Annotated in this window: 52 protein-coding genes and 1 tRNA gene (2 of these 53 only partly in view); 24 read left to right on the forward strand and 29 right to left on the reverse strand. The window is 63.0% G+C overall.

What is annotated here, in order from left to right; all coding sequences use genetic code 11:
- Window positions 1-333 carry the 5' end (the start) of an iron-containing alcohol dehydrogenase gene (locus KQI17_RS05035; protein ID WP_216495100.1) on the reverse strand. 861 nt of this gene lie to the left of the window's left edge, so only the first 333 of its 1,194 coding nucleotides appear in the window; it begins with the start codon at window positions 331-333; its stop codon lies off the left edge, out of view.
- A 368-nt stretch (window positions 334-701) separates the two neighbouring features.
- Here KQI17_RS05035 and KQI17_RS05040 point away from each other — a divergent pair, with 368 nt between their 5' ends.
- Together KQI17_RS05040 and KQI17_RS05045 are read left to right on the forward strand one after the other, a co-directional pair.
- Window positions 702-2,699 carry a type IIA DNA topoisomerase subunit B gene (locus tag KQI17_RS05040; protein WP_216495101.1) on the forward strand — a complete coding sequence of 666 codons (1,998 nt, stop codon included), beginning with the start codon at window positions 702-704 and terminating at the stop codon, window positions 2,697-2,699.
- A 103-nt stretch (window positions 2,700-2,802) separates the two neighbouring features.
- On the forward strand, window positions 2,803-4,446 hold the full coding sequence (locus KQI17_RS05045) for a copper amine oxidase N-terminal domain-containing protein (protein WP_216495102.1): 1,644 nt from the start codon (window positions 2,803-2,805) through the stop codon (window positions 4,444-4,446).
- 58 nt (window positions 4,447-4,504) lie between these two features.
- Here KQI17_RS05045 and KQI17_RS05050 read toward each other — a convergent pair whose 3' ends face one another.
- The 13 genes from KQI17_RS05050 to KQI17_RS05110 form a co-directional block, all read right to left on the reverse strand.
- Window positions 4,505-5,449: a hypothetical protein gene (locus KQI17_RS05050; protein WP_216495103.1), complete on the reverse strand. Its 945-nt coding sequence runs from the start codon at window positions 5,447-5,449 to the stop codon at window positions 4,505-4,507.
- Between the two features lie 2 nt (window positions 5,450-5,451).
- A complete protein-coding gene (locus KQI17_RS05055; protein ID WP_253285692.1) occupies window positions 5,452-6,408 on the reverse strand; it encodes a mechanosensitive ion channel family protein in 957 nt (318 codons plus the stop codon).
- 144 nt (window positions 6,409-6,552) lie between these two features.
- Window positions 6,553-9,105 (reverse strand): heavy metal translocating P-type ATPase, encoded by a 2,553-nt coding sequence (locus tag KQI17_RS05060; protein WP_216495104.1) that lies wholly within the window; start codon window positions 9,103-9,105, stop codon window positions 6,553-6,555.
- Between the two features lie 50 nt (window positions 9,106-9,155).
- Entirely contained in the window at window positions 9,156-9,464 is a 309-nt protein-coding gene (locus KQI17_RS05065; RefSeq protein ID WP_022017789.1) for a metal-sensing transcriptional repressor, read from the reverse strand.
- 95 nt (window positions 9,465-9,559) lie between these two features.
- A complete protein-coding gene (locus KQI17_RS05070; protein ID WP_216495105.1) occupies window positions 9,560-12,172 on the reverse strand; it encodes a translation factor GTPase family protein in 2,613 nt (870 codons plus the stop codon).
- Between the two features lie 120 nt (window positions 12,173-12,292).
- Window positions 12,293-13,774 (reverse strand): 4-alpha-glucanotransferase, encoded by a 1,482-nt coding sequence (gene malQ / locus KQI17_RS05075; protein WP_216495106.1) that lies wholly within the window; start codon window positions 13,772-13,774, stop codon window positions 12,293-12,295.
- A 6-nt stretch (window positions 13,775-13,780) separates the two neighbouring features.
- Window positions 13,781-14,680, reverse strand: coding sequence for a carbohydrate ABC transporter permease (locus KQI17_RS05080; protein WP_216495107.1), 900 nt, complete (start codon window positions 14,678-14,680; stop codon window positions 13,781-13,783).
- Window positions 14,680-15,516, reverse strand: coding sequence for a carbohydrate ABC transporter permease (locus KQI17_RS05085; protein WP_371821960.1), 837 nt, complete (start codon window positions 15,514-15,516; stop codon window positions 14,680-14,682). Before KQI17_RS05085 ends, KQI17_RS05080 begins: the two co-directional genes overlap by 1 nt.
- Before the next feature lie 212 nt (window positions 15,517-15,728).
- The gene (locus tag KQI17_RS05090) at window positions 15,729-17,057 is read right to left on the reverse strand and encodes an ABC transporter substrate-binding protein (protein ID WP_216495108.1); all 1,329 of its coding nucleotides are present in this window, start codon (window positions 17,055-17,057) and stop codon (window positions 15,729-15,731) included.
- Between the two features lie 53 nt (window positions 17,058-17,110).
- Window positions 17,111-18,124: a LacI family DNA-binding transcriptional regulator gene (locus tag KQI17_RS05095; RefSeq protein ID WP_216495109.1), complete on the reverse strand. Its 1,014-nt coding sequence runs from the start codon at window positions 18,122-18,124 to the stop codon at window positions 17,111-17,113.
- 214 nt (window positions 18,125-18,338) lie between these two features.
- A complete protein-coding gene (locus KQI17_RS05100) occupies window positions 18,339-19,343 on the reverse strand; it encodes an aspartate-semialdehyde dehydrogenase (protein ID WP_216495110.1) in 1,005 nt (334 codons plus the stop codon).
- Between the two features lie 21 nt (window positions 19,344-19,364).
- Window positions 19,365-20,687, reverse strand: coding sequence for an aspartate kinase (locus tag KQI17_RS05105; RefSeq protein WP_216495111.1), 1,323 nt, complete (start codon window positions 20,685-20,687; stop codon window positions 19,365-19,367).
- A gap of 6 nt (window positions 20,688-20,693) precedes the next feature.
- Window positions 20,694-21,797, reverse strand: coding sequence for a homoserine dehydrogenase (locus tag KQI17_RS05110; protein WP_216495112.1), 1,104 nt, complete (start codon window positions 21,795-21,797; stop codon window positions 20,694-20,696).
- A gap of 201 nt (window positions 21,798-21,998) precedes the next feature.
- On the opposite strand from KQI17_RS05110, the gene thrC reads away from it, so the two are divergent.
- Window positions 21,999-23,489 (forward strand): threonine synthase, encoded by a 1,491-nt coding sequence (gene thrC, locus KQI17_RS05115; RefSeq protein ID WP_216495113.1) that lies wholly within the window; start codon window positions 21,999-22,001, stop codon window positions 23,487-23,489.
- Window positions 23,490-23,549: 60 nt separating this feature from the next.
- Here the strand turns inward: thrC and KQI17_RS05120 are convergent, their stop codons facing one another.
- From KQI17_RS05120 to KQI17_RS05135, 4 genes are all read right to left on the reverse strand, one after another.
- The gene (locus KQI17_RS05120) at window positions 23,550-24,161 is read right to left on the reverse strand and encodes an MBL fold metallo-hydrolase (protein ID WP_216495114.1); all 612 of its coding nucleotides are present in this window, start codon (window positions 24,159-24,161) and stop codon (window positions 23,550-23,552) included.
- Window positions 24,162-24,181: 20 nt separating this feature from the next.
- Window positions 24,182-25,165, reverse strand: coding sequence for a DUF4349 domain-containing protein (locus tag KQI17_RS05125; protein ID WP_216495115.1), 984 nt, complete (start codon window positions 25,163-25,165; stop codon window positions 24,182-24,184).
- A gap of 76 nt (window positions 25,166-25,241) precedes the next feature.
- Entirely contained in the window at window positions 25,242-25,982 is a 741-nt protein-coding gene (locus KQI17_RS05130; protein ID WP_216495116.1) for a nucleoside phosphorylase, read from the reverse strand.
- A gap of 46 nt (window positions 25,983-26,028) precedes the next feature.
- Window positions 26,029-26,973 (reverse strand): alpha/beta hydrolase, encoded by a 945-nt coding sequence (locus tag KQI17_RS05135; protein ID WP_216495117.1) that lies wholly within the window; start codon window positions 26,971-26,973, stop codon window positions 26,029-26,031.
- Between the two features lie 153 nt (window positions 26,974-27,126).
- On the opposite strand from KQI17_RS05135, the gene KQI17_RS05140 reads away from it, so the two are divergent.
- Both KQI17_RS05140 and KQI17_RS05145 read left to right on the forward strand, forming a co-directional pair.
- Window positions 27,127-28,401, forward strand: coding sequence for a hypothetical protein (locus tag KQI17_RS05140; RefSeq protein ID WP_216495118.1), 1,275 nt, complete (start codon window positions 27,127-27,129; stop codon window positions 28,399-28,401).
- Between the two features lie 27 nt (window positions 28,402-28,428).
- Entirely contained in the window at window positions 28,429-29,121 is a 693-nt protein-coding gene (locus KQI17_RS05145) for a DUF6320 domain-containing protein (RefSeq protein WP_216495119.1), read from the forward strand.
- A gap of 39 nt (window positions 29,122-29,160) precedes the next feature.
- Here the strand turns inward: KQI17_RS05145 and KQI17_RS05150 are convergent.
- Window positions 29,161-29,246, reverse strand: a tRNA-Leu gene (locus KQI17_RS05150).
- A 157-nt stretch (window positions 29,247-29,403) separates the two neighbouring features.
- Between KQI17_RS05150 and KQI17_RS05155 the strand changes: the two genes are divergently transcribed.
- The 10 genes from KQI17_RS05155 (at window position 29,404) to cysS (ending at window position 40,045) form a co-directional block, all read left to right on the forward strand.
- Window positions 29,404-30,741: a VCBS repeat-containing protein gene (locus KQI17_RS05155; RefSeq protein WP_216495120.1), complete on the forward strand. Its 1,338-nt coding sequence runs from the start codon at window positions 29,404-29,406 to the stop codon at window positions 30,739-30,741.
- Window positions 30,742-30,759: 18 nt separating this feature from the next.
- The gene (locus KQI17_RS05160) at window positions 30,760-31,455 is read left to right on the forward strand and encodes a response regulator transcription factor (RefSeq protein WP_022017929.1); all 696 of its coding nucleotides are present in this window, start codon (window positions 30,760-30,762) and stop codon (window positions 31,453-31,455) included.
- Between the two features lie 40 nt (window positions 31,456-31,495).
- On the forward strand, window positions 31,496-32,917 hold the full coding sequence (locus KQI17_RS05165) for a cell wall metabolism sensor histidine kinase WalK (RefSeq protein WP_216495121.1): 1,422 nt from the start codon (window positions 31,496-31,498) through the stop codon (window positions 32,915-32,917).
- A 64-nt stretch (window positions 32,918-32,981) separates the two neighbouring features.
- On the forward strand, window positions 32,982-33,938 hold the full coding sequence (locus KQI17_RS05170) for a DUF1385 domain-containing protein (RefSeq protein ID WP_216495122.1): 957 nt from the start codon (window positions 32,982-32,984) through the stop codon (window positions 33,936-33,938).
- Complete coding sequence (gene prmC, locus KQI17_RS05175) at window positions 33,939-34,805, forward strand: peptide chain release factor N(5)-glutamine methyltransferase (RefSeq protein ID WP_216495123.1); 867 nt, start codon at window positions 33,939-33,941, stop codon at window positions 34,803-34,805.
- 44 nt (window positions 34,806-34,849) lie between these two features.
- Entirely contained in the window at window positions 34,850-35,953 is a 1,104-nt protein-coding gene (gene recA, locus KQI17_RS05180; RefSeq protein ID WP_216495124.1) for a recombinase RecA, read from the forward strand.
- On the forward strand, window positions 35,953-36,585 hold the full coding sequence (locus KQI17_RS05185) for a regulatory protein RecX (RefSeq protein WP_216495125.1): 633 nt from the start codon (window positions 35,953-35,955) through the stop codon (window positions 36,583-36,585). The genes recA and KQI17_RS05185 overlap by 1 nt, the downstream gene beginning before the upstream one ends.
- A gap of 47 nt (window positions 36,586-36,632) precedes the next feature.
- The gene (gene rimO / locus KQI17_RS05190; RefSeq protein WP_216495126.1) at window positions 36,633-37,958 is read left to right on the forward strand and encodes a 30S ribosomal protein S12 methylthiotransferase RimO; all 1,326 of its coding nucleotides are present in this window, start codon (window positions 36,633-36,635) and stop codon (window positions 37,956-37,958) included.
- Window positions 37,959-38,023: 65 nt separating this feature from the next.
- Window positions 38,024-38,557, forward strand: coding sequence for a CDP-diacylglycerol--glycerol-3-phosphate 3-phosphatidyltransferase (gene pgsA, locus KQI17_RS05195; protein ID WP_216495127.1), 534 nt, complete (start codon window positions 38,024-38,026; stop codon window positions 38,555-38,557).
- Window positions 38,558-38,593: 36 nt separating this feature from the next.
- Complete coding sequence (cysS, locus tag KQI17_RS05200; RefSeq protein WP_216495128.1) at window positions 38,594-40,045, forward strand: cysteine--tRNA ligase; 1,452 nt, start codon at window positions 38,594-38,596, stop codon at window positions 40,043-40,045.
- 325 nt (window positions 40,046-40,370) lie between these two features.
- On the opposite strand, the gene KQI17_RS05205 is transcribed toward cysS, so the two are convergent.
- Window positions 40,371-41,174, reverse strand: coding sequence for a DUF4230 domain-containing protein (locus tag KQI17_RS05205; RefSeq protein WP_216495129.1), 804 nt, complete (start codon window positions 41,172-41,174; stop codon window positions 40,371-40,373).
- Between the two features lie 487 nt (window positions 41,175-41,661).
- Here KQI17_RS05205 and KQI17_RS05210 point away from each other — a divergent pair, with 487 nt between their 5' ends.
- Complete coding sequence (locus KQI17_RS05210) at window positions 41,662-42,189, forward strand: cysteine hydrolase family protein (RefSeq protein WP_216495130.1); 528 nt, start codon at window positions 41,662-41,664, stop codon at window positions 42,187-42,189.
- Between the two features lie 42 nt (window positions 42,190-42,231).
- On the opposite strand, the gene KQI17_RS05215 is transcribed toward KQI17_RS05210, so the two are convergent.
- The 9 genes from KQI17_RS05215 to KQI17_RS05255 all read right to left on the reverse strand — a co-directional run bounded on the left by KQI17_RS05215 (window position 42,232) and on the right by KQI17_RS05255 (window position 47,736).
- The gene (locus KQI17_RS05215; RefSeq protein ID WP_022017919.1) at window positions 42,232-42,774 is read right to left on the reverse strand and encodes a stage V sporulation T C-terminal domain-containing protein; all 543 of its coding nucleotides are present in this window, start codon (window positions 42,772-42,774) and stop codon (window positions 42,232-42,234) included.
- Between the two features lie 137 nt (window positions 42,775-42,911).
- Window positions 42,912-43,544, reverse strand: a complete 633-nt coding sequence (locus tag KQI17_RS05220) for a PrsW family glutamic-type intramembrane protease (RefSeq protein WP_216495131.1) — start codon at window positions 43,542-43,544, stop codon at window positions 42,912-42,914.
- Window positions 43,545-43,638: 94 nt separating this feature from the next.
- A complete protein-coding gene (locus tag KQI17_RS05225; protein WP_253285693.1) occupies window positions 43,639-43,968 on the reverse strand; it encodes a hypothetical protein in 330 nt (109 codons plus the stop codon).
- Window positions 43,961-44,185 carry a hypothetical protein gene (locus KQI17_RS05230; RefSeq protein WP_216495132.1) on the reverse strand — a complete coding sequence of 75 codons (225 nt, stop codon included), beginning with the start codon at window positions 44,183-44,185 and terminating at the stop codon, window positions 43,961-43,963. Before KQI17_RS05230 ends, KQI17_RS05225 begins: the two co-directional genes overlap by 8 nt.
- The gene (locus KQI17_RS05235) at window positions 44,182-44,427 is read right to left on the reverse strand and encodes an RNA polymerase sigma factor (protein ID WP_216495133.1); all 246 of its coding nucleotides are present in this window, start codon (window positions 44,425-44,427) and stop codon (window positions 44,182-44,184) included. Before KQI17_RS05235 ends, KQI17_RS05230 begins: the two co-directional genes overlap by 4 nt.
- 133 nt (window positions 44,428-44,560) lie before the next feature.
- Entirely contained in the window at window positions 44,561-45,250 is a 690-nt protein-coding gene (locus KQI17_RS05240) for an MgtC/SapB family protein (protein ID WP_216495134.1), read from the reverse strand.
- A 186-nt stretch (window positions 45,251-45,436) separates the two neighbouring features.
- Window positions 45,437-46,018 (reverse strand): HdeD family acid-resistance protein, encoded by a 582-nt coding sequence (locus KQI17_RS05245; RefSeq protein WP_216495135.1) that lies wholly within the window; start codon window positions 46,016-46,018, stop codon window positions 45,437-45,439.
- A gap of 210 nt (window positions 46,019-46,228) precedes the next feature.
- Window positions 46,229-47,014, reverse strand: coding sequence for a carbon-nitrogen family hydrolase (locus KQI17_RS05250; protein ID WP_216495136.1), 786 nt, complete (start codon window positions 47,012-47,014; stop codon window positions 46,229-46,231).
- A gap of 155 nt (window positions 47,015-47,169) precedes the next feature.
- On the reverse strand, window positions 47,170-47,736 hold the full coding sequence (locus tag KQI17_RS05255; RefSeq protein WP_216495137.1) for an epoxyqueuosine reductase QueH: 567 nt from the start codon (window positions 47,734-47,736) through the stop codon (window positions 47,170-47,172).
- 208 nt (window positions 47,737-47,944) lie between these two features.
- On the opposite strand from KQI17_RS05255, the gene KQI17_RS05260 reads away from it, so the two are divergent.
- The 8 genes in view from KQI17_RS05260 to KQI17_RS05295 are tightly spaced (at most 37 nt apart) and all read left to right on the forward strand, a layout consistent with a single transcriptional unit that may run on beyond the window.
- The gene (locus KQI17_RS05260) at window positions 47,945-48,808 is read left to right on the forward strand and encodes a class I SAM-dependent methyltransferase (RefSeq protein ID WP_216495138.1); all 864 of its coding nucleotides are present in this window, start codon (window positions 47,945-47,947) and stop codon (window positions 48,806-48,808) included.
- Between the two features lie 17 nt (window positions 48,809-48,825).
- Window positions 48,826-49,695, forward strand: coding sequence for an energy-coupling factor transporter ATPase (locus tag KQI17_RS05265; protein ID WP_253285694.1), 870 nt, complete (start codon window positions 48,826-48,828; stop codon window positions 49,693-49,695).
- Window position 49,696: 1 nt separating this feature from the next.
- Window positions 49,697-50,563: an energy-coupling factor transporter ATPase gene (locus tag KQI17_RS05270; RefSeq protein ID WP_216495139.1), complete on the forward strand. Its 867-nt coding sequence runs from the start codon at window positions 49,697-49,699 to the stop codon at window positions 50,561-50,563.
- The gene (locus KQI17_RS05275) at window positions 50,557-51,357 is read left to right on the forward strand and encodes an energy-coupling factor transporter transmembrane protein EcfT (protein ID WP_216495140.1); all 801 of its coding nucleotides are present in this window, start codon (window positions 50,557-50,559) and stop codon (window positions 51,355-51,357) included. The genes KQI17_RS05270 and KQI17_RS05275 overlap by 7 nt, the downstream gene beginning before the upstream one ends.
- A 23-nt stretch (window positions 51,358-51,380) precedes the next feature.
- Window positions 51,381-52,136 carry a tRNA pseudouridine(38-40) synthase TruA gene (gene truA, locus KQI17_RS05280; RefSeq protein WP_216495141.1) on the forward strand — a complete coding sequence of 252 codons (756 nt, stop codon included), beginning with the start codon at window positions 51,381-51,383 and terminating at the stop codon, window positions 52,134-52,136.
- Window positions 52,129-53,313 carry a DUF5711 family protein gene (locus tag KQI17_RS05285; protein WP_216495142.1) on the forward strand — a complete coding sequence of 395 codons (1,185 nt, stop codon included), beginning with the start codon at window positions 52,129-52,131 and terminating at the stop codon, window positions 53,311-53,313. Before truA ends, KQI17_RS05285 begins: the two co-directional genes overlap by 8 nt.
- A 37-nt stretch (window positions 53,314-53,350) precedes the next feature.
- On the forward strand, window positions 53,351-54,067 hold the full coding sequence (locus KQI17_RS05290) for a CvpA family protein (RefSeq protein ID WP_216495143.1): 717 nt from the start codon (window positions 53,351-53,353) through the stop codon (window positions 54,065-54,067).
- A gap of 15 nt (window positions 54,068-54,082) precedes the next feature.
- Window positions 54,083-56,292 carry the 5' portion of an ATP-dependent Clp protease ATP-binding subunit gene (locus tag KQI17_RS05295; RefSeq protein ID WP_216495144.1) on the forward strand. It continues 97 nt past the right edge of the window, so 2,210 of the gene's 2,307 nt are visible here — the first part of the coding sequence; its start codon is at window positions 54,083-54,085; its stop codon lies off the right edge, out of view.

Here is a 56,292-nt window from a genome sequence, read left to right on the forward strand (position 1 = left end):
GCCGTGGGCGATGGCCTTGGACGTGTCCATCACGCTGCCGCCGCCGACGCCGAGAATGAAGTCCGCGCCGAACGCGAGCGCCTTCTGCACGCCCTCGCGCGCGTGGGACAGGCGCGGGTTGGGCTGCACGCCGCCGAAGCTCATGTGCTCAAGCCCCGCGTCGGTGAGCGTTTGCTCAATGCGCGCGATAAGCCCGCTCTTCACGGCGCTGTGGCCGCCGTAGACGATAAAGACCTTCGTGCCGCCGAAGTGCTTGACCGCCTCGCCGACGCGGGCCTCCGCGCCCTTGCCGAAATAGATCTTAGTCGGGCAGTAAAATTCAAATGCCTGCATGGAATGGGTCCTCCTTGCCTGTGTGCGGAATGGAGCGCACACGGATTTTCTGCGCCTATGGTAGCACACCTGCGCGCACATTGCAAGAGGTCGAAGGGGAGAGAAAAAGCGCATTTTTTGCGTGATTTTGTGTTGACATAATGAATGTGGATAACTCTGTGGAAACTGTGAATAACCCTGATTTTACAAGAAATTTACAGGTTGACGCTCGATTATTTTTTGACCGATACAAAAACGATTTGAGAATGCTGCGCGAGTTTTTAACAAGCGCGGAGCGCGGCGCGGGAGCGCATCAAAACACTTGCTATTGTGGGACGGAGCGGCTATAATATACAAGGAATAGTATCCTATGGAAACGGAGAAGACAAATGGCAAAGGCAGGAAAGAATTACGGCAACGAGAGCATTTCCTTACTCGAGGGCGCGGAGCGCGTGCGCAAGCGTCCGGGCGTTATTTTCGGCTCGGACGGACTGGACGGCTGCGAGCACGCGGTGTTCGAGATCCTCTCGAACTCCATCGACGAGGCGCGCGAGGGGCACGGCAAGGTCATCACGCTCACGCATTACACCGACGGCAGCATCGAGGTGGAGGACAACGGGCGCGGCTGCCCCGTGGACTGGAACCCCAAGGAAAAGCGCTACAACTGGGAGCTCGTGTACTGTGAGCTCTACGCCGGCGGCAAGTACAACAATCTCGACGGCGACAACTACGAATATTCCCTCGGCCTCAACGGCCTCGGCGCCTGCGCGACGCAGTACGCCTCGCGCTATATGGATGTGACCGTCTGGCGCGACGGGAACAAATATTCCCTGCACTTTGAGCGCGGGCAGATCACCGGCAAAAAGGGAGAGGAGCTGAAGATCGAGCCGACCGACCGCGGCAAGAGGACCGGCACGCTCACGCGCTGGCTGCCCGATCTCGACGTGTTTACCGACATCAACATCCCCGCGTCGTATTTTACCGACGTGCTGCGCCGTCAGGCGGTCGTCAACGCGGGCATCACGTTCCGCTTCCGCGACCAGGTGGGCGGCAAATTCGAGACGCAGGAGTTCCTCTACGAAAACGGCATCGTGGACTATGTGACCGAGCTGGCGGGCGAGGGCGCGCTGACCACGCCCGTTTTCTGGGAGACGGAGCGCCGCGGCCGCGACCGCGAGGATAAACCGGAGTACAAGGTCAAGCTCTCCTGCGCCTGCTGCTTCTCAAACCGCGTGAACGTCATCGAGCACTACCACAACTCCTCGTGGCTCGAGCACGGCGGCGCGCCGGAAAAGGCGACTAAGACGGCCTTCGTCTACGCCATCGACAAATATCTCAAGGACAGCGGCAAGTATCAGAAGAACGAGAGCAAGATCACCTGGCAGGACGTGGAGGACTGCCTCGTGCTGGTGTCCAACAACTTCTCCACGCAGACGAGCTACGAGAACCAGACGAAGAAGTCCATCACGAACAAATTCGTGCAGGAGGCCATGACGGACTTTCTCAAGTCCCGCCTGGAGACCTACTTCATCGAGAACCGCGTCGAGGCGCTCAAAATCGCCGAGCAGGTGCTCATCAACAAAAGAAGCCGCGAGAGCGCGGAAAAGCAGCGGCTGAACATCAAGAAAAAGCTCTCCGGCAATATCGACATTTCCAACCGCGTGCAGAAGTTCGTGGACTGCCGCACGCGCGACGTGTCCCGCCGCGAAATTTATATCGTTGAGGGCGACAGCGCTCTCGGCAGCGTCAAGCTCTCGCGCGACGCGGAGTTTCAGGGCATCATGCCCGTGCGCGGCAAGATTCTGAACTGCCTCAAGGCCGACTACGCCCGCATTTTCAAGAGCGAGATCATCACCGATCTTCTGAAGGTGCTCGGCTGCGGCGTGGAGGTGCAGGGCAAGGCGGTCAAGGAGCTCAACGCCTTCGACCTCAACAATCTACGCTGGAGCAAGGTCGTCATCTGCACCGATGCGGACGTGGACGGCTTCCAGATCCGCACGCTCATTCTGACGATGATCTACCGTCTCTGCCCCACGCTCATCCGCGAGGGGTACGTCTACATCGCGGAAACGCCGCTCTTTGAGATCAACTGCGGCGACAAGACGTGGTTCGCCTACTCCGACAAGGAGAAGAACGACATCGTGAAAACGCTTGAGGGCAAGCGCTATAAGGTCGACCGCTCCAAGGGCCTCGGCGAGAACGACCCGGAGATGATGTGGCTGACGACCATGAATCCGGAAACGCGCCGTCTCATCAAGGTCATGCCGGCCGACGCGGAGGCGACCTCGCAGGCGTTCGACCTGCTCCTCGGCGACAATTTGCAGGGGCGCAAGGATCACATTGCCGAAAACGGCTACAAGTATCTGGAACTGGCGGACATTTCGTAGGAGGGCGGAAAACGGGGCAAAGCCCTTGCAAAAGAGCGGCGTTTATGGTACGCTGAAAGAACAGGATACCCAATGGACCCACACAGGGAAGGAGAATGGAAAAATGAAAAAACTGATCGCTCTTCTGCTGGCGCTGATGTTGGCGCTGGCGCTGGCCGTCCCCGCAAGCGCGGCGGGCGAGGATATTGGCATCATCGGCGGAGCCGATGGCCCGACCTTTATCCTTGTCGGGGAGGACTTGGAGGCCGACACGGTGGACGGGAAGGACGTCGGCATCATCGGCAGCGCCGACAGCCCGACCTTTATCCTTGTCAGGGAGGACTCGGAGGCCGACGCGGAGGCTGCGAGGGCACAGCGTGAGGCTACCATCACGGCGCTCGGCGGCGTGGTCGGGCAAACCAACGTGCTGCTGAACGACAAATGCATCGCCTTTACGGATGCCGCGCCCGAGGCCAGAAATGGCCGCACGATGGTCCCGCTGCGCGCCACGTTGGAGGCGATGGGCGCACAGGTCGATTACGATCAGGCCACGCGCTCGGCTCTGGTCACCGGAGAAAAGGCGAGCTTTACCCACGTCATCGGCAGCGATGTTATCACGCTCTCCGACGGCACGGAGGTGAAGATGGACGTGGCGTCCTACGCGACGGCCTCGAACCGCACGATGGTGCCGGTTCGCTTCTTCTCGCAGGTACTCGGCTACGACGTTTTCTGGGACAATGATTACCGTATGGTCTTTCTGCTCGACGAGGAGACGTTCACAAAGAAGGTTGACAGCCGTCTCGCCATTCTCAACGGCTATCTGGCCGGAAATGCGAAGCGCTTTGACGCCTCCAAGAATTATAGGGAGGACGTGACGCTCTCCGGCACGGTCAAGGTCATCGACTCCATCAAGGGCGACCGCAGCTATCCGTATTCCGGCAAGGCGTCCATGCTGCTGGGCAAGGACAGTATGAGTATGCGCATGAGCGCTGACCTGAGCGGGCTTGCGGAGCTGCTCGAGGGACTTGCCGGAGAGAAGCTACCGGAGACCTACCGCGCAGCGCTCATCAAGCCGGAGCTGGAGGTCATCTACGGCGACAGACTCTATAATAAGTCCCCGCTCTTTGACGCATTGATGACGAAGGAGAGCGGCGCACAGACCGTCTCCGGCGCATGGTACGCGGCGGATGCCGCGATGAGCTTTGCCGATCTCCGGGCGTCGATGTACGGCAGCGGAGAGAGCTATACTGTCGGAGGTCTTCTCTACGCCTCGATGATGCAGGGCGAGGCGAACAGCTTCTTTACAAGCTGGAATAGCACGACGCAGCTGGCCTCTGCCGCGGCCGAGCTTCTCGGCGATGACACCTTTACGAAGTCCGGCAGCAGCTATAAGTGGCACTTCGGCAAGGCGGAGCTTGCGAAGCTGATAACGGAGATGTACGGCGAGGCTTATGCCGCGGAGGTCATGAAGGAGGAAAGCATCGAGGAGCTGGACATCGACCTGACGCTGCGCGACGACGGCGGTGTGGAGCTCAAGTACACAGCGTCGACGAGCGTCAATGAGGAAGCGGCGCTTCGCATCAACTACACGCTCGCCGGCAACAGCAGTCGTATGACCGCCAAGGGAACGGTGCAGGTGCGCAACGTCTGCGACGTGACCTTTGACGCGGCGGTCAGCGTCCGCACGACGAGCGAGAAGCCCCTCGTCGCCCCGCCCGCGGGCACAACGGTCATTGCGCTTCCCACGGCGGGACAGATCACAGCATAAAAGAAGAACAACAGCGAAGGCGCGCTCCCAGCGGGAGCGCGCCTTTTTTCTGTAAGGGTCATTTTGCGGTGGGGGACAGCATGGTGCAGCCGTCGGAAAAGAGACGAATGACGGCGAGCTGCATCCCGTCCGTTGTAAAGAGGAGCGCGCAGTCGAGCTGCGGGGACTGCGAGGTGAGCGTCGTGCCGCTCCCGGTGGAAAAGACCACGTCGCCCTCGCTCAGAAGTCGTACACGGGCGGCATACGGCAGGTCGGACATTTCAAAGGTAAAGGGGTAGGTGCTCTGTGTGCCGCTCCCATCGCTGCCGAGACCGAAGGTGCCCGTGCCGTCGGCGGCGAAGTGCAGCTCGGTGTAGTAGATCGTCCCGGAGGCTTCGGTCGGCGTCCAGTCATAGCCGGTGAGCAGATCGAGCGTTGGGCGCGTGAGGTACGCGGCGGCGTCCGGTACGGTGTAGCCGGAGAGGGGCAGAGCCTCGGCGAGACCGTCGAACGGCTCGCCCATACGCAGCGTACCACCCTGTACCCGCGCCGTGTCGGAGGAGGTGACGCTGCGCAGCACCAGGCTGCTCGAAGCGTAGGTGATGTCGGCGTAGCCGCAGGTGTAGGCCGCCGCGCCGTCGGCGCCCGCTTCCCAGGTGAAGCGGAGCAGCTGTCCGTCCTTTTCCCACCAGCCGACGCCGTCGGCGAAGTGGACGACCGTGCCGTTTTCATATTGCCAGCTCGTGTCGAGAAGCTCCGCTACATCGGCTTCGCTGGGTCCGCCGCTGCCGTCGGGAAGTGTGACGTCCGGCGGCGTGTCGGGCGTCGGGGCGGGACGGTCAGGGGCGAGGCTCCATGCGGCGGTCAGCAGCATGAGTCCCGCAGCGAGCAGGTATTTCATGCGGCTCCTGCCGCGGCGGGGCGGCTCCTCCCGTGTGCCGAGGGCGGGAAATTCCTCGGGCAGCGCCGCGGTCTCCGGCGGCGGGGAAAATTCCTCCGGCGCGGGCGTGAATTCCTGCGCCATGCTCAGCCCTCCGCCCGGTGGACGACGACCTGCGGGAACGGGATCTCAATGCCTGCGCGGTCGAAGCCGAGCTTCAGCTCGCGGTTGAGCAGACGCGGGGCCTTATAGATATCCTGCTCGCGCACGATGGCGGCGATGCGCAGCACCACGCCGCTGTCGGCGAGCTCCTGCACGCCGGAGTAAACGGGATCGTTGGGAAACACCTCGGGATACTTCGCGCGGATCTTCGGCAGCAGCTCGGCGAGCACCTTTTCCACGCGCTCGAGGTCCTCATTGTAGGAAACGGCGACGTCGGTCTTTGCCCAGCTCTGCGCGGCGGAGCGGTTGAGGATGTTGCGCAGGTCGGAGTTGTTGATGATCTTGATGTTGTCGCCTGCGTCGCGGATGTAGGTGGTGCGGATGCCGATCTGCTCGACTGTGCCGCGGAAGCCGCCGACCTCGATGATGTCGCCGACGTTGAACTGATTCTCAAAGACGAGGAAAACGCCCGTCACCACGTCGGCGACCAAACTCTCCGCGCCGAAGCCGATGACTAGCGCCAACACTCCGACGCTGGCGAAAATGGTGCTCACGCCCACGCCGAGAATGGACAGCCCCCAGAAAATGCCGATCAGCGCGGCAAAGTAGCTCACGGCGCTTTGCAGCAGCGTCACAGCAGAGCGCGCCTTGCCGCTGCGTGGATGGATGTGGGAGAGGATAAGGCCGGCGATGGCGGTGAGCAGGATGAGCAGCAGCACCATGGCGACGAGCTTGAAGAGCGTCGCCCAATTCAGCACGAGCACGGAGGCGATGCTGTCCACGTCGCCGAAGAGGCTGCGCCACACGCTGCCGATGGATTGCTTTGCTTCCGGCGACAGGAAGGGCAGCAGGGTCGGGTTCGTGACCACCAGAAAGGCGGCGAGCAGAATGGCGTAGAGCAGGATCTTTTTCGGCTGGGGACGGTTCTTTTTCTCGTTCATAAGCTTTCCTCCTTGCGCTGCCGGACGGTGCCGGCGTCTGACATTTCCATTATAGCGCAGCTCGGCTGCGTTTGCAATTCCCGCGTATTGAAAAAAGGCGCGCTCCCGCCGGGAGCGCGTTCCCTTTTTCTCTTTTGAGGGGCCTTATTCGATGCCGAGGACCTTGTAGTCCTTGTCCTCCACCGCTTTTTTGAGTGCGGCGTCGTCCACGGGGGACTGCAGCGTCACGACGGCGGTGCCGGCGGTGTGGCTGACCTCGGCGTCCACGACCTCAGGAATGGCCTCGAGCGCCTTTTTGACGGTCGCCTCACAGTGGGCGCACATCATGCCTTCGATCTTCATCGTCTTTTTCATGGGTTCCTTCTCCTTTTCCATTGTTGTTTTTTCTTCTGCCGGTGTTGTGTTTGCAGAGGCAGGCTTATTTCTGCGCTTGTGGTCGTGCTTTGGGTCGCGGAGCTTGAAGAGATTCAGCCGCAGGGCGTTGGATACCACGCAGAAGCTCGACAGGCTCATCGCCGCCGCGCCGAACATGGGGTTGAGCGTCAGCCCCAGCGGGACGAACACGCCCGCGGCCAGCGGGATGCCGAGCGTGTTGTAGAAAAACGCCCAAAAGAGGTTCTGGTGGATGTTGCGCAGCGTCGCGCGGCTCAGACGGATGGCGGCGGGCACGTCGCTCAGGCGGCTCTTCATCAGCACCACGTCTGCCGCGTCGAGCGCGACGTCCGCGCCCGCGCCGATGGCGATGCCCACGTCCGCGCGGGTGAGCGCGGGAGCGTCGTTGATGCCGTCGCCGACCATGGCGACCTTGCCGCGCTCGCGCAGGCGGCGGATCTCCGCTTCCTTGCCGTCGGGCAGTACGCCGGCGATCACGCGGTCCACACCCGCGGCGGCGCCGATGGCGCGCGCCGTGCGCTCGTTGTCACCTGTAAGCATGACGACCTCGATGCCCATATTCCGCAGCTCGCGCACGGCCTGCGGGCTGTCGGGTTTGATGACGTCCGCCACGGCGATGACGCCGAGGAGTCTGCCGTTTTCGCTGAACAGCAGCGGCGTTTTGCCGTCCTCCGCAAGCGCCTCGCAGCGCTCGCGCATGGCGGGGGAGACCTCCGATGCGGTGGAAACGTAGGCGAGACTGCCGCCGCAGAGCGTCTGCCCGTTCCGCACGGCGGTCAGCCCGCTGCCAGAGAGCGCCCGGAAGTCCGTGACCTCATCCGCGGTCAGGCCGTCGGCTTGCGCCCTGGCGAGGATCGCGCGGGCGAGCGGATGCTCGCTTTTCTGCTCGAGCGCAAGCGCCGCGCGAAGCAGCTCTGCTTCGCTTACACCGTCTGCGGGAAGAAGCTCGGTGACCTGCGGCTCGCCCGCAGTGATGGTGCCGGTCTTGTCCAGCACGACGATGTCCACGCGGCCCGTCTCCTCCAGCGACGCGGCGGTTTTGAACAGAATGCCGTTCTTCGCGCCCAGTCCGCTGCCGACCATGATGGCGACGGGCGTGGCGAGCCCCAGCGCGCAGGGACAGCTGATGACGAGCACGGAAATGCCGCGCGCGAGGGCGAAGCCGACGCTCTGACCGAGCAGCAGCCACACGGCGGTCGTCACCGCCGCGATGGCAATGACGGCCGGCACGAATACGCCGGAGACCCTGTCCGCGATCTTTGCGATGGGGGCCTTGGTCGCGGCGGCATCGCTGACCATCTGAATGATCTGCGAAAGCGTGGTGTCCTCGCCGACGCGCGTGGCGCGGCAGCGCAGGAAGCCGGACTGGTTGACCGTTGCGGCGGAGACCGTGTCGCCCGCGGCCTTGTCCACCGGCAGGCTCTCGCCCGTCAGCGCCGCCTCGTTGACGGCGCTTGCGCCGTCAAGCACCACGCCGTCCACGGGGATGCTCTCGCCCGGGCGGACCACGAAGATGTCATCCTTCTGCACCTGCTCGATGGGGACCTCAAGCTCCCTACCGTCGCGTTCGACCGTCGCGGTCTGCGGCGCGAGCTTCATCAGGCCCTTGAGCGCGTCGGTCGTGCGGCCCTTGGAGCGCGCCTCGAGCATCTTGCCGACGGTGATGAGCGTGAGGATCATGGCGGCGGACTCGAAATAGAAGTCCATCATGTAGGCCATCACGGCCTCTGTGTCGCCGCGCACCTGTGCGCCGGTCATGGCGAAGAGGGCGTAGGTGCTGTAGCCGAAGGCTGCCGTCGCGCCGAGGGCGACGAGCGTATCCATGTTCGGCGCGCGGCGCCACAGACTCTGGAAGCCGCTGATGAAGAATTTCTGGTTGATGACCATGATGGCGACCGTTAAAAGCAGCTGGGTCAGGCCCATCGCCACATGGTTGTCCGTGTAGAACGCGGGCAGCGGCCAGCCCCACATCATGTGTCCCATCGAAAAATACATCAGCACGAGCAGGAAACCGAGCGACCAGAACAGCCGGCGCTTCAGCTTCGGCGTTTCGTGATCCTCCAGCGCGGCCTCCGCCTCGGCGGCGCTCGGCGCGGCTTTGCTCGCGCCCTTTAAGGACGCGCCGTAGCCCGCCGCCTGCACGGCGGTGATGATGTCCTGCGGTGCGGCGGCGCCCTCCACGCCCATCGAGTTCGTCAGCAGGCTTACCGAGCAGGACGTGACGCCCGGGACCCTGCTCACCGCCTTTTCGACCCGGGCCGAGCAGGCGGCGCAGCTCATGCCGGTCACATTGTATTGTGTCATTGCGTGTTCCTCGGTTCTGTGAAATTGCGGTTAGGTTGTGCGGTTTTCACTCATTTCATGAGCTTTTGAAGCGTCGTCACCAGCTCGTCGATCGTCTCGTCCCTGCCGGCGCGGATATCCTCCGCTACGCAGGTGCGGATGTGCGCGGCAAGCAGCTCCTTGTTGAAGGCGTTGACCGCCGCGTTGACCGCCGCGGCCTGCACTAAAATGTCGGGACAGTACGCGCCGGACTCCACCATGCTGCGGATGCCGCGGATTTGCCCCTCGATGCGGTTGAGCCGGTGAATGAGCTTTTTGTACTCCTCCGGCGAGCGCTCCTTTTTGCGCTGCGAGCAGCGGCAGCATTCCGATCGGTCCATATACCGTGCCTCCCTGATAGCGATATACCCCTTGGGGGTATCTGCACTATATACCCCTATGGGGTATTTGTCAAGGGGAAAAAAGAGAAAAGGTCTCAGGACCCTTTCTCTTCTTTTTTGCCAATGATGGTCGCGGTGGCGCGCACGCGGCGCAGATCGAAGTCCCGCACGTTCCAGCGCTCGATGAGGTCGCTGATCTGCCCCTCGGCCTCGGCGACCTCCTCCTCGAACGCGCGGGCGGAGATGCGCAGCGCGCCGTGACCGAGGATGATGACCTGCTCCATGTTGTCCGACGTGGCGACGCGGACGCGGTGGTTTTTGCCGAGGTCGTAGGTCGCGCGCTCGATGTAGCTGTCGGCGGTCTGCGCCTCCTTGGTGTAGACGATGTAGATGCCGTTTTTCTTTTCCATCGAGCCGGGATTGCCCTTGACCTTGTAAGCGTCGAAGACCAGAATGATCTCGCACCTGCGCCAGCCGCGGTAGTTGGCAAGGATGTCCGCGAGCGCCTCGCGCGCGGCGGCGACGTCCTGCGCAGCGAGCTTTTTGAGCGCGTCCCACGCGAAGATGATGTTGTAGCCGTCCACGAGCAGATACTCGGGACCGGTCTTCTGATTTTTGATGTTATAGCGCGTCTCGTCGAGCGCGGTGCGCGCGGGCGCGCGCTTGGGCTCGAACGCGCGGCGCTCGACCTTGCCGTAGGTGCTCTCGAAGATGGCGAGCAGCTCCTTGTCCTCGGCGGCGGAGCCGGAGGACGCGCGGCTGCGTGTCGGCATGGGTTCGGCGGCTTCGGCGGGGTGCTCCTGCAGAACGCAGGGGACGTGCGCGCGGGCCTTGACCTCGTTCCACGGAACGTAGACACCTGCGCCGTGCTCGCAGAACACCGAGCCGGTGGGGTTTTCCGCGTCGCGCTCGGGATCGTAGCCGATGGCGGCGATGACGCTCTCCGCGTCCGCGCAGGGCTCGTAGCCGCGCAGGGTGCAGCTCAGACGTCCGCGTCCGCGGGTGTAGGCCGCGACCTCACGCGCGTAGCTGCGCAGTCCCTTGACCGGCGCGAAGCCGGTGAGCACCGTTTCTCCGCCGACCGTTTCCGGTGCGTCCGCCGAGCCGCCCATCGCGGCAAGGTCGGTCATCGCGCGGCCCACGCACTCCGGCGGCAGCTCGAGACGGAAATCATAGAACGGCTCGAGCAGCACGCTCTCGGACTGCATCAGACCCTGCCGCACGGCGCGGTAGGTCGCCTGCCGGAAATCGCCGCCCTCGGTGTGCTTGAGGTGCGCGCGGCCCGCAAGGAGCGTCATTTTTACGTCGGTCAGCGCGCTGCCCGTCAGCACGCCGGGATGCGCGCGCTCGGCAAGGTGCGTGAGAATGAGACGCTGCCAGTTGAGGTCCAGCTCGTCCGTCGGACAGGCGGAGGCAAGCTGAACACCGCTCCCGCGCGGGGCGGGCTCGAGCAGCAGATGCACCTCGGCGTAGTGGCGCAGCGGCTCAAAGTGCCCCACGCCCTCGACGGTGTTGGCAATGGTCTCCTTGTAAACAATACCGCCCTCGCCGAACGTGACGGAGAGGCCGAAGCGGTCGGATATGAGCCGCTGCAAAATTTCCAGCTGCACCTCGCCCATCAGCTCGGCGTGCAGCTCGCCGGACGCTTCCTCCCACACGATGCGGAGCATCGGGTCCTCGTCCTCCAGCTCGCGCAGCTTCGGGAGGACGGTGTGCGCGTCTGTGCCGCCGGGCAGGAGGATGCGGTAGGTCAAAACGCTTTGCAGCACCGGCTTTTCGCCGTCCGCCTCCGCCCCGAGCCCCTGCCCGGGATAGGTGTCCGCAAGGCCCGTGACGGCCACGACCTCGCCCGCGCCCGCCGCGTCGAGCGGACGGAACTTTGCGCCGGAGTAAAGCCGGAGCTGGTCGGCCTTGCCGCAGGGAAGCTGCGTTTTTGCCCGCAGCGTCCCGCCGGTGACCTTCAGGTGCGTGAGCCGTGTGCCCTGCGCGTCGCGGGAGATCTTAAAGACGCGCGCGCCGAAGTCCGCGCCGCGCGCCGGCTCGCGCGTGAAGCGCGTGAGCAGCTGCAAAAACTCCGCCACGCCCTCATTTTTGAGCGCGGAGCCGAAGCAGCAGGGGAAAATTTTCCGCGCGGAGATCAAAGCGGCGAGCGTGTCGTCCGAAAGCGCGCCGCGCTCCAGCAGCTCCTCGAGAGCCGCTTCGTCGGTCAGCGCGGCGTGCTCGTCGCGCTCGTTCGGCTCCGCGCCGAGATCGACGCACGCGCCGAAGCTCTTTTGCAGATCCGTCAGCAGCGCCGCGCGGTCCGCGCCCGCAAGGTCCATCTTGTTGATGAAGAGGAACGTCGGTACGCCGTAGCACTCCAGCAGCCGCCAGAGCGTGCGGGTGTGGCCCTGCACGCCGTCCGTGCCGCTGATGACAAGGATCGCGTAGTCGAGCACCTGCAGGGTGCGCTCCGCTTCGGCGGAGAAATCGACGTGGCCCGGCGTATCGAGCAGCGTGATGTGCGTGCCGCCGCAGTCGAGCACCGCCTGCTTGGCAAAGATGGTGATGCCGCGCTCGCGTTCGAGCGCTTCGGTGTCCAGAAAGGCGTCGCCGTGATCGACGCGGCCGAGCGTGCGCAGCGCGCCCGCGGCATATAAAAGGCCCTCGGAGAGGGTCGTTTTGCCCGCGTCGACATGGGCGAGTATCCCGATGGTGAGTTTTTTCATGGCCTGTCCTCTGAAAAAGCGCCGCGGCGCGGCGCATCCGTTTTTCTCTACGATACCATGCTTTTGCGCCCGCGTCAAATGGAAAAGGGCTGCCGGCGGCAGCCCTTTCGCTCACAGCTTTTATGATCTTCCGTAAATGCGCGTCATTTCGCGGATCTGCCCGGCGAGCTTTTTGCTCGCCTCACCCGGGAGCATACGCCACTCCCAGTTGCCGCGGCTCGTGCCGGGGATGTTCATGCGGTGGCCCGCGCCGAGTTCGAGCCAGTCCTGCATCTGCGCGACAAAGAGCTTTGCCACCGAGCTCATGCCGCCGCGGATGATGCCGCGGTTGAAGCCCTCTCGGTCGTTGAGCCCAAGGTACTGCACGGCGAAGGCAATATCCGCCTTATCCGCCTCCGTGCGCCAGAGGGCGAGGGGCGCGTTGTCGTGCGTGCCGGTGTAGCAGATGCAGTTCTCCCCGTAGCTGTGCGGCAGATAGCTGCTCGTGTCGCGCGAGTCGAAGGCGAATTCCAGCACCTTCATGCCGGGCAGACGCGAGTCGGCAAGCAGCTGCGTGACCTCCGGCGTGGGATAGCCGAGATCCTCGGCGATGAACTCGATGTCGTGGAACCAGCCGGTCAGCACACCGACGAGCGCCATGCCGGGGCCCTTGACCCAGCGGCCGTTTTTCGCGGTCGTCTCGCCATAGGGCACGGCCCAGTAGCTCTCGAAGCCGCGGAAGTGGTCGATGCGGATGACGTCGTAGAGCTTCGCCGCCCCGCCGATGCGGCGGATCCACCACTCAAAGCCGTCCTTCTGCATGGCCTCGTAGTCGTAGAGCGGGTTGCCCCAGAGCTGACCGTCGGCGCTGAAGTAGTCCGGCGGCACGCCGGAGACCTCGACGGGCACGTTTCGCTCGTCGAGCTGGAATTTCTCCGGCTCGCTCCACACGTCAGAGGAGTCCATCGCCACATAGATGGGGATGTCGCCGATGATGCGGATGCCGAGACCGTTGATGTAGCTCTTGAGCGCACTCCACTGCCGGAAGAAGAGAAACTGAATGTAGGTGAACAGCTCCACATCCCCGCGCAACTCCGCGCGGTAGCGCTCGAGCGCGTCGGCCCGGTGCAGCCGCGCGCCTTCGTCGGGCCATTCGGTCCAGGACTTCATGCCGAAATGCCGCTTGAGCGCCATGAAGAGCGCGTAGTCCGGCAGCCAGCGGCTGTTTTCCGATTCGAAGGCGGCGACCGCCTCGCGGTCGCGCTCCCAGCCGCGCGCCTTGGCCCTTTCGAGCAGCGCGAAGCGGCTCTCGTAAATTTTGCCGTAGTCGACGTAGCGCGGCTCCGAGCCCCACGCGCAGGAGGTGACCTCCTTGCGCGTGAGCAGCTTATCCTTGATGAGCAGATCGAGGTCGATGAAGTACGGGTTGCCCGCAAAGGTCGAAAAGCTCTGATACGGCGAGTCGCCGTAGCTTGTGGGGCCGAGCGGCAGAAGCTGCCAGTAGCCCTGTCCCGCCGCGTGGAGAAAATCGGCAAAGTCATACGCCGCCTTGCCGAACGTGCCGATGCCGTAGGGCGAGGGGAGCGAGGAGATCGGCATCAGAATGCCGGAGGAACGATTCATGTGAGATCAGCCTTTCACGGCGCCGGCCGCGACGCCCTTGATGATGTATTTCTGGCAGCAGAGGTAGAAGATGATGACGGGGACAATGCTCAGGAAGATGAGCGCCATCGTCGCGCCGAGATCGACCGTGCCGTAGCTGCCCTTGAGGTACTGGATATGGATGGGAATGGTCTTGTACTTGGTGCTGTCGAGCACGAGATAGGGGAGCAGATAGTCGTTCCACACCCACATGATCTCGAGGATGCCGACGGAGATCATCGTAGGCCGCAGCATCGGGAACACGACGGAGAAATAGGTGCGCAGCGGACCGCAGCCGTCAATGGCGGCGGCCTCCTCGATCTCCAGCGGGATGGACTTCACGAAGCCCACGAACATGAAGATGGCAAGCCCCGCGCCGAAGCCGAGGTAGATGATGGGAATGGTCCACGGCGTATTGAGCGCGACCTTTTCGAGGCTGCCGCTCGCAAAGTTAAAGTAGGGTATCTTCACGCGGTCGGCGGTCTTGGAGAGGGTGAACATGACCATCTGGAACGGCACGACCATGGAAAAGACGCAGAGGTAATAGACGCCGCGGCAGAGCTTGCTGTCCACGCGGGCGATGTACCACGCGGCCATCGAGGTGCACAGCAATATCAGCGCCGTGGAGACAAGCGTGATGAAAAGGCTGTAAAACGCGGACTTCCAGAAGGGATAGTTGCCGAAGGTGACGCCCTTGATGTAGTTCGCCCAGCCGGCAAAGCTCTCGGCGGTGGGCAGGGCAAAGGTCTCGGTCTTGACATAGGTGTTGAGCTTGAAGGAGTTGACTACCACAGCCAGCACCGGCAGGATGTAGAGGATGCAGATGAAGGCCAGCACGACCGAAAGAATGGTCTTGCGGCGGCGTTCGGCGGAAAGGGAACCGTTCATTACTGCTGCACCTCCTTTTTGCGTGTAGCGCGGAGCTGGATCAAACCGATGGCGGCGACGAGCAGGAAGAACAAAACGGCCTTGGCCTGTGCGGTGCCGCGGGAGTTGACGTTCTGCCCGTAGAACGTGTTGTAGATGTTCAGCGCCAGCATCTCGGTCGTCTTGATGGCTGAGCCGTCGGACTGGATGATGTAGGGCTGACCGCCCGTGAGGGCGAGGTTCTGGTCGAAGAGCTTGAAGCTGTTCGTCAGCGTGAGGAAGGTGCAGATGGTGATGGAGGGCATCACGTTCGGGATGGTGACCTTCCAGAGCGTCTGCCAGCGGTTTGCGCCGTCGATCTTCGCGGCCTCGAGCATATCCTCGGGCACAGCCTGCAAGCCGGCAATGTAAATGATCATCATATAGCCGACCTGCTGCCAGCACATGAGGATGATGAGGCCCCAGAAGCCGTATTTCGTCTCCAGCAGGATCGACGTGCTGTAGCGCGAGAGGATGCCGTCGAAGATCATCGACCACACATAGCCCAGCACGATGCCGCCGATGAGGTTCGGCATGAAGAACACCGTGCGGAAGAGATTGCTCCCCTTGATGCCCTGTGTGAGGGCATAGGCCACGGCGAAGGCCAGCACGTTGATGAACACGAGCGAGACGAGCGCAAAGAGCGCCGTGTACCAGAACGAATGGACAAAGCTCGCGTCGTTCAGCGCCTTGATGTAGTTGCCGAAGCCGATGAACTGCGCGTCCGAGGTCGTCTTGAATTTGCAGAACGAGAGGTACACGCCCTTGCAGAACGGATAGACGAAGCCAATGGCGAAGGCGCAGAGCATGGGACCCATGAACAGCGGGGCCCACCGCCGGATCGGGCGGCGGACGAGCGAACTGTTGACGGCTGCTGCGTCGTGTTTACGCTTCAATTCGATCACTCCCATCAAGATAGATTGACTGAGCACGGCGCGGGCCTCTTGCGGCCTCTGCCGTGGTAGAAGAAGAGGACGGGCGAAGGCCCGCCCTCTTCACAAGAATTGTAGGTTTTGCGGTATGGAGACGCTTAGCCGTTGGCGGCAGCGTACTGCACGGCCCAGCCGTCCACGAACGCGGTCTTGACCTGCTCCCAGTTGGCGTCGGTGGGATCGTTGTCATACTGGTTCATCGCGGCGACGATGGCTTCACGGTAGGCGTCGACGTTGGGCTGGAAGTTGGTGACCCAAGGCATGACGTAGTTGCCCTCGGCGGCATAGGCGTTGGCGTCGGCCAGGAAGCCGCAGGTGGACTCGGCAGCCTGCTTGTAGGGCATGACGGCGAATTCATCGACGAGCATACGGGAGACCTCAGCGTCGGTGACGAGCCAATACATGAAGTCGAGCGTTGCCTGAATGTCCTCGGCGGAGGCCTTGGCGTTCACGGCCCAGCAGTTCTCGGTGCCGCAGTTCAGACCGGCCTTCTCCTCACCGGCAACGCCGCAGTAGAAGGGGATCATGGAGAGGTTGTCAAGACCGTACTGACCCTCGCCGGTGCCGGTCAGAGCCGCCCACTCCCAGGAGCCGTTCTGATAGAACACAGCCTGCTCCTTGCCGAACTCGGCCTGAGCGTCATAGCCGCCGGCAGCGAGAGTGGAGGGAGCGACCGCACTGTTGTTGATGTAGAGATCCCAGAGGTTCTTGAAGTTCTGCATGTAGGTGCCCTTGATGCTCGGGGGGCAGACCTTCCAGGCATCGGGATCGTCCACGGACTCATAGTAATACTCGAGGTTGGCGAGGTGGCCGGTGAAGCGCCAGCTGGAGTCGCCGCTCATGGAGGAGGAGGTGAAGGCGTCGAAGCCCAGCTCGGCGGCGCGGGAGTGGATGTCCTCCGCAACGGCCTTGAGGGTCTCAAAGTTGGTGATGTCGCTGAGCTGATAGCCGGCCTTCGCCAGCAGATCCTCGTTGACGATGATGCCGTAGCACTCATAGCAGTAGCCGATGGAGCAGAGCTTGCCGTCGGCGTCGTAGAGGTTGTAGGCGTCGGTGGTCAGCTCACCCGCGATGGGGGTGCCGGTCAGGTCGTAGCAGTAGTCGCCCCAGGTGTCCACGGCGGCCTGGTTGCCGACGACGAACATCGTGGGAGGCGCTTCCTTATCCATCGCGGCGGTCAGGGTCTCGTTGTAGGTGCCGGACGCGGCGGTCTGGATGGTGACGGGCACACCGGTCTTTTCGGTGTACATGGCGGCGACCTTCTGCAGGGTGCCGTCCGCCTCGGGCTTGAAGTTCAGCCAGAACACACGGCCGGTGGCCTCGGTGGCGTCACCGTCGTCGGAGGGCTCCTCGGCCGTCTTGTTGCCGCAGGCAACGAGGCTGAGAGCCATAACAAGTGCCAGGACAAGCGCAAGATACTTCTTCATGTTTCATTGATCTCCTTATTCAAATTTATTTTCACGCGCTCGGCGCGGGAAAATCATTTCGTCAGGTCGCGCACGGATTCACCCGCGCGCAGGGTGGTCGGCAGCGTCAGATGGTCGTGCGCGCCGCCGCGGATGACGCCGAGCAGCAGCTCGACGCTCTTCGTGCCCATGGCCGTCATCGGCTGGCAGAGGGTGGTGAGCATGGGATGGATGTACTCGGAGACATTGATGCCGTCGATGGCGATGATGGAGCAGTCCTCGGGAATGCTGCGCCCGCTCTCGCGCAGGGCGCGCATCGCGCCGATCGCCATATCGTCCGCGATGGCAAAGACGGCGGTGAAGTCCGCCGGACGCTTCAGCCGCTCGCGCATGGCGCGGCAGCCGCTTTCCACGGTGAAATCGTCCGCGCAGATGACGTCCTCCTCCTCGGGCGGGATGCCCAGCTCGCGCAGCGCGCGGGCGTAGCCGGAGTAGCGCAGCTGGGAGATGGAGCTGTCGTCGGGGTCGGCGGTCAGCGCCGCGATGCGGCGGTGGCCCTTTTTGGCCAGCTCCATGACCGCACGGTAGGCCTCCTGCTCGTCGGCGATGGAGACGGAGGAATACTTGCTCGGATCGAGCGTGCCGTAGGCGTTAGTGTAGGTGCAGCAGACAAAGGGCACGTTGAGCAGCGCCAGCTCCGCGGGAGAGTAATCCGAGCGTCCGCCGAGAAAAATGAGGCCCTGCAGGCGCTTTTCGCGCTCCATCACCGCGCCGCACTTCACCTCGTCATCGCCGGAGGCGATCTGACGCATGACCATCGTGTAGCCCGCAAGGTCGAGCTTATGCTCGATGGCGCGGATGATATCGGTGTAGAAGGGGTTCTGCACGCCGCGCACCACAAGGCCGACGGTGTCGGACTTCGTGCGCACAAGGCTGCGCGCGGAATTGTTGGGCAGATAGTTGTGCTCGGCAATGACCTCCAGCACGCGGCGGCGGCTTTCCTCGCTCACGTCGGGGCGGTCGTTGAGTACACGGGAGACCGTGCTCACGCCCACGCCGCTGAGCTTTGCAATGTCCTTGATGGTCATGGCGACACCCTCTGCATGAAAAAAATCAAAGCCCGTTTCCGGGAACCTTACCGGTAACGTTTCCACTTTTCTTTTATTGTAGCAGTCTCTTCCCAAAAAGTCAAAGCACTTTGCCCTGTCCATCTTACCAAAAAAACGGCGGGAAAAATGTCGCAATGAACAAAGGAAGCCTCTGCCCGGCGTCGGACAGAGGCTCCCTTTCACAAAAATGCCTTTATTTTTCGAGCAGCAGCTCCGCGATCTGCACGGTGTTGGTCGCCGCGCCCTTGCGGACCTGGTCGCCGCAGCACCAGAGGTTCAGCCCGCGCTCGTCGGTCAGATCGTCGCGGATGCGGCCGACGTAGACGAGGTCCTGATCGCTCGTGTCGAGCGGCATGGGGTAGACCTTGCTCGCAAGGTCGTCGGTCAGCTTGCAGCCGGGCGCGGCGGCGATCAGCTCACGCGCGCGCTCGACGCTGATCTTCTCCTTTGTGCGCAGCACGACGGAGACGGAGTGGCTGCGCACCACGGGCACGCGCACACAGGTGCAGCTGACCTTCATCTCGGGCAGATGGAGGATCTTGCGGCCCTCGTTCTGCATCTTCATCTCCTCGCTCGTGTAGCCCATGTACGCCTCGCCGCCGATCTGGGGGATGACGTTGTAGGCGATCTGGTACTGGAACACCTTCGGCTCGACGGGCTTGCCCGCGGCGAGCGCCGCGACCTCATCGTGCAGCTCGTCGATGCCGTTCTTGCCCGCGCCGGAGACCGCCTGATAGGAGCTGGCGATGATGGTCTCGATGGGGCTTTCCTTCGCCAGCGCGTTGATGGCAACGAGGGTGACGATGGTGGTGCAGTTGGGGTTGGAGATGATGCCGCTGTGCCACTTCACGTCCTCGGGATTGATCTCGGGGATGACCAGCGGCACCTTGGGGTCGAGACGGAAGGCGCTGGAGTTGTCGACGAACACCGCGCCGGCCTTAACGATGGCGGGCGCGAAGCGCTCGGCAATGTCGTTCTCCGCCGCGCCGAGCACGATGTCGAGACCCTCAAAGGCGTCGTCCGACGCCTCGACGATCGTGCACTTCCTGCCGCCGAAGTCGATCTCGCTGCCCGCGCTGCGCGCGGAGGCGATAGGGCGCAGCTCGCCGACGGGGAACTTGCGCTCGAGCAGAATTTTCATCATTTCCTGACCCACGGCGCCCGTCGCGCCGAGAATGCCTACATTATAAAGCTTCATGGTATTGCCCTCACCTTTTCCTTAAATATGTTCCTTGACAAAGCTGTCATACAGTACGCGAATGGCCTGCGCGAAGTCCTTTTCCTCCACGCCGACAATGATGTTCAGCTCCTCGGGGCCCTGCGTGATCATGCGGATGTTCACGCCGTTCTCACCGAGCTTGGCAAAGATCTTGCCGGAAACGCCGGGGCGGTACGCCATCTTCCGGCCGACCGCCGCGACGACCGCGATGTGCTCCGTCACCGTTATCTTATTCGGCTGCACCTCTTTTTGCAGCTCGCCCAGCATGGCGTAGAGACATTTGGAGACCTTTTTGCTCTCCACCACCAGCGAGATGATGTCGATGCCGGAGGGGATATACTCCACGTTGACCTCGTGCTTGGCGAGAATTTCCAGGATCCGCACGAGCGTGCCGGGGTCGCCGGACATACCGGTCTTGGCGATGGTGATGACGGAGAAGCCCTTCTTGCCCGCGATGCCGGTGATGAAGCTGCCGTCGTTCGTGTCCTCCTCGATGCTCTCGAGAATGGTGGTGCCGGGGTGCTCCGGCTCGTTCGTGTTGCGGATGTTGAGCGGGATGTTCTTCTCACGCACGGGGAAGATGGTGCCCTCGTGGAGCACCTGCGCGCCGATGTAGCTCAGCTCGCGCAGCTCGCCGTAGGTGAGGTGGCGGATGGGCGCGGGATCGTCCACGATGCGCGGGTCGGCCATCAGAATGCCGGAGACGTCCGTCCAGTTTTCGTAGACGTCGGCGTCCAGCGCCGCCGCCGCCAGCGCGCCAGTGATGTCGCTGCCGCCGCGGGAGAAGGTGCGGATGCGCCCGTCGGGCATCACGCCGTAGAAGCCGGGAATGACCACGCTGCGGTCGCCCGCGGCGCGGCGCAGCGCCTCGTAGGTCGCGTCGGTATCCACCGTGCCGTCGAAGCGGAACTTCACCCACTCGGCGGCGTCGAGGAACTCGTAGCCGAGGTACTCGGCCATCAGCCGCGCGGAGAAGTATTCGCCGCGCGAGGCCAGCTCGTCCTTTTCGATGCCCTCCTGCATCTTCGCCCACAGAGCGTCGAAGTCGGGATTCAGGTCGAGCTTCAGACCGCAGTCGTGCACGATCTCGAGATAGCGCGTGCGGATCATGTCGAAAATCTCCTCGCAGCTCACACCGTATTTGATGTGCGCGGCGCAGAGGTACAAAAGATCGGTGATCTTGTGGTCGCCGGAAAAGCGCTTGCCGGGCGCGGACACGATGACCACGCGGCGGGACTCGTCGGCCTCCACGATGGCCTTGACCTTGGCGAACTGCTGGGCGTCGGCGAGCGACGAGCCGCCGAATTTCAGAACTTTAAGCATTTTCCTTTACTCCTCCTCGATCCTTGCTAAGAATACCGGTTCGCCGCACGAGCGCGCGCGCTCGGCGCGCGCAAAGGCCTCGGCGACGGTGATGGGCCCGGTGCAGACGGTCTCGCTGCCCGTGCGCAGGTAGAAGCGGCCGGCCGCCGCGGAATTGTCGATGTGCTTCGCCTCGTGCCGCGAGACATAAAAGCTCGGGCAGCCCTCGATGACGTCCACGCAGTCGCTCAGCACACTGCTGCCGGTGGGATAACCGCCCGCGCCCGCGCCGGAAAAGCTCAGCTCGCCGAAGCGCGCGCCGCGCAGGGTGACGAGGTTTCCCGTGCCGTTCGTCTGCGCGACCGGCGACGCGGTGGGGAAGAGCGTGGGGCAGACAAAGGCGGAGATGCGGCCCTCGTGCCGTTCGGCGTGGACGAAGAGCTTGCAGACCCTGCCCAGCTCGCGCCAGGCGGCGAAATCCTTTTTCTCCACGCTCGAGATGCCGAAGCAGGGGATCTCCTCCTCCCGCACCGACGCGCCGAAGGCGAGGTTCGCGCTGAGCACCAGCTTGCGCCGCGCGTCGTAGCCCTCCACGTCCGCAGTGGGATCGGCCTCGGCGTAACCGAGCGCTTGCGCCTCGCGCAGACAGGTGGTATAATCGACGCCGGAGGCCGTCATGGCTGAGAGCATGTAGTTCGTCGTGCCGTTCAGGATGCCGCCGACGGCGGTGATCTCATCGAGCCGCGCGGCGCGGGAGAGGGACGTGAGCCACGGGATGCCGCCGCCCGCCGCCGCCGTGCAGCGCAGCGACACGCCGCACTCCCTCGCAAGCTCCAGCAGCTCGTCGTAGTGCGCGCACACGAGCTGCTTGTTCGCGGTGACGACATGCTTGCCCGCGCGCATGGCCGCGCAGATATAACGGTAAGCCGGCTCCAGTCCGCCCATGACCTCGACCACGATGCCGACCGAGCGGTCGCGCACGATCTCGTCGAAATCATTTGTCACGGTGCAGGGAAGCTCCGGGCGTGGACGGCGGGATAAAACGCTCGTCACGCGCAGATCGCTCCGCCCGAGCGTGAGCTCGTAGAAGGCCTTGCCGACGGTGCCGAAGCCGAGCAATGCAATGTTCATGGGGTGTGCCTGCCTTTCTCTCTGTAAAATCCGCCAAGTATGGACGATTTGTGCAGTTTGCACGGAAATGTCCGCGGTAGAAAAACACTTGACTTTTTGATGGGAACAATATAACATGAGCATTGTCGAAATGCAATAGGCAATCGAAAAAATATTTTGATATGGCAAATGAAAAAACCGAAAAGCGGAGGTATTTTTAATATGAACTATCAAAGCACGCGGAACGCGGCCCTCACCGCCTCGAGCGCCGAAGCGATCCTGAACGGCCTTGCCCCCGACGGCGGGCTGTACGCCATGCCGGCCCTCTCGGGGCTGGACTTCGACTGGAAGCGCTGCCTGACGCTCTCCACGCAGGGCATGGCGACGGAGATATTATGCGCGCTGCTGCCCGACTTCACGCATGCGGAGATGGAGCAGCTTGTCCATGCCGCCTACACCGGCAAATTCGAGACCGAGGACCTGACCCCCACCGTTCCGGTCGGTGAGGACACGGTGCTCGAGCTGTTCCGCGGCCCCACGAGCGCCTTCAAGGATGTGGCGCTCTCGATGCTGCCGCACCTGATGACGGCGGCAAAGAAGAAGTGCGGTGTGGACGATGAGATCTTGATCCTCACCGCGACCTCCGGCGACACCGGCAAGGCCGCGATGGAGGGCTTCTGCGACGTCGCGGGCACGAAGATCATCGTCTTTTACCCGGACGGCGGTGTGTCCGCCGTGCAGAAGGCGCAGATGGTCACGCAGGGCGGCGACAATACCTGTGTCGCCGCGGTGCGTGGCAACTTCGACGACGCGCAGACTGCCGTCAAGCAGGTCTTTGCCAAGGTCGGCGGCGAGAACCTGCTCGCGGGCAAGGGTGTGCGCCTGTCGAGCGCGAACTCCATCAACATCGGCCGCCTTGCCCCGCAGGTGGTCTATTACTTCCGCGCCTACGCAGACCTTGTCCGCCGCGGCACGGTCGCCGTCGGCGAGCGGGTGGACTACGTCGTTCCCACCGGCAACTTCGGCGACATTCTCGCCGGCTACTTCGCCCGCGAGCTGGGGCTTCCCGTCGGCACGCTCGTGTGCGCGTCCAACGCCAACAACGTGCTCACCGACTTCATCCGCACGGGCCGCTATGATAAGAAGCGCCCGTTCTACCTCACCAGCTCGCCCTCGATGGACATTCTGGTGTCGAGCAACCTCGAGCGTCTGCTGTTCCTGCTCTCCGGCGACGAGCAGCTGGTGGCGAAGCTCATGCGTCAGCTCACCGAGGACGGCGCCTACGAGGTGCCGGAGGAGCTGAAGGAGAAAATTCAGTCCATCTTCTGGGCGGGCTGCTGCGGCGACGACGAGACGAAGCGGACCATCGGCAGGGTCTGGCAGGAGCATCATTATCTCTGCGACACGCACACCGCCGTGGCGTGGAACGTCGCGCAGCAGTACAAGACGGCGAACCCTGCTCACGCGCCGGTCGTGGTGCTCTCCACCGCGTCGCCCTACAAGTTCCCCGCCGCCGTGCTCGAGGGCCTCGGCGAAAAGGCGGGGGGCGACGAGTTCGCCGTCATGGAGCAGCTCGAGCGTCTGACCGGAATTCCCGCGCCGAAGAACCTCCGCGGTCTGCGCGAGCGCCCCGTGCGCCACACCACCGTCCTCGACCGCGAGGAGATGCTGCCCTTTGTCCTGGAAAAGGCGCAGGAAAAGAAGTGGTTCTAAGATGAAAAAAGGAAGCAAAGGGGAGACCCTTTCGCTTCCTTTTTTTTTATATTTACTGTGTCAGCCTATGAACCTCGGCACGATCACGCCGCGCGGCGCGTCGGGCGTCAGTTCAAAGGAGCTGCCGTCAAGACAGTGTACCTCGTCTGCGGGATAGAGCCGCAGGAAGTCCTCCACCGTGGCGATCACATCGTAGCCGTGGCTGCCGTGGCGGTAGTGCATCGGCACGATCACGCGCGGCGCGATGGCATCCGCCACGCGCCTGGCGGTCTCCGCGTCGATGGTATAGAAGCCGCCGACGGGAATCAGCAGCGCGTCACAGCCGCGCAGCGGCGCGAGCTGTTCCCCGCTCAGCTCGTGACCGAGGTCGCCGAGATGCACGACGCGCAGCCCCTCGGCGGCGAGGATGTGGATGGTGTTCGTTCCGCGCAGCGCGCCGCCCTGATCGTCGTGGAAGGCTTGGACGGTCTCCACCGTGAAGGGACTGTCCCCGCGCGGCGTGAGCTCCACCGCCTCCACAAAATCGTGATCGCGGTGATGGTGCGAGCAGAGCACCTCGTTCGCGCTCGTATGCAGCGGCGGATAGCTCTCCACATAATACGGGTCGAGCACGACGCGGTAGCCGCCGCTTTCGACGGCGAAGCAGGAATGGCCCAGCCAGGTGAGCTTCATAGGCGTTTTCTCCTTATCGGCTATTCTTCGCTTTTCGGCTCCTCATCCGCGGGAAGCTTGTTTTTCTTTTTGCCGAGCCTGCCGAACGGCTTCTTTTTGCGCACCGCACGCACGACGACCACGGCGAGCGCCGCCAGCACCGCCAGGAACACAAGGTTGTTCGCGATGCCGATGGCAAGGTCCTCAAGGAATACGCCTGTGTCGCGCAGACCGTTCGTGAAGGCCCGCGCGATGCGCGCGCCGAAGGTCAGCGGCGCGCCCTCGTTCTCATCGAGCTTGTAGGTCTCGCTGAGCGTCAGGCTCACGGTGGCGTAATCCACCAGCGCATCGTAGTGGCGCAGTGTGCCGGAGAGACTTTCGATCTCGTACTCCGTGTCGCTGATGGCGCTCTCAATGGTGATGATGTCCGCCATATTGTCCGCCTTCGAGAGCAGCTCCTGCAGCCGCTCGAGCTTGATCTGCGCGGTCTTGAGACGGGAGTCGGTGTCGTAGTACGCCTCGGTGATGTTCTCCGCCGAGGAGGACATATAGGTGACGTGGCAGAGCGAGCCGACCTGCTCGCAGAAGTGCTCGTACTCCGCGGCGGGCACGCGCACGGTGAATTCACCGTAGCGGTAGCCGCTTGAGCGATTGCTCAGACTCTTGCTCTCAAAGTAGCCGCCGCAGGACTTCACCAGCTCGGTGATGGCGGACTCGCTCGTCGTGTAGTCCTGCGTCTGCACCTCGATGCTCGCACGGTAGATCATCTTCGCGTCGCCCGGAGCGGTCATGCCGCCTGAGAGCGTCTGGCTTTCACCGCTGTCCCAATAGCCGTTCTCGGCGTCGGGCGTCGGGAGCTCCGGCTCGTCGTAGGCGAAGCTCTCGTCCGTTTTGGCGTAGCTTTGGTTGGTCATCATGTAGTCGCTGCCGGCGGCGCTGTCGCGCGGAGCCGCCTTGCTGCCGCAGCCCGTGAGCAGGGCAAGGAGCAGCAGCGCGCTGAGAAAAAGGGCAAGCGTTCTCTTCATCTTTCATCACCTCAATCTTTTATTTGGGGTCTCTGAAGGGTTTGACGCTGAAAACTGGAAAAAGTTCCCGTTTTTCCTATTTTTTCTCGGCTTCCAGCCGCGCAAAGGTCTCCAGCGCGGCGAGAATGCTGTGCTCCTCGCCCGCGGCGGCCGCGTCGGCGCCGGCGGCGTAGGAGCCGATGCCGTGGGAAATGCACTCCTTCCAGCGCACGACGTTGTTGAGCACGCTCGCGCATTTCATGCCGCGCAGCCGCCCGACGGTCAGCAGCGCCGCGGTCTCCATGTCGCTGCCGAGCACGCCCTTTTTCGACCAGTATTCGTTGATCTCCTCGATGTCGTCGATGTAAAAGCTCTCGTGGCTGCGGATGATGCCGAGGCGGTGGGCGAAGCCCTGCGCGCGGATGCTCTCCGTCAGCGCGAGCAGCAGCTCCGTGTCCGGCACGGCGGGATAGCCCTCGCGCACATAGGCGCGAGAGGTGCCGTCGTCGCGCACCGCGCCGGCGGCGATAAGCAGCTCACCGGGAGCGATGTCTGTCTGTAAGGCTCCGCAGGAGCCGATGCGGATGGCGTGCGTCACGCCGATGTTATGCAGCTCCTCGACCGCGATGCCGGTCGAGACGCCGCCCATGCCCGTGGACATGGCCAGAATGCGCGCGCCGCGGTAGGCGCCGACAAGGCTGCGGTACTCGCGGTTCATGCCGAGGTCCTCGACCTCGCTCATGTGCGACGCGATGCGCTCGGCGCGCTTGGGGTCGCCGGGCAGGATGGCATAGCGGACGTTCAAGCTCTCGTCGAGCTGGATATGAGGCTGCTTCATATTCGTTTCTCCTCTCAGGGTATGGGATTCAGAAGGGGGTGCGCCGTCACCGCTCCAGCAGGAAGCGCGCGACGCTTTCCATCGCTGCGGCGGCCTTACGCAGGGGGAACATCTGAAAGACGTGCCACATCCCCTCGCTCACCTCGAAGCGGCAGGGAACGCCCGCCCGCTCCAGCGCGTGACAGAGCATCTCGGCATCCGAATACAGGATCTCGTGATCGCCGGCCTGAATGAGCGTCGGCGGGAAGCCGGTAAGGTCGGCAAAGAGCGGCGAAAGATCGGGCGAGGCGTAGTCCCGCCCGCCGGCGTAGGCGGTGCGCACGGCCTCGATGTACTCCGGCGTGAGCATCGGGTCGCTCTCCACCCGCTCGGCGTAGGACGCACCCGACATCGTCATGTCCGTCCACGGAGACATCAGCACCAGCGCCCCGGGCAGGCGGCGGCCCGCCGCCTTGAGACGATGGCACAGCACGAGCGCGAGGTTGCCGCCCGCGCTGTCGCCTGCGAGCACGACATCCCGCGCGCCGTAGCCCAGCAGCATGAGATGATCCCACGCGCGCAGCGCGTCCTCGACGGCGGCGGGGTAGGGATGCTCGGGCGCGAGACGGTATTCAAAGCTCAGCACGTCATAGCCCGTAACGTGCGCGAGCTTGGACGCGAGCACGCGCGCGTAGCCGAGGTTGCCGCTCGTGTAGCCGCCGCCGTGGCAGTAGAGAATGGCGTGACGGCTGCCGTGAGGAGCCTTGAGCCGCATCCACGCGGCGTTCATGCCGCCGAGCGAAAATTCCTCATAGTCCATGCCGGCCATCGGCGCGGTCAGCCGGCCGAGGACCTCCTGACTGCGGCGCTGATGCTCCAGCTCCTCCTCGGTCATGGTCTCGGGCGCGCCCGCGCTGTGCAGCGCCTTGAGCGCGCGCATCAGCGGATCGAGGCGCGGGCTCTCGGCCTCGTTTTTCTTCTTTTTCAGCGGAAGGTTCAGCTTGTTTTCCATCGTTATCTCCTGCCTGTGATCAGTCTTCCTGCCTGTATAATATCATGTTTGCGTAAAAAAGAAAAGGAAAACCGTCATTTTTCTTGTGGTGTGCGCGCCGCTGTGCTACAATAAGCCATCCGAGGCGATGCCGCGCGGAAGGAGGAAACGACGATGGCGAGACCCGACAGCAAATGGTACAAGCTCGACAGCGCGGGCATTCTCTACTCCGCGCTGCAAAAGGAGGAATATTCCGCCATCTACCGCTTCTCCGCTCGGATGGAAAGGAAGGTCGATCCCGCCGCGCTCCAGCGCGCCATCGACCGCTGTATGCCGCGCTTCCCGAGCTTTGCCGTGCGCATCCGCAAGGGTCTGTTCTGGTACTATCTCGAGCCGAACCATGCGCCCGGACCGTTTTTGAAGGAGGACGTCTCCGACCCCTGCCAGCCCGTCCGCTTCCGCGAGGACAACGGCTGGCTCGTGCGCTTTTACTATTACCGTGAGCGCATCTCCGTTGAGGTGTTCCACGCGCTGTCCGACGGCGGCGGGGCCATCGTCTTTTTCCGCACGCTCCTTGCCGAATACCTGCGCCAGACCGGCGTGGACGTTCCCGCGGGAAACGGCGTGCTCGACCTGAATGAGCCGCCGCGCGAGGAGGAGCTGGAGGACGCCTACGCCCGCTACGCGGGCCGCCACGCCTTCGGCCTGCGGCGGCTGCCGAGGGCCTATCAGAATACCGGCACGCCGGAGCCGTTCTACACCTTCCATGTCACGATGGGCTTCGTGCCTCTCTCCCGCCTGCGCGAGCAGGCAAAGAAGCATAACGCCTCCATCACGGAGTACCTCTCCGCCGTGCTCATCCACGTCATTCTGGAAAAGCAGAAGCGCGAGAGACCCTACCGTGAGCGCCCCGTGGCGCTGGCGGTGCCGATCAACCTGCGTGCATGGTTCCCAAGCGAGACGCTGCGCAACTTCATCACCACCGTCCGCCCGTATATCGACCCGGCGCTCGGCGACTACACCTTCCCCGAGATCGTCTCGCAGGTGCGCCATTTTATGAAGCTGCACATCAACCGGCAGGAGCTGCAGGCGGCGTTTACCGGCAACGTCCGCTTTACAGAGAACTTTGCCCTGCGCCTCATTCCGGTCGTGCTCAAGAATCCGGTCATGGCGCTCAACTACCGCTTGTTCGGTGTGCGCCCCTATTCCTGCACCTACACCAATCCCGGCGCGTTCACCGTGCCGCCGGAGATGGCGGCGCACATCCGCGGGGCGGAGGTCATTCTCGGTCAGGCGACCGTGCCGCGCTGCCACTGCGCCTCCATCAGCTACGGCGATACCATGGAGATCACCTTTGCCGGCACGCAGGCGGAGACGGACACCGAGCGCGACTTTTTCCGCTTCCTCGTGCGCGAGGGCATCCCCGTGCGCGTGGAGAGCAACCGCTGAAGAGCGGAGCGAAAGGACGGTAACAATATGTCATACTGTGTCAACTGCGGCGTGGAGCTGGATCCCGGCGCGGCGCGCTGCCCGCTTTGCGGCACGCCTGCCTGGAAGCCGGACCCAGACGCGCCGAGCTATTTTCCCACCAAGCCCGCCGAGGTGCCGCCCGCCTCGCGCCGTGCGGCGGCCGCGCTGCTCACGGCGATGCTCGTGTCGGTATCCCTGTGCTGCGGCGTGCTGAACCTGCTGCTGCCCACCGAGCGGCCCTGGTCGCTCTACGTCATCGGCGCGGCGGTGATGCTCTGGATCTGGTTCGTGCTGCCGATGCTCGCGCGGCGCATCCCCATCTTCTTCCGCCTGACGGCGGACGTCGCCGCGGTCGGTGTGTACGTCTTTCTCATCTCCATCGACCTGAGCGGCGGCACATGGTTCCGCGGCCTCGCCCTGCCCATCCTCGGCTGGGCGTGCGTGCTGGTGTTCCTTTTGAGCTTTCTGCTGCGCGGCGGGCGGCGGTCGCGGCTCTCTGCGATCGCCATGTGCATCGGCACCGTGGGCCTGATGGCGCTGGGCGTGGAATACTGCATGGACCGCTTTTTCCGCGCGGCGTGGCAGCCGACGTGGTCGCTCGTCGTGGTGGTCATCTGCGTCGGGCTCATCATCCCGCTGCGCGTCGTGCGCCGCGTGCCCTCGCTGCGCGAGGAGGCCCGCCGACGCTTCAATATGTGAAAAAGGGAAGGCATGGCGCGCGCCATGCCTTCCCTTTGCTGGTGCCGGTGGTGGGACTCGAACCCACACGGAGTCGCCCCCGGCGGATTTTGAATCCGCTACGTCTACCATTCCATCACACCGGCGATAACAAAAGCTATTATAGAGGACGCTGCGTCGATTTGCAAGATAAATTTTTCCGGCAAAAAGCGCAAAAGGGGACTACCCTTTTTATGCGGCTTGTGCTATGCTATACTCTGTATCGGTAGATTATGCCCAAAGCGGGTCAAGGGAGGGGAAAGCATGGCGAACCACGGCAGAAAATTTGCCCGCGCGCTGGCGCTTGCGGCGCTTTGCCTGCTGCTCGGCGGCTGCGCGATGAACGTCTCGACCGACAAGCTCTATGCCTTGCCGAGCCTTCCGGCGGAATACGCCTCGCTCGAAGCGGAGATCAACGCCCTGCTCTCCGACGGCGCGGAGCACGCTGCGCCCATCTCGGGCAGTAACCTCCAGAGCGTGCAGATGGTCGATCTCGACGGCGACGGCGTAGAGGAGGCGGTGGCCTTCTTCCGCAAGGCGACGGACGAGCGGCCCGTGAAGATCTACTTCTTCCGCTCCAACGGCGACAGCTATGAGCAGATGGCCCTCATCGAGGGGACCGCCAGCTCGATCTACTCCATCACGTACTATGACCTCGACGGCGACGGACGCCGCGAGATCCTTGTCGGCTTCAAGAGCGGCACGGAGCTGCAGGTGCTCGCCGTTTACACCCTGCGCGGCAGCGAGCCGCTCAACCTGCTCACCACCGCCTACCTCCGCTACGCCGTGAGCGATCTTGACGGCGACGGCCGGCAGGAGCTGACGGTGCTCTACAGCGGCGAGGAGAACCGCTGCATGGCGGACTGCTACACCTGGGACGACCGCGAGCTGAGCTGCATCTCGACGCTCGAGCTGTCCTTCTCCGCGTCCGAGCTTTCGCGCGTGGCGGCGGGAGCTCTTTCGGATGGGCAGCAGGCGCTTTACGTCACCGGCGTGGCGGACAACAGCGTGGCGGCCTACGATATCCTGACCGTGAAAAACGGCGTTCTGCGCAATGTCACGCAGAACACCGCCTCCTCCGCCGCGGACGGCGGTTTCCGCTTCCTCTCGCTCTATCCGACCGACATCGACGGCAGCGGCGTGATCGAGATCCCCGAGCCGGTCCCCTTCCCGCCGCTCGACGAGGAGAGCGAGACCTACTACCGCATCCTCTGGCGCGATTACGACAGCGCGGGAAAGAGTGAGGTCGTGTGCCGCACCTTCCACAACGCCGCCGACGGCTGGAGCCTGCTCCTGCCGGAGACGTGGGACGAGCGGGTGTCGCTCCTGCGCGCCGGAACGCCCGATGAAAACGCGGTCCTTTTCTTCTGCCGCAGCAACGACGGACAGCTGCAGCCGTTTCTGGAGATCTGCGCCCTCACGGGCAGCGCCCGCGAGGAGCACGCCCGGCGCGGCGACCGCTTTGTGCTCGCCCGACAGGTCGAGACCGTTTACACCGCCGAGCTCCTGCCCTGCGACGACTGGGACGGCGCGGTCGACGAGGAGACCGTGAAGAAGAGCTTCAGCCTGATCGTCGCCGAGTGGACGACGGGCGAAAACTGAGAAAGGAACCGAGATACGATGAAAAAAGTGTTGGTCCTGGAGGATGAGTCCAGCATCCGCAGCTTTATCGTCATCAATCTGATCCGCGCCGGCTACGAGGTCGTGGAGGCCGAGACAGGCGAGGAGGCGCTGGAAAAGCTCAGCGAGAATCCCGATGTGCGTGTCACGCTGCTCGACATCATGCTGCCGGGCATCGACGGCTTTGAGGTCTGCCGCCGCGTGCGCGCGGCCTATCCGCACATCGGCATCATCATGCTCACCGCCCGCTCGCAGGAGATGGACAAGGTCACGGGCCTGATGACCGGCGCGGACGACTATGTCACCAAGCCCTTTTCGCCCGCCGAGCTGACCGCGCGCGTGGACGCGCTGCTGCGCCGCGCGGGCGATGCGCCGCTCGTCAGCGCTGCGGTCGGAGAGATCTCCCAGCCGCCGTTTCTGCTGAACATGACCGACCGCGTGGTGGAGAAAAACGGCAAGCGTCTCAAGCTCACGCAGCTCGAATATCAGATCATGAAGCTCTTCATGGAGAACCCCGACAAGGCGCTCACCCGCGAGGAGATCCTCGACACGGTCTGGGGCCGCGGCTACTTCGGCGAGGTGAAGATCGTGGACGTCAACATCCGCCGCCTGCGGCTGAAGATCGAGGACGACGCGCAGGAGCCGCGCTACATCGCCACCGTCTGGGGCACGGGCTACAAGTGGAGCACGGACTGAGCAGGCAGAAAAGATTTGAAGCAGAAAGGAAGTGACCGCCATGTCCGCAAAGCGCGGCTTGCGCATCCGCGGCCTGCGCCAGCGCTGGCTCGTGAATGCCGTGCTGCCCATCGTTCTGGTGGTCATCGCCATCGTCACGGTCTACACCCTCGGCGTGCGCCGGACCTACTACAGCGCCATGCGCTCGGGCCTTGAGACCCGCGCCCGCGTCGCCGCCGACAATTTTTCGAGCTACGGCCTCAAAAGCTACAGCGAGTATTTCCGCTACGCCTCCATCACGGCGGAGACCTTTGAGGAAAAGGACCGGCTTGAGCTTCAGTTCATCAACGTCAACGGCCGCGTGCAGGTGTCGAGCTACGGCCTGACCGCCGGCACGCAGCCGGGAACGAGCGATGTGACCGCGGCCGTCGCCACCGGAAAGCCGGCGAGCTTCGAGGGCCTTGACCCGCAGACGGGGGAGAGGATCCTCTCCGTCTCCGCGCCGCTCCGGTTCAATGGCCGTGTGATCGGCGTGCTGCGCTACGTCACCGCGCTGCACGAGGCGGACCGCAGCGTGCTCGTCAGCATGGCGGTCGCCATCGGCGTTGCGCTGCTGTGCGTGGGCCTTGCCATCTTCTCCAACGCCATCTTCATCAACAACGTCGTCGAGCCGGTCGCCGTCGTGTCCGACGCCGCGCGGCGCATCTCCGCCGGCAGCTACGGCATCCTGATCGATAACCACTACCGCGACGAGCTCGGCGAGCTGGTGGACAACATCAACGATATGTCGCTCAAGATCTCGCAGTCCGAGAAGATCCAGCAGGAGTTCGTCTCCTCCGTCTCGCATGAGCTGCGCACGCCGCTCACCGCCATCAACGGCTGGGCGGAAACGCTCGCCGCCGATCCCGGCGCGAATCCGGAGCAGACGCAGCGCGGCCTCAACATCATCGTCAAGGAGTCCCGCCGTCTGACCACCATGGTCGAGGAGCTGTTGGACTTCACCCGGATGCAGGACGGGCGCTTCACCCTGCGCGTGGAGGAGACCGACCTGCTCGCCGAGCTGGAGGACGCCATCTTCACCTACCGCGAGATCTTCAGCCGGGAGGGCATCGAGCTGCGCTACGAGTGTGCGGACGACCTGCCTCCCATCATCGCCGACGGCGAACGCATGAAGCAGGTCTTCTGCAACGTGCTCGACAACGCCGCCAAGCATGGCGGCAGCGGCAAGCGCATCGACGTGTCCGTGGCGGCCGAGAAGGGCAGCATGGTCATCCGTGTGCGCGACTTCGGCCCCGGCATCCCGGTCGAGGAGCTGCCCTACGTCAAGCAGAAATTCTACAAGGGCTCGTCCAAGGCGCGCGGCAGCGGCATCGGCCTCGCCGTGTGCGACGAGATCATGCGTCTGCACAACGGCACGTTCGACATTGCCAACGCCCCGGGCGGCGGCACGGTCGTGACCATGACGCTTCCTATGGAAAAATAAATTTTAGAACAGCTGTTGCAATTTTTCAAAAAGTATGATACCATCATTGCAAGGAGAAACCTACATGGCAGAGCAAAACCAGACAAAACCCAAATTCCGTACCTCCATCGGCGGTCAGGCGCTCATTGAGGGCATCCTCATGCGCGGACCGGAAAAGCAGGCCATCGTCGTCCGCTCCAAGGAGGGGCTGGTCGAGAAGGTCGAGGAGCTGAAGCTCATCCGCGACCGCTATCCCATTCTCGGCCTGCCCGTGCTGCGCGGCGCTGTGACCTTTGTGGACTCCATGGTCCGCGGCGTGAAGGCGCTGATGTACTCGGCGGACTTCTTCCCCGAGGAGGGCGAGCCGTCGAAGTTCGACCAGTGGCTTGAAAAAAAGCTCGGCAGCGAAAAGCTGCAAAAGCTCGTTGTGGCGCTGGCGGTCGTGCTGTCGCTGGGCCTGACCATCGGCCTTTTTATGATCCTGCCGACCTTCCTCGCGGGCCTGCTCGGGCGCTTCATCCCGAACGTGGTCGTGCACAATCTGGTCGAGTCCGTCATCAAGCTGATGATCTTCTTCGGCTACCTGCTCCTGTGCTCGAAGCAGAAGGACATTCAGCGCGTGTTCCAGTACCACGGCGCAGAGCATAAGACCATCTTCTGCTACGAGGCGGGCCTGCCGCTGACGGTGGAAAACTGCCGCATCCAGCCGCGCCACCATCCGCGCTGCGGCACGAGCTTTCTGTTCGTGGTGGTCGTGGTGTCCATCCTCGTTTCGAGCGTGGTGTTCAGCTTCGTCGACTGGCGCAATGTCTGGGTGCGCATTGGATTGCATCTGCTGCTGCTCGTGCCGGTCGTGGGCGTGACCTATGAATTCAACCGCTACGTCGGCGGACACGACAATCCCGTGACGAACGCGCTGGCAAAGCCGGGGCTGTGGCTGCAAAACTTCACCACCAACGAGCCGGACGACAGTATGCTCGAGGTCGCCATCCGCGCGATGGAGCTGGTCATTCCCGAGCAGAAGGGCAAGGACGAGTGGTAAATGGCGATCAAGTACAACGACCTCTATATGGACCTGCGCAGGCGCCTGCGCGAGGCGGGTGCGGAGGACGCGACGCAGGCGGCGCGCGAGCTGGTCTGCACCGCGTCGGGCAAAACGAAAAATGAGCTTCTGCGCGACGGGCTGCTCTACGCCTCGCCCGAGGTCGAGCGCTCGGCGTATTCCCTGTGCGCGCGGCACCTTGCTGGCGAGCCGGTGGCCTATCTTATCGGCGAGTGGGAGTTTTACGGCCTTGGGCTGGATATTTCGCCCGCCGTGCTCATCCCGCGCCCCGACACCGAGGTGCTGGTGCAGACGGTCGTCCACGAGCTGGACTCCGGCGCGGACTGCCGCGTGCTCGACCTGTGCGCGGGCAGCGGCTGCATCGGCCTTGCCGTGGCCAGTCAGGTGCTGCGCAGCCGCGTGCTGCTCGGCGAGTGGGACGAGGAGGCGCTCAAGGTCTGCCGGCAGAACATCCGGCGCAACCAGCTCTCCGCGCGCGTGACGAGCCTGCGCATGGACGCGCGCGAGAAGCCCTCGCGCCAGCTCGGCGAGTTCGACTGCATCGTTTCCAACCCGCCCTATATCCCCACGGCGGACATTGAAGCGCTTGATCCCTCCGTGCGCGACCACGAGCCGCACCTCGCGCTTGATGGCGGCGCGGACGGACTGGATTTCTACCGCGTCATCGCGGATAAATGGCGCGACGCTCTCTTGCCGAACGGACTCATGGCCTTCGAGGTCGGCATCGGGCAGGCGGACGAGGTGCTGCGCATCATGCGCGCGAACGGCTTCGGCGACATCCAGATCGTCAAGGACCTGCACGGTATCCCCCGCGTGGTCTACGGACGGCTTTGCAAAGAGATCTGACAAAAAATTTTAAGATACAGAAGCAGAAACAGGAGGATGAACCAATGGCAGCAGAGAAAGTGACTAAGGCGGCGCCCACCGCGCCAAACGCCGACAAGAAGCGCGCCATCGAAACGGCGATGGCACAGATCGAAAAGCTCTACGGCAAGGGCTCCATCATGCGCTGTGGCGACGAGCAGGCCGCGAACGTGGAGGCCATCTCCACCGGCTCGCTGGCGCTCGACCTCGCGCTCGGCATCGGCGGACTGCCCAAGGGCCGCATCGTGGAGATCTACGGCCCCGAGTCCTCCGGTAAAACGACGCTCGCCCTGCACGTCCTCGCGCAGGCGCAGAAGGCGGGCGGCGAGGTCGCGTTCATCGACGCCGAGCACGCGCTCGACATCGGCTACGCCCGCGCCCTCGGCGTGAATGTGGAGGATATGCTCGTCTCCCAGCCGGATACCGGCGAGCAGGCGCTTGAGATCACCGAGGCGCTCGTGCGCTCCGGCGCGATCGACGTGATCGTGGTGGACTCCGTCGCCGCGCTCGTGCCGCGCGCGGAGATCGAGGGCGAGATGGGCGACAGCTTTGTCGGCCTGCACGCAAGGCTGATGTCGCAGGCGCTGCGCAAGCTCGCCGGCGCGATTAACAAGACCAACTGCATCGTCATCTTCATCAACCAGCTGCGCGAGAAGGTCGGCGTGATGTACGGCAACCCCGAGGTCACCACCGGCGGCCGCGCGCTGAAGTTCTACGCGAGCGTGCGCATCGACGTGCGCCGCATCGAAACGCTCAAGAACGGCAGCGAGATGATCGGCAACCGCACCCGCGCCAAGGTCGTGAAGAACAAGATGGCGCCCCCGTTCCGCGAGGCGGAGTTCGACATCATGTACGGCGAGGGCATCTCCATGCTCGGCGAGCTCATCGACCTCGGCGTGAAGCTCGACCTCGTGCAGAAGAGCGGCTCGTGGTACTCGATGGGCGAGACGCGCATTGGCCAGGGCCGTGATTCCGCCAAGCAGTACCTGCGCGACAACCCCGAGATCGCCGCGAAGCTCGAGGCCGATATCCGCCGTGATTTCCACAAGCTTATGAGCAATCAGTCAAGGATCGCCGCCAAGGCGGCGGGCCGCGCCGTGGACGTCAGCGCCGACGATTTTGAGGGCTGATGAAGGTTGAGCGCATCGAACGGTCAAAGCATAAGCAGGAGCGCGTTCTCGTGTATCTGGAGGGGGGGAACCTTCTCCGGATCACCGAGAGCGAGCTTCTGCGTTTCGGCTTATATGTGGGGCTGGACATTTCGCCCGAGACTGTGGTACAATTACAAAAAAGCGGCGCGCGCAGCGAAACGCGCGTGCGCGCCGCCAATATGATCTCCGCCCGCCCGCTCTCAAAAAAGGAGCTGACGCGCCGCCTCGTGCAGAAGGGCTCCGAGGCGGATGACGCCGGCGCGGCGGCAGACTATCTGGAGAATATCGGCGCGCTGGACGACGCGGCCTACGCCGCCATACTCGTGCGCCATTATAGCGCACAGGGCTGCGGTCCCGCCCGCATCCGCGACGAGCTTTACCGCCGCGGCGTGCCGCGCGAGCTGTGGGACGAGGCGCTGGAAACAGCCCCCGATGCACAGGAGACGCTTGCGCGCGTCATCGCGTCGAAAACGCGGGGAAAGCCCCTGAACGAAAAGGACTATAAACGCTTGTCGGACGCGCTGCTGCGCCGCGGCTTTTCGTGGGGCGAGGTCAAGACTGCCCTGCGGACGGCGGGCGCGGCGTTGACGGACGCGGACGACGGGCTGTGACCGAAAACGATTTTTGCCGCCGGTGCGCGGCAGACGGGAAGAGGACTATGGCATACAAACTTCACTTTATTTCGCTCGGCTGCGCGAAAAATATGGTCAACTGCGAGCAGATGATGGCCCTGTGCCGCGATGCCGGCATGGAGCTTTGCCCGTCGCCCGAGGGCTGCGACGCTGCGGTTGTCAACACCTGCGGCTTCCTCTCGAGCGCGAATGAGGAGGCCATCGAGAACATTCTCGCCATGGCGGAGCTGAAAAAGGCCGGCAAGCTCAAGAAAATTCTGGTCACCGGCTGCATGACGCAGCGCTATCAGGGTGAGGTGGCAAAGGAGCTTCCCGAGGTGGACGGCATTCTCGGCACCGGCAGCTACAAGGACATTGTGGACGCGGTCGAGACCGTCATGGCGGGCGGTACCGTCAGCCGCTTCGACGACATCAACGCGCCGGTCGACGAGTTCGGCCGCGTGCTCACCACACCGGGTCACTACGCCTTCCTGCGCATCGCGGAGGGCTGCGACAACTGGTGCGCCTTCTGCATCATCCCCAAGCTGCGCGGCAAATACCGCTCTCGCACGATGGAGCATGTTCTCGCCGAGGCAAGGCAGCTCGCCGATTCCGGCGTCAAGGAGCTCATCGTCATCGCGCAGGACATCACGCGCTACGGCATGGACTGGGACGGCAAGCCCCATCTGGCCGACCTTTTAGAGGAGCTTTGCAAGCTCGATTTCCATTGGATCCGCCTGCACTACCTCTATCCCGAGTGGATCGACGACCGCCTGATCGACGTGATCGCCCGCGAGGACAAAATTCTGAAATACCTCGACATTCCGCTCCAGCACTGCAACGATAAGATCCTCAAGAAGATGAACCGGCGCGGCGATAAGAAATACCTCTGCGCCCTGCTCGATAAGCTCCGCGAGCGCATTCCCGGCCTCGTGCTGCGCACGTCCATCATCGCGGGCCTGCCCGGCGAGGGCGAGGAGGAGTTCGACGAGCTGTGCGATTTCCTGCGCGAGCAGAAGCTGCTGCGCGCGGGCGTGTTCCCCTATTCCCCCGAGGAGGGGACGCGCGCGGCAAAGATGGAGCGCGTCGACTCCGACGAGGCGGCCCGCCGTGCCGAGCGGATCGTGGACATTCAGAGCGAGATCATCGACGCGTGGAACGACGAACGGCAGGGCGACGTGATGGAGGTCCTCTGCGAGGGCTTCGACGGGCAATCCATGCTCTTTGTCGGCCGCAGCTATGCAGAGTCGCCGGACATCGACGGGCGCATCTATTTCTCCGCCCCGCGCGACGTCGCGGCGGGCGAGTTCGTGCCCGTGCGCATCACCGGCGCGATGGACGGCGAGCTGACCGGCGAGCTGGCCGAGGAATAAGACGCCGCGCGGACGCGGCAAAATAGCAAACCGGCGCGCGAGCGCCTTGAAAGGACTGTTCACAGATGACGACTGCCAATAAGCTCACCCTTGCGCGGGTGGCGCTCATCCCCGTATTTCTTGTGATCCTGTATCTGGATTTCCCCTATGCGCGCTGCGCCGCCTTCGGCGTGTTCGTGGTCGCGTGCCTCACGGATTTTGTGGACGGCTACATCGCCCGCCACTACAATCAGGTCACGAATTTCGGCAAATTCATGGACCCGCTGGCGGACAAGGTGCTCGTTATGGCGGCCATGTGCTACCTCGTCGAGATCGGGCAGATGCCCGGCTGGTGTCTGGCCATCGTGCTGCTGCGCGAGTTCGCGGTCTCCGGAATGCGGCTCGTTGCCGTCGAGCAGGGCCGCGTGATCGCCGCGGCGTGGTCCGGCAAGGTCAAAACGGCCTCGACCATGGTCTGCCTCTGCGCGATGCTGCTCAACGTTTTCGGCGCGTACGCGTGGTTCGATCCCCTGTGCAATGCCGTCATCGTGCTGACCACCGCCTATTCCGGCATTGAGTATTTCATCAAAAATGCCGACGTGTTCCGCGAGCCGGACTGAAGCCAAGTTAATTTTGCTCTGAAAAGGAGTTTCTGTATGTACCTCTATAATTCCGCCACCCACAAAAAGGAAGAGCTCAAGACCCATACCCCGAACCACGTCGAGATGTACACCTGCGGCCCGACCGTCTATCACTTTGCCCACATCGGCAATCTGCGCAGCTACATCATGGAGGATGTGCTGGAGAAGTACCTCCGCTTCGCAGGCTACAGCGTCAACCGCGTCATGAACATCACCGACGTCGGCCACCTTACGAGCGACGCCGACGAGGGCGAGGACAAGATGCTCAAGGGCGCCAAGCGCGAGCACAAGTCCGTCATGGAGATCGCGCAGTTCTATACCGACGCTTTCTTTGCCGACTGCCAAAAGCTCCACATCAAGCGTCCCGACGTCGTGCAGCCCGCCACCGGCCTCATCGACGACTATATCAAGATCATCACCAAGCTGCTTGACACCGGCTACGCCTACCTCGCTGGCGGCAACGTCTACTTCGACACGAGCAAGCTGGACCGCTACTATATCTTCAACGACCACAACGAGGAGGACCTCGCCGTGGGCGTCCGCGAGGGCGTGGAGGAGGACACGAACAAGAAGAATAAGAACGACTTCGTCCTCTGGTTCACCAAGTCCAAGTTCGAGGATCAGGCGCTCAAATGGGATTCGCCCTGGGGCGTCGGCTATCCCGGCTGGCACATCGAGTGCTCTGGCATCTCCATGAAGTACAACGGCGAATACCTCGACCTGCACTGCGGCGGCGTGGACAATGCCTTCCCGCACCACACGAACGAGATCGCCCAGTCCGAAAGCTACCTCGGACATCCTTGGTGCCCCCACTGGTGCCATGTTGCCCACCTCAATACAACGGACGGCAAAATGAGCAAGTCCAAGGGCGAATTTCTGACCGTTTCCCTGCTTGAGCAGAAGGGCTACGACCCGCTGGCCTACCGTTTCTTCTGCCTGCAGAGCCACTACCGCAAGAGCCTTGTGTTTACATGGGAGAATCTGGATAACGCCGTGCTCGCCTACAACAAGCTCCTTGCGAAGATCGCCAACCTCAAGGACGAGGGCGGCGTGGACGAGGCCGTGCGCGCCGAGTACCGCGCGAAATTCTCCAAGGAGATGGACAACGACCTCAACACCGCCATGGGCGTCACCGTGCTCTACGATGTGCTCAAGGCCAAGACGAGCGGCGCGACCAAGCTCGCGATCATTGCCGACCTCGACGAGGTCCTGAGTCTTGACCTTATCGCCAAGGCCGCCGCGCTGCGCGAGAAGAACGCCGTGGCCGCCGCGCAGAGCGCGGGCGCATTCACCGTCATCGCCGAGGACGGCACGCCGGATGAGGCCGTCGAGGCGCTGATCCGTCAGCGCGCAGACGCCAAGAAGGCGAAGAACTTCGCCGAGGCCGACCGCATCCGCGACGAGCTGAAGGCACAGGGCATCGAGGTGACCGATGTACCGAACGGCGCGAAGTGGAAGAGGGTATAACGAATGAACAAAGGGGGTATTCTCTACCGTAGAGAATACCCCCTTTGGAACCCCAAGAGAGCGCAAGGGCTGCGCCCTTGACCTGCCACATTGTAAGCCTAACAATAAGATAACTGCACGCGCTGCGCAAAGGAGTGCGTGCGGTTTTTTGTTGCCGCTTTTGATTTGCCGCTCTCCTTGCGGTCGCTGCCGCTCTGCGGCGGGGTTTCGGAGAGTTTTAATGACGATCAAGAAATTTGCAGAGCTTAAAAATCAGCCAAAATGGACCGAACACAAGCAGTCCAAGCAAGTTTTTCATAATACGGTCTCCTTTGATGCAAGGTCTTTACTCATAGTAGAAGCTGACGGAATAGCTGCTTTGTTGGATGATCGGGTTTGCATTTAAGATATTTTTAATAAGTATTTCGGCATTTTCCTGTGCTTTCTCCAAAATGCCGTTGTCAAGAGCCCGCTGCTCCGTTGCCGTTTCGCTCTCTTTCTGAAATTTGCTTACATCGCTGACAGAAATGGGATTGAAAAGGCCGTTGCTTTCGTCAAGCACCTCTATGCTTTCTTTATCTACCGTGTGGGACAGGATTTCCGCTTCCGGCAGATAGATGATAAGAGTTTTGCTTGCGGCATCAGCCTCTACGCGAATATCCTCAACCCGGCGGATGCCTGCTTTGATACTGCCGTCCCAGCGCATGACAAAGGACTTTGTTGTTAGAGGGATATTCCAGCCAAATAATTGCTTCAGATCGGAAAACTTGCCGGCATCGGTATATAGGTATTCGACTGTAGCCAGTTCGCCGATGGCTTGAATATCTTTCAGTACGATCTGCATATCAATTTCGGTCGATATTTCTTCCGCGGTAAAGGTGGCGTCGGCATAAACCTCCTCTACCGCCGCTTTTACCGCTTGGTCGATTTTGGCGGGTATCGTATTAGAACAGATTTTATAACCCAAAAATCCGCCGAGGAGAGAAACGGCGGCCAACGCTATGATGTACCAACGCATAGTTTGACGGGAGAAGCGGCCTGTTGCGCGGTGCGCCTCTCTGTCGTGTGCTCTGTAGTCTGTGCCTTCTTCGGGAGGTGGGAGAAGTGCCGCCCCACTTTCGGGCTGTTTGGGTTCGTTTGTTTGTTCCATGATCAATTGCTCCTTTCAAATCTTTTGTGTGGAGCTTACAGGGCAGCTCCAAAATCGTTCTTGTTTTTTTCGCGTGCCATCCGGTCGCAGATCAGCTGAGATCTTTTCTTTACTCAAATCCCCTCGGAGAGGAGCGGCCCTCTCCGAGGGGTAGGTGAAAAACAAAAAACGCCATGCAGGGCATAAGCCTACACAGCGAACGAAGAGAAAACCCTTCTGATGCAACACAAGCACTTGGGAAAAACAACAAAGCACCCCTTGCGCCAAGCGGTGAAATGTCGTATAATACCCATGCGGTGCGACCGTAAGGTCATTGTGTAGGTGGGGCTAACACCTGCTCAGGCTTACGGGTGCGCCAACACCCGTAAGCCGCCGCATTTTTGTTTTTCAAGCAGATTATAGCAATTTATTCCAGACAATGCAAGCGGTTTGGGGAAAAATGTCAAAAATAAGGGGCTGGCGCCCCGTCATACAGGAGGGCATTGCCATGCGTAAGATTCTCGTCGTCATTGATATGCAGAACGACTTCATCGACGGCTCGCTCGGCACGAAGGAGGCGCAGCAGATCGTTCCGCGCGTCGTGGAGAAGATGAAGGAGTACGACCCGTGGAACATCTATCTCACGCGCGACACGCATTACGAAAACTATCTCGACACGCAGGAGGGCCGCAACCTGCCCGTCGAGCACTGCATCGAGGGCACCCACGGCTGGCAGCTCAACGATGCGGTCGCCAAGGCCGCGGAGAAGGCGACCGTTATCGACAAGCCCACCTTCGGCTCCAACCGGCTCGCCGGTATTCTGATGACCGAGCGCGCGCAGGAGGCGCTGGAGATCGAGCTGGTCGGCCTCTGCACCGATATCTGCGTGGTGTCCAACGCGCTGCTGTTCAAGGCGGCGATGCCCGAAGCGCCCATCACCGTGGACGCGAGCTGCTGCGCCGGCGTCACGCCGGAGAGCCACCGCCACGCGCTCGAGACGATGAAGATGTGCCAGATCAAGGTCGTCAACGACTAAAGAAAAAAGGGAAGCGTCCCGCTTGCGGGACGCTTCCCTTTTTCAGCTCTCCATGTGCCTGCCGAGGAAGGAGGCGATGGTCTGCGCGAGCTTGTACTCCGTCTCGCCGACGTGGTTCTCACCCTCGTTCTCCACAAACAGCACCAGCCCCAGCGCGTCGCCCTCGGAAATAATGGGCGCGGCGATGGCGGCACAGCAGCGGTCGAGCGTGTCGGTGACGTAGACGCTGCGCTCGCTGCCCTGCGCGCGGTAGATGGCGCGGTCCTCCATGATCTGCTCCAGCTCGGTGCTGATGCGCTTGCCGATCAGGTCGCGCCGCGCGCTGCCCGCCGCGGCCACCACGCTGTCGCGGTCCGTCACGGCGACGGTCAGGCCGGTGGTTTTGTTGAGTGTTTCACAGATCTGCGCGGCAAACTCGTCCACACCGCCCATGAGCGAGTATTTCTTGAAGATGACCTCGCCCTCCTTGCTCGTGTAGATCTCCAACGGGTCGCCCTCGCGGATGCGCATGGTGCGGCGGATCTCCTTGGGAATGACCACACGGCCAAGGTCGTCGATCCGGCGCACGATTCCGGTTGCTTTCATCTATGCCGATTCTCCTTTAACGTCGTTTTACTGGCCTTAGTCTTTGAAAATCGCGCCAGTTTATCCAAGGAACAAGCTGGAAGATTTTTGACAAAAAATGGTCCGCATCCATTTCGAATGCGGACCGTCCCATATTCTTATTGCCTTTGCGCTGCGGTCTGCTGCCCGAGCAGGTGGAAGCACAGCGCCGTGAGCAGGGGGATAGCGTAGGCGAGCAGCTGCGCCGTGCCGCCGACGCTCACGAGCAGGTTATAGATGGCGTGGTAGATGATGGCGACGCAGAGCAGGCCGAACAGACACGCCGCGCGGAGCGGGCGGCTGCCCCACACGGGGCGCAGGACGCGGCCGTACACGCTGCCGCAGACGATGTGCATCGCGCCCGTACCGAAGCCGCGGACGAGCAGATAAACGAACTGCCCCGCGCCGTTCTGCGTCAGGTAGCAGACGTTCTCAAAGGTGGCGAAGCTCGCGGCCACCACGATGGCGGCGAGGCGGAAGCGCTCCGCGTCCGGCTCGAACACCGCGAGGTAAAAGAGCAGCGGCAGCAGCTTCATGATCTCCTCCACCACCGGCGCAATCTGTGCGGCGGCGTTCAGCGCGTCTGCGGCGTAGAGCTGGGCGAAGAAGGTGTTGAGGTACGCCGCGAGCAGGCACATTCCCATGCCCGCGAGGCAGAAAAGCAGCAGCGGACGCTGTTTCCTCCGCAGGAGCAGCAGTGCCACGAGCAGCGGGGCCGCCATGCACACGAGGACGTTTTCGATGTAGGTCATGCGTCCACCGCCTTTCGCAGCGCAGGCAGGAGCAGAAGGAGCACGAGCGAGAGCAGGAAGTCGAACCAGAAGTAGGGGTTCGTCAGCGTGTCGCTCACCCAGAAGCACGAGGAGGTCCACAGCGCGTACTCCAGCGCCGCGAAAGCAAGCACCGTTCCTCCGCCGTCGGCAGCGTGAGCGTCAGCGCGAGGAGAAAGACGAAGCTCGCGAGCCACGCGAGGTCGGAGACGTAGAAGACCTGCGGCGTTTCCTGCCGCAGCAGCAGGTGCAGCGTCCAGTAGAGCGTGCCGAGCGCGAAGGTCGCATAAAAGCAGGTCAGCAGGAACCACGGCCGGCGGCGCGCCCGGTAGTATTCCCGCAGCGCGGCGCAGAAGCCGTAGGCCGTCACAAGGAACTGTACGAGGTAATCCAAAAGCTCAAGCATCGCCGCGCTCCTCCTCGCTGCCCTCGTCCCGCTCCCGCTCATGCAGGCGGACGCACAGCACCGTCACGCACACGCCGAGCGCGAAGGCCAGCAGTCCCACTAAAAGATAGCCGAGGCTCTCACCGGTGAACAGACTGGCGGTCATGCCGCCATAGTAGTCCGCGCCGGAGAAGCGCGCCGTGACGGACGGCATCGCCAGCGCGAGACCGAGGATCACCGCAAGACAGGCCGCCGCGCGGATCGGTAGAGGTACGCTCGAAAGCCGCCGTCGCGGATGCGGGGCTGTTTGGCGATCAGGTAGGCGAACACTTCGATCATCAGGTCCTTGGACTCGTGGAGGTCGTGAAGGCAGCCGTCGAGGTAGAGCGTGAGCTTGTCGCCGTGGCGCTCCATGAGAGCGCTCAGACCGTCCTCGTCGCCGCCGAGATAGCGGCGGTAGAGAATATCGTCGGTCACCATGACGCGCCGCCTCCCGTGCTTTTTTCTCCATTATAGGGAATAGCGGTCCCGCTTGCAAGGGGAAACGTCCCTGCGGGACGACAGAAAAAATCGGCCGCCGAAGCAAGCGCTTCGGCGGCCGCAGTCGCTGTGGTCAGATCCTGGTGAGGTAGATGACGCCCTCGACGGCGCTGAGCTCCCGAAGGATATCGTCGAGCGACGTGCGGCCCTCCGCCCAGAGGGTGAACGTGCCGCACACAAGGTTGTCGCCGTAGCCGGAATCGGCGTACAGCTCCAGCTCCGAGAGTGTGCAGTCCTTTTCCCGCGCGAGGCGGACGAGTTGCCCGATGCTCAGCTTCGAGCGGAGCTCGAAGTAGACGGTGGCGGTCTTCTGCCGGCTCTGGATGCGCACGTCCACCAGCCGCAGCACGTTCATCGCCAGCAGAATGAAGGCGTAGCACACCGTGCCGCCCGTGTAGAAGCCCGCGCCGATGGCGGTGCCGATGATGGATACCGCCCAGAGTCCGGCGGCGGTCGTCAGACCCTTGATCTCATGGCTCTTGGTGACGAGAATGGTGCCCGCGCCGAGAAAGCCCAGACCGGTGATGACCGAGGCCGGCATACGCACGAGGTCGGTCGAGCCGAAGACGTCGCCGATGTAGAGGTTCGTCATCATCACCAGCGCGGCAGCGTCCGCGACAATGATGTAGGTGCGGAAGCCCGCCGCCTGCCGGTGCCGCTCGCGCTCATAGCCGAGCGTGCCGGCGAACACGGTCGTGAGCAGCAGCCGCACCGTGATGGAAAGGAGCGAGAGCGAGGAGAGCTGCGAAAAAAAGGTGTCCATCCGATCATTCACCCGCCTTAAAGAAAGAATGGCCGCTTTTGGCGCGGCCCGTTGTGGTCATATGGGAGAAAAACAGCAGTCCAAATCTCCCATACGTTTGGAAGGTTATACCACAACTGAACGGAGAATGCAAGAGAAAATCGTCCGCCGCGGAAATTTTTTTCCGCAGCGGACGATCGGGAGGACTCAGACCTCGTGCCAGACGGCGTCGATGACTCTCTGGTGCGCGTCGCTCTTAAACGCGCGGGACAGGCAGATGACGGTGTAGATGCTCTCAACGCCCGCAAGCAGCAGGGAAACGCCCATGTAGATCATCAGCGCCGCCGCGCCGTCGAAGGGGTCGAGGATCATCAGCACGCCGAGCACAGCGCCCACGATGCCCAGCAGCAGATTCAGTCCCCAGCTGCCGAGACCGAAGCGGCGCAGCTCTACGGCGGCCTGAATGGAAAAGACGCTGTCGATGATGATGTAGAAGCCGAGGATGATGGGCAGGACGGTCAGCGCTCCGGTGGGGTGGGCAAGAAGCAGAACACCCGCGAGCGTGCTGAGAATGCCCACGATCAGGTCGAAGCGGAAGAGGATGCCGATGACGCCGATGCTGAAGTAGCGGGCGATCTCGCACACGCCCATGGCGATGCACAGCGCGCCGGTGAGATAGCACACGGCCAGCGCGGAGATGTCGGGGCGGAGGATCATCGCGGCGCCCAGCACGATCATGCAGCAGGATACGACGATGGCCCAGAGACGGTAACGCTTTAAGGTTTCCATAGTTCACAGCTCCTTTATTTTCATGGGAATTGAAATGATAAAATGAAGCGGCAGGAGCGCCGCGCCGCGGTCCCTCCTGCAAGCATAGGATACCGCGCTGCAAGCGGCATTTCCATAGGCAGATAACGGTGAAATGCACAAAATTTGTGATTTTTTTCGTCAAAACGGAAAAAGCCCCGAGACCCTGCGGTCTCGGTACGACGTTTTATTTCAGAGACGATATAGCTCCGGCCGACGGTCGTGAAAGACGTTGATGGCGGCGCGGACCTCCGCAAGGACGGAAAAATCGAGCGCGGCGGTGACGATCTCCTCGCCCGCTCCGGCGGCGGCGAGCAGCTCACCGCGGGGTCCGAGGATGCGCGACGCGCCGCCGAACACAGTCTCGCCCGCCGTGCCGCAGGAGTTGCAGGCGGCGAGGAAGAGCTGGTTTTCGATGGCGCGCGCCGCTGTGAGCGTTTCCCAATGATACCGCCGCGCGGCGGGCCACTGCGCGGGCAGGAGCAGCAGCTCGACGCCCTGAAGCGCCAGCGTGCGGAAAAGCTCGGGGAAGCGGAGGTCGTAGCAGATGAGCAGGCCGCATTTGTGCCCGTCGAGCGAAAAGGTCGTGAGGTGATCGCCGGCGGCGTAGTGCTCGTGCTCGCCCATCGGGGTAAAGAGATGCATTTTGTCGTAGGCTGCGAGACACGCGCCCTGTCGGTCAAAGACGTAGGCGGTGTTGTACACGCGCCCGCCACGCCGGTCGGAGACCGAGCCGGCGACGATGTTCATGTTCAGCTCGCGGGCGAGCGGCGCGCACAGCGCCTTCACCGCCTCGCCGCCGCGGTCGCTCCGCTCCGGCAGATGGTCGGCGGGGAAGAAGCCGGTGTTCCAAGTTTCCGGCAGCAGTGCGGTGTCCGCGCCCTCCGCCGCCGCGCGGCGCAGCAGCGCCTCCGCGTGCGCGAAATTATAGGCGCTCTCCCCCAAACGCATATCCATCTGAATGACGCTCAACCTCATGCGCAGACCTCCTTGAATTTGGTTTGGACCGGCAGCGACGCTCACGCGCCGGCGCTGTAGTTTTCCCTGTAGAAGTCATCCTCCGTGACGCCCTCGAACACGGCGCCGTAGAGTGCGGCGAAAAGCAGCTTTTTCATCGTGCAGTCCAGCCTTTCTCATTCCTCGGCAAAGCGCGTGCGCGCCCGACCGATCTTTTTCTCGTAGCGGTCCTCCTCGGAGAAGATGCAGCCGCAGTATTTCTGGAGATAAAGCCCCATCTCACGAGCCTTTGCCTGTCCCGCGCGGAAGCCGGGGCGGAAGTCACGGTAGAGAAATTCCACGCCGTACTTTCTCGCCATCGTCTCGCCGACCGCCTTGAGCAGCTCGTGGTTCTGGTAGGGGGAAATGAGCAGCGAGGAGGTGAACGCCTCGTAGCCGTGCTCGCTCGCGTACTTCGCCGCCGTGCCGAGACGGATGGTGTAGCAGTGCGCGCAGCGGTGGTCAATGTCCGCGGCGACGGCGCGGACGAAGTCGCGCAGGCCGTAGTCCTCTAAGATATGCACCTCGACCCGCTCCTTTTCTCCGTATTCAAGCAGCGTCGAGCGACGCTGGTCGTACTCTGTCCACGGGTGGATGTTCGGGTTGAACCACAGCGACACCGGCTCGATGCCCTCGCCGCGCAGGGTGTCCACGCAGTAGACCGAGCAGGGGGCGCAGCAGGAATGTAAAAGAATTTTATCCATAAAAGTCATCTCACGAAACGTTATCGGTATTTTCTTGAACGGACAAACGCGGAAAAAGGTTCCCGCGAAGGAGCCGTCCTTCAAAAGTTTAACATATTGTAAAGCCTTTGACAACGCCCCTTTTTTCAATTGACGAACCGTGCGCGATTATAGTATAATACATTGATTTAATATGCGGCGCTGTGCGCCGGCGAAGGAGATAGAGCCTATGTGGATCGCGGACAAGTGGGAGGATTACGAGCTGCTCGACTGCGGCGGCGGCGAAAAGCTGGAGCGCTGGGGGCGGCAGATCCTCGTGCGTCCCGACCCGCAGGCCATCTGGGAGACGCCGCACGCGAACCGCGGCTGGAAAAACGCGCAGGGACGCTACCACCGTTCGTCCACCGGCGGCGGACATTGGGACAAGGAAAAGCTGCCCGAGCAGTGGCGGATGCGTTACCGCGATCTGACGTTCCAGTGCAAGCCTATGAACTTCAAGCACACGGGACTCTTTCCCGAGCAGGCGGTGAACTGGGACTTTGCGAGTGAGAAGATCGAGCAGGCGGGCCGTCCCATCCGTGTGCTGAACCTCTTTGCCTACACGGGCGCGGCGAGCGTCGCCTGCGCCAAGAGCGGCGCGAGCGTCTGCCACGTCGACGCCGCCAAGGGCATGGTCGCCTGGGCGAAGGAGAACGCAAAGGTCAGCGGTCTGGCCGACGCGCCGATCCGCTGGATCGTGGACGACTGCGCGAAGTTCGTCGAGCGCGAGATCCGCCGCGGCAAGACCTACGATGCCATCATCATGGACCCGCCGAGCTACGGCCGCGGCCCGGGCGGCGAGGTCTGGAAGCTGGAGGATAACCTCTTTCCGTTCGTGAAGCTCTGTTCTCAGGTGCTCAGCGACAAGCCGCTGTTCGTCATCATCAATTCCTACACCACGGGCCTTGCGCCCTCGGTGCTCGGCTATATGCTCCATCTGCTCGTCGCGGAGAAGTACGGCGGCAGGGTGACGTGGGACGAGCTGGGGCTGCCTGTCACCGAGACCGGGCTCGCGCTGCCCTGCGGCGCGACCGGAAGATGGTGCAGTGAATAAACAAAGGAAGAAAAATTATGTCAACCATGCTGCGGACTGAAAACCTGACCTATTCCTACCCCGCTTCGGAGGAGAACGAGCAGCCGACGCTCGCGCTCGACGGTGTGACGCTTGCCATCGAGCGAGGGAGCTTCACCGTTATCCTCGGCCACAACGGCAGCGGAAAATCCACGCTCGCCAAGACCTTCAACGCCGTGCTGCTGCCCTCGGGCGGCAGGGTGTACGTCGACGGCATGGACACCACGGACGAGAAGCTGCTGCTCGAGATCCGCCGCCGCGTGGGCATGGTGTTCCAGAACCCCGACAACCAGATCGTCGCGAACGTGGTGGAGGAGGACGTGGCCTTCGCACCCGAGAACCTCGGCGTGCCGACGGAGGAGATCCGGCGGCGCGTGGACGACGCGCTGCGCACCGTCGGCATGGAGAAATTTGCAAAGCACGCGCCGCACCTGCTCTCCGGCGGACAGAAGCAGCGTATCGCCATCGCGGGCGTGCTGGCGATGCGCCCGCAGTGCATCGTGCTCGACGAGGCGACCGCCATGCTCGACCCCATCGGCCGCAGCGAGGTCATTTCGACCATCGAACGGCTCAACCGCGACGAGGGCATCACCGTTGTGCTCATCACCCACCACATGAACGAAGCCGAGCACGCCGACCGCGTGATCGTGATGAACGAGGGCCGCGTCGCCATGGACGGCGCGCCGCGCGAGGTGTTCGCGCAGGTGGAACGGCTTCGCGCCATTGGTCTGACCGTGCCGGACACGGTGGAGCTTTTATACGAGCTGCGCGGCGCGGGCTGCGACCTGCCGCTCACGGCCATCACTGTGGACGAGTGCGCCGACGCCATTGCAAGGTGCTTTGGAAAATCCGCAAAAGAGGACAACTGAGTTGAACGAGATCATTCGTATTGAAAATCTGACCCACACCTACGGCGAGGGCACGCCCTTCCGCCGCAGCGCGGTGGAAAACCTGTCGCTCGACATTTACCGCGGCGAGTTTCTCGGTCTCATCGGGCACACGGGCAGCGGCAAATCGACGCTGATCCAGCACCTCAACGGTCTGCTCAAGCCGACGGGCGGCCGCGTGCTGCTCGACGGCGAGGACATCTGGGCCGACCCGAAGAAGATCCGCAGCGTGCGCTTCCGCGTGGGGCTGGTGTTTCAGTATCCGGAGTACCAGCTCTTTGAGGAGACCGTCTACCGCGACATCGCCTTCGGCCCCACCAACATGGGCCTGACCGGCGCGGAGCTGGACCGCCGCGTGCATGACGCCGCCCGCTTCGCAGGACTGGACGAGGGCCTGCTGCAAAAGTCGCCCTTCGCGCTCTCCGGCGGGCAGAAGCGCCGCGTCGCCATCGCGGGCGTGATCGCCATGGAGCCGGAGGTGCTGGTGCTCGACGAGCCGAGCGCGGGTCTTGACCCGCGCGGGCGCGAGGAGCTGCTTGCCCATATCCGCGCCTATCACAAGGAGCGCGGCAACACCGTCGTGCTCGTCAGCCACTCGATGGACGAGATCGCGCAGAACGTGGACCGCATCGCCGTGCTCTCCGACGCTCATGTGCTCATGAGCGGCACGCCGCGCGAGGTGTTCGCCCGCGCGGACGAGCTGGTCGCCGCGGGCCTTGACGTGCCGCAGGTGACGCGCGTCGCCATGGCGCTGCGCGCCAAGGGGCTGCCCATCGACCCTGCGGTCTACACGGTCGCGGAGCTGAAGGCGGCGCTGCTTGCGCTGCGAAAGGGGGGAGCCGTATGCTGAAGGACATCACCCTCGGCCAGTATTTCCCCGGCGACACGCTCGCCCACCGGCTCGACCCGCGCACCAAGCTGCTGACGACCGTTCTTTATATCATAGCCATCTTTCTGGCAAAGGGCCCCATTGCCTACGGCGTGCTGATCCTGACGCTGATCGTCTCCGTGCGCATCTCGAAGGTGGGCGCGAGGGCGCTCTTCCGCGGCCTCAAGCCGGTGCTGTTCATCATCGCCTTCACCGCGGTGCTGAACCTCTTCTACACCCCCGGCACCGTCATCGCGCAGTTCTGGATCTTCCACGTCACGCGCGAGGGCGTGATCACCGCCATCGCCATGATGCTGCGCATCTCGCTGCTGATCATGGGGACCTTCCTTCTGACCTACACCACCAGCCCCATCCGCCTGACCGACGGGCTGGAGGACCTGCTCGGCCCGCTCAAGAAGCTCGGCGTGCCGGTGCATGAGCTGGCGATGATGATGTCCATCGCGCTGCGCTTCATCCCCACGCTCATCGAGGAGACGGACAAGATCATGTCCGCCCAGCGCGCCCGCGGCGCGGACTTTGAGAGCGGCAATCTGCTCCAGCGCGCCAAGGCGCTCATTCCGCTGCTCGTGCCGCTGTTCGTCAGCGCGTTCCGCCGTGCGGACGAGCTGGCGACGGCGATGGAGTGCCGCTGCTACCACGGCGGTGAGGGGCGCACGAAGCTCCACGTCCTGCGCTACGAGACACGGGACTATCTGACGCTCGCGTTCTACGCCGCGCTGTGCGCGGCGATGATCGCGCTGAAAAAGTTTTTCTAAAATTCAAAAAAAGGACACGAATCATGCGTAACATTGCGCTAAAATTGATGTATAACGGCACGGCCTATCACGGCTGGCAGATGCAGCGGACCGAGGCGAGCGTGCAGGAGACGCTCCAGCGCGGTCTTTCGATGGTCTGCGGCGAGAGGGTCAAGCTCACCGGCGTCGGCCGCACGGACGCGGGCGTTCACGCCGAGCGCTATGTTGCGAATTTCCGCACGAGCTCCCGCATCCCCATCGACCGCCTGCCCTTCGCCGTCAACACCCATACGCCCGAGGACATCGTGGTGCGCGAGGCGCTGGAGGTGGCGGACGATTTCAACGCCATCGGCTCGTGCCTGAAGAAGGAATACACCTACCGCATCTACAACTCGCGCATCAAGAACCCGTTTTATGTGAACCGTGCGTACTTCTACCCCAAAAAGCTCGACGAGGCCGTGATGGACGCGGCGGCGCGGGCGTTTGAGGGCACGCACGATTTCCGCGCCGTGCGCTCGGTCGGTACGGAAACGAAGACCACCGTCCGCACCGTGCACTACTGCCGCGTGACGCGCCGCGGCGAGCTTCTGGAGCTCAAGGTCTGCGCGGACGGATTTCTCTACAACATGGTGCGCGCCATCACCGGCACGGTGCTCTACGCCGCCGAGGGCAAGCTCACGGCGGAGGACATTCCGAAAATACTCGACTCCGGCGACCGCACGCTCGCCGGCCCCACGGTGCCGCCGGGGGGACTGTACATGACCAGACTTTGGTATGAGGATGAACGGCTCAATGACTGACAAGGATAAGCTCTCGCGCGAGGATCTGCGCGCGGACCGCGCCGCGCCGCCGCGCCGCGGCACACTCCACCGTATTCTGGTGCTGGTGGCGGTGCTCGCGGTCGTGCTGGGAGCGGTGCTCGCCGCGGCGTATCTGGACCTGTCGAATTTCGACAGTCTCCGCCGTGCGCTGAGCTACGATAAGGCCGACGCCGCGGGCGAGAACACCTATGATTACGACAACGACCGCACGAACCGCTTCGCCCTCCTCGGCGACCGCCTGCTGGTCGTTTCCACCACGCGCGTGAGCGTGCTCGCCGACGACGGCAGCGAGGTCTACGCGCAGGAGGTCAAGCTCGATTCGCCCGCCATCGCCCTCGGCGGCCGCACCGCCGCGGTCTACGACGTCGGCGGCACGACGCTCTATATCCTCGGCGAAAGGGGCCTTGTGCGCGACCTGAGCACCGAGACGGAAAACGGCATTATTTCGGCGAAGCTCAACTCCTCCGATATGCTGGCGCTCGTGACGGACAAGAGCGGCTACAAGTCCTCCGTCTCGGTCTACAACGCCTCGGGAGAGCGCGTGTTCACCTTCAATTCCTCCAACCGCTACATGATCGACGCCTGCGTGGAGCGCGGCGGCAAGCACGTCGCGGTCGCGACGCTCGGCTCGGAGGACGCCATGTTCGTCAGTACGATCCGCCGCTACGCGCTCGATCAGGAGACGGCGGTCTCCGCCTGCGTGCTGGACGATTCGCTGCTCTACGAGCTCTCAAGCTTCGGCGGCACGCTCGTCGCCGTGACGGACGACCGCTTCCTCGCGCTCAGCGGCGACGGCTCGCTCGGCGGCTCCTACGACTACGCCTATCCCTATCTGCGCGGCAGCACGCTCGGCGGGACGGATTTCGGCGCGCTCGTGCTCTCGCGCTACCGCTCAGGCAGCGCGGGCAAGCTCGTCACCGTCGGCGCGGAGGGCAACCTCATCGCCTCGCTCGACACGCAGCGCGACGTGCTGGACATTTCGGCGGCGGGGAAGTATCTTGCCGTGCTCTACAGCGACGAGCTGGTCATCTACACCTCCGACCTTGCCGAGTACGCCTCGCTCACCGACACGCAGTACGCGCGCGGCGTGCGGATGCGCGCCGACGGCTCGGCGGTGCTGCTCGGCTCGCAGCACGGCTGGCTCTTTGTGCCGTAATTAGAAAAATGTTTCACTTGAAAGGTAAGCGAAAAGCATGGATAATGCACTTATCATTGATCTCGTTCTGGCTGCCGTGCTGGCATTGTTCGCGCTCCTCGGCGCGCGCAAGGGCCTCATCCGCAGCCTGATGGCGCTCGTGAGCGTGGTGGTCGCGCTCATCGGCGCGACGCTGCTCACCGCGATGTTCGTCGAGCCGGTCACCGACCTCGTCTACCCCAAGGTGGAGGAGAGAGTGCTTGAGCAGTTTGAGCGCGATATTCCGTCCGACGCGCTGGCCGCGGAGGACGGCGACCTGAGCGCCGGCGGACTGCTGCCCGACGAGCTGAGCGATCTGCTCGGCGAAGCGCTCGATACGCTCAAGCGCTTCGGCGTCTCCGACGACGCCATCGACGGCGTGACAAAGAGCGTGACCGATTCCGCCGTTTCCGCGGCGGAGCGGGCGGCGTACCTGCTCGTCAAGACCATCGTGCAGGCCGCGCTGTTCCTCGCGTTCTTCCTTGCGCTGATGCTGCTGCTCCGTCTGCTCACGCACGGGCTCGACCGCCTTTTCTCGCTGCCGGTGCTCGCGCAGCTCAACGGCCTCGGCGGCGCGGCGCTCTCGCTCATGGAAGGCGCTCTGCTTATTTTTCTCATTGTATTCCTCGCGCCGCGCCTCGGCGTGACGTGGTTTGCGGACCATGCGGCGGGCACGCACCTGCTCGCGTGGTTTCTGAACAACACCCCGCGATCCATCATCGCATCTCTCACATAACGGAGGTTTCCCATTATGCAGCCACAACTTTGCTCCAGATGTAAAAAGAACGTTGCCGTTGTCTTCATCACCCGCATGGAGAACGGTAAAAATATCAACGAGGGTCTTTGCCTCAAGTGCGCCAAGAATCTCGGCTTGCCGCAGGTGAACGAGATGATGCAGCGCATGGGCATCACCGACGAGGACCTTGACAACATCTCCAACGAGATGATGAGCGCGTTCGGCGGCGCCGAAAACCTTGAGGGCATCGACGCGCCCGACGGCGACGACGAGGAGGACGGCAAGACCGCGACCTTCCCGTTTCTCGGCCGCCTTTTCGGCGGGCAGAACGGCGACGCGCCCGCGCCTGCGGACGGCGCGGCGGACGGCCCGGGCCGCGCCGAGCGCGGCAAGAAGAACGACAAGGCCGCCAAGCATAAATTTCTTGACAGCTATTGCATCAACCTCTCCCAGCGCGCCCGCGACGGCAAGCTCGACGCGGTGATCGGCCGCGACGAGGAGATCGAGCGCGTCGTTCAGATTCTCAACCGCCGCCAGAAGAACAACCCCTGCCTCATCGGCGAGCCGGGCGTCGGCAAGACGGCCATCGCCGAGGGCCTTGCCCAGCGCATCGCCGCGGGCGAGGTGCCCTTCAAGCTCCGCAGCAAGGAGGTCTATCTCCTTGACCTCACCGCGCTCGTCGCCGGCACGCAGTTCCGCGGCCAGTTCGAGAGCCGCATGAAGGGTCTTATTGAGGAGATCCGCAAGCTCGGCAATATCATTCTCGTCATCGACGAGGTGCATAACATCGTCGGCGCGGGCGACGCCGAGGGCAGCATGAACGCCGCCAATATTTTGAAGCCCGCCCTTTCGCGCGGCGAAATTCAGGTCATCGGCGCGACGACCTTCAACGAGTACCGCAAGCACATCGAGAAGGACACCGCGCTCGAGCGCCGCTTCCAGCCCGTCACGGTCAACGAGCCGAGCATGGAGGATACGCTCAAAATTCTCAAGGGCATCGCTCACTACTACGAGTCCTTCCACGGCGTGAAAATTCCCGACGGTATCCTGCGCCAGGCTGTCGTGCTCTCCGAACGCTACATCACCGACCGCTTCCTGCCGGACAAGGCCATCGACCTGATCGACGAGGCGTGCTCGGATATGAACCTGCACGACAAAAACATCAACCGCCGCATGGAGCTGCGCCGCGAGCTGGACGATTACGCCAAGGAGCGCGAGCTGCTCGAGGCGGAGACCGAGAATCCCGACTTCGAGCGCCTTGCCGAGCTGAAAAGTCTGGAGCTTCAGGCGCAGAGCGAGCTGGACGGTCTCTGCGCGCAGGGCGATCCCGAGCTGACGATGGACAATCTCGCCCGCGTGATCGAGCTGTGGACGAAAATTCCCGCCAGCCGCATCCGCGAGGCCGAGTTCAAGCGCCTGAGCGAGCTGGCCGACCGCCTGAAAAAGCACATCATCGGGCAGGACGAGGCCGTGGACGCGGTCGCTGCGGCCATTCGCCGCGGGCGCGTGGGCATCAGCCCGAAGCACAAGCCCGTGAGCTTCATTTTCGTCGGCCCCACCGGCGTGGGCAAGACGGAGCTGGTCAAGCAGCTTGCCGCCGACCTCTTCGACTCGCCCGACTCGCTCATTCGTCTCGATATGTCGGAGTTTATGGAGAAGCACTCCGTCTCGCGTCTCGTCGGCTCCCCTCCGGGCTACGTCGGCTACGACGAGGCCGGTCAGCTGACCGAAAAGATCCGCCGCAAGCCCTACGCCGTCATTCTCTTCGATGAGATCGAGAAGGCGCATCCGGACGTGCTGAACGTCCTGCTGCAAATTCTTGACGACGGCGAGGTGACCGACGCGCACGGCCGCAAGGTCAACTTTGAAAACACCGTCATCGTCATGACCTCCAACGCCGGCAGCGACCGCAAGGAGGGCAGCGTCGGCTTCGGCCGCAGCGTGAACGAGCAGAACCGCGAGCGCACGATGAAGGCGCTCGGCGAGTTCCTGCGTCCCGAGTTCATCAACCGCGTGGACGAGATCATCTGCTTCAATCGCCTCGACGAGAAGAACTTCGTATCCATCGCCCGCATCATGCTCGACGAGCTGGCGGCCAGCCTGAAGGAGAAGGGCTTCATCTTCACCTATGACGATGCCGTTGCCGCGTATCTGGCGAACAAGTCCTACTCGCTCACCTACGGCGCGCGCAACCTGCGCCGCACCATCCAGAAGGAGCTGGAGGA

The organism is Oscillibacter sp. MSJ-31 (assembly GCF_018918025.1).
Classification (GTDB): domain Bacteria; phylum Bacillota; class Clostridia; order Oscillospirales; family Oscillospiraceae; genus Hominicoprocola.

Excerpts from the sequence above, each read along its gene's own strand:
- KQI17_RS05205 (WP_216495129.1), bottom strand. The coding sequence starts at position 41,174 with ATGGAACAAACAAACGAACCCAAACAGCCCGAAAGTGGGGCGGCACTT.
- KQI17_RS05130 (WP_216495116.1), bottom strand. The coding sequence starts at position 25,982 with ATGAAGCAGCCTCATATCCAGCTCGACGAGAGCTTGAACGTCCGCTAT.
- KQI17_RS05185 (WP_216495125.1), top strand. The coding sequence starts at position 35,953 with ATGAAGGTTGAGCGCATCGAACGGTCAAAGCATAAGCAGGAGCGCGTT.
- KQI17_RS05045 (WP_216495102.1), top strand. The coding sequence starts at position 2,803 with ATGAAAAAACTGATCGCTCTTCTGCTGGCGCTGATGTTGGCGCTGGCG.
- KQI17_RS05145 (WP_216495119.1), top strand. The coding sequence starts at position 28,429 with ATGTCATACTGTGTCAACTGCGGCGTGGAGCTGGATCCCGGCGCGGCG.
- KQI17_RS05170 (WP_216495122.1), top strand. The coding sequence starts at position 32,982 with ATGGCAGAGCAAAACCAGACAAAACCCAAATTCCGTACCTCCATCGGC.
- prmC (WP_216495123.1), top strand. The coding sequence starts at position 33,939 with ATGGCGATCAAGTACAACGACCTCTATATGGACCTGCGCAGGCGCCTG.
- thrC (WP_216495113.1), top strand. The coding sequence starts at position 21,999 with ATGAACTATCAAAGCACGCGGAACGCGGCCCTCACCGCCTCGAGCGCC.
- KQI17_RS05210 (WP_216495130.1), top strand. The coding sequence starts at position 41,662 with ATGCGTAAGATTCTCGTCGTCATTGATATGCAGAACGACTTCATCGAC.
- pgsA (WP_216495127.1), top strand. The coding sequence starts at position 38,024 with ATGACGACTGCCAATAAGCTCACCCTTGCGCGGGTGGCGCTCATCCCC.
- KQI17_RS05100 (WP_216495110.1), bottom strand. The coding sequence starts at position 19,343 with ATGAAGCTTTATAATGTAGGCATTCTCGGCGCGACGGGCGCCGTGGGT.
- rimO (WP_216495126.1), top strand. The coding sequence starts at position 36,633 with ATGGCATACAAACTTCACTTTATTTCGCTCGGCTGCGCGAAAAATATG.
- KQI17_RS05235 (WP_216495133.1), bottom strand. The coding sequence starts at position 44,427 with ATGGTGACCGACGATATTCTCTACCGCCGCTATCTCGGCGGCGACGAG.
- KQI17_RS05060 (WP_216495104.1), bottom strand. The coding sequence starts at position 9,105 with ATGACACAATACAATGTGACCGGCATGAGCTGCGCCGCCTGCTCGGCC.
- KQI17_RS05220 (WP_216495131.1), bottom strand. The coding sequence starts at position 43,544 with ATGACCTACATCGAAAACGTCCTCGTGTGCATGGCGGCCCCGCTGCTC.
- KQI17_RS05140 (WP_216495118.1), top strand. The coding sequence starts at position 27,127 with ATGGCGAGACCCGACAGCAAATGGTACAAGCTCGACAGCGCGGGCATT.
- KQI17_RS05160 (WP_022017929.1), top strand. The coding sequence starts at position 30,760 with ATGAAAAAAGTGTTGGTCCTGGAGGATGAGTCCAGCATCCGCAGCTTT.
- KQI17_RS05275 (WP_216495140.1), top strand. The coding sequence starts at position 50,557 with ATGCTGAAGGACATCACCCTCGGCCAGTATTTCCCCGGCGACACGCTC.
- KQI17_RS05120 (WP_216495114.1), bottom strand. The coding sequence starts at position 24,161 with ATGAAGCTCACCTGGCTGGGCCATTCCTGCTTCGCCGTCGAAAGCGGC.
- KQI17_RS05215 (WP_022017919.1), bottom strand. The coding sequence starts at position 42,774 with ATGAAAGCAACCGGAATCGTGCGCCGGATCGACGACCTTGGCCGTGTG.
- KQI17_RS05225 (WP_253285693.1), bottom strand. The coding sequence starts at position 43,968 with ATGCTTGAGCTTTTGGATTACCTCGTACAGTTCCTTGTGACGGCCTAC.
- KQI17_RS05065 (WP_022017789.1), bottom strand. The coding sequence starts at position 9,464 with ATGGACCGATCGGAATGCTGCCGCTGCTCGCAGCGCAAAAAGGAGCGC.
- KQI17_RS05090 (WP_216495108.1), bottom strand. The coding sequence starts at position 17,057 with ATGAAGAAGTATCTTGCGCTTGTCCTGGCACTTGTTATGGCTCTCAGC.
- KQI17_RS05290 (WP_216495143.1), top strand. The coding sequence starts at position 53,351 with ATGGATAATGCACTTATCATTGATCTCGTTCTGGCTGCCGTGCTGGCA.
- KQI17_RS05110 (WP_216495112.1), bottom strand. The coding sequence starts at position 21,797 with ATGAACATTGCATTGCTCGGCTTCGGCACCGTCGGCAAGGCCTTCTAC.
- KQI17_RS05050 (WP_216495103.1), bottom strand. The coding sequence starts at position 5,449 with ATGGCGCAGGAATTCACGCCCGCGCCGGAGGAATTTTCCCCGCCGCCG.
- KQI17_RS05240 (WP_216495134.1), bottom strand. The coding sequence starts at position 45,250 with ATGGACACCTTTTTTTCGCAGCTCTCCTCGCTCTCGCTCCTTTCCATC.
- KQI17_RS05250 (WP_216495136.1), bottom strand. The coding sequence starts at position 47,014 with ATGAGGTTGAGCGTCATTCAGATGGATATGCGTTTGGGGGAGAGCGCC.
- cysS (WP_216495128.1), top strand. The coding sequence starts at position 38,594 with ATGTACCTCTATAATTCCGCCACCCACAAAAAGGAAGAGCTCAAGACC.
- KQI17_RS05135 (WP_216495117.1), bottom strand. The coding sequence starts at position 26,973 with ATGGAAAACAAGCTGAACCTTCCGCTGAAAAAGAAGAAAAACGAGGCC.
- KQI17_RS05055 (WP_253285692.1), bottom strand. The coding sequence starts at position 6,408 with ATGAACGAGAAAAAGAACCGTCCCCAGCCGAAAAAGATCCTGCTCTAC.
- KQI17_RS05125 (WP_216495115.1), bottom strand. The coding sequence starts at position 25,165 with ATGAAGAGAACGCTTGCCCTTTTTCTCAGCGCGCTGCTGCTCCTTGCC.
- KQI17_RS05255 (WP_216495137.1), bottom strand. The coding sequence starts at position 47,736 with ATGGATAAAATTCTTTTACATTCCTGCTGCGCCCCCTGCTCGGTCTAC.
- KQI17_RS05040 (WP_216495101.1), top strand. The coding sequence starts at position 702 with ATGGCAAAGGCAGGAAAGAATTACGGCAACGAGAGCATTTCCTTACTC.
- KQI17_RS05265 (WP_253285694.1), top strand. The coding sequence starts at position 48,826 with ATGTCAACCATGCTGCGGACTGAAAACCTGACCTATTCCTACCCCGCT.
- malQ (WP_216495106.1), bottom strand. The coding sequence starts at position 13,774 with ATGAATCGTTCCTCCGGCATTCTGATGCCGATCTCCTCGCTCCCCTCG.
- KQI17_RS05285 (WP_216495142.1), top strand. The coding sequence starts at position 52,129 with ATGACTGACAAGGATAAGCTCTCGCGCGAGGATCTGCGCGCGGACCGC.
- KQI17_RS05155 (WP_216495120.1), top strand. The coding sequence starts at position 29,404 with ATGGCGAACCACGGCAGAAAATTTGCCCGCGCGCTGGCGCTTGCGGCG.
- KQI17_RS05105 (WP_216495111.1), bottom strand. The coding sequence starts at position 20,687 with ATGCTTAAAGTTCTGAAATTCGGCGGCTCGTCGCTCGCCGACGCCCAG.
- KQI17_RS05080 (WP_216495107.1), bottom strand. The coding sequence starts at position 14,680 with ATGAACGGTTCCCTTTCCGCCGAACGCCGCCGCAAGACCATTCTTTCG.
- KQI17_RS05095 (WP_216495109.1), bottom strand. The coding sequence starts at position 18,124 with ATGACCATCAAGGACATTGCAAAGCTCAGCGGCGTGGGCGTGAGCACG.
- KQI17_RS05070 (WP_216495105.1), bottom strand. The coding sequence starts at position 12,172 with ATGAAAAAACTCACCATCGGGATACTCGCCCATGTCGACGCGGGCAAA.
- recA (WP_216495124.1), top strand. The coding sequence starts at position 34,850 with ATGGCAGCAGAGAAAGTGACTAAGGCGGCGCCCACCGCGCCAAACGCC.
- KQI17_RS05260 (WP_216495138.1), top strand. The coding sequence starts at position 47,945 with ATGTGGATCGCGGACAAGTGGGAGGATTACGAGCTGCTCGACTGCGGC.
- KQI17_RS05085 (WP_371821960.1), bottom strand. The coding sequence starts at position 15,516 with ATGGGTCCCATGCTCTGCGCCTTCGCCATTGGCTTCGTCTATCCGTTC.
- KQI17_RS05245 (WP_216495135.1), bottom strand. The coding sequence starts at position 46,018 with ATGGAAACCTTAAAGCGTTACCGTCTCTGGGCCATCGTCGTATCCTGC.
- KQI17_RS05165 (WP_216495121.1), top strand. The coding sequence starts at position 31,496 with ATGTCCGCAAAGCGCGGCTTGCGCATCCGCGGCCTGCGCCAGCGCTGG.
- truA (WP_216495141.1), top strand. The coding sequence starts at position 51,381 with ATGCGTAACATTGCGCTAAAATTGATGTATAACGGCACGGCCTATCAC.